Origin of the sequence: Paracoccus sp. MA (assembly GCF_020990385.1) — a bacterium.
Taxonomy (GTDB): domain Bacteria; phylum Pseudomonadota; class Alphaproteobacteria; order Rhodobacterales; family Rhodobacteraceae; genus Paracoccus.
The window spans coordinates 1,865,001-1,919,976 of sequence record NZ_CP087598.1 but is presented as its reverse complement, the minus strand read 5'-3'; the positions used below and the strand labels follow the sequence as shown (position 1 = coordinate 1,919,976).

Below are 54,976 nucleotides of genomic sequence, written 5' to 3'. Positions count from 1 at the left end.
ACCTTCTTCATGAACCTGTTTCATGGCGGCAGGCTGGCCTCGATGCCGCCGAAGCTGCTGAACGAAGAGGGCGACCTGAACGTGCTGCGCCCCCTGGCCTTCGTGGCCGAGGCCGATTGCGACCGTTTCGCCCGGGCGATGAACTATCCGGTGATTCCCTGCGACCTTTGCGGCAGTCAGGAAGGGCTGCAGCGCATGCAGGTCAAGAAGCTGCTGGACGAATGGGAATCGCGTGCGCCCGGCCGGCGCCAGGTCATGTTCCGGGCGCTGATGAATGTGCGCCCCTCGCACCTGCCGGACCCGAAGCTGTTCGACTTCACGGCGCTGATGCCGGATGCCTCGGATTTTAGCGAAAAAGACGTGCCGATCCTGCGCGAACATTAACCGCGCGAAAAGCGTCGCGGGGCTAGGCTGCGATCCGGACAACAAGATTCGGATCTGGGAATGGCATACGGAATCGCGGCGGTTGCGGCACGGCTGGCAAGGCTGGTCAGGAACAGGGAGGCGGCGCGGGGCGGGGCACGGCTTGCGCTGGTGCTGCGGGTCGAGAATGTCGAGATGCTGCGCGCCAGCATCGGCCCGGCCATGCTGGAACAGATGCTGGACAGGCTGCTGCGGCGGCTGGTGGCGGATCTGCGCCTGCTGCCGCAGTCGCGCAGTCCCGGCTCGGCCGAGATTCAGGGCATGCTTGGCATTTTGCGCCAGCAGGCGGTGCCGGGACTGCTGGCGCGGCTCCAGACCATCTGCTCGGCCGGCGTGGATCTGCCCGACCTGCGCATCTGCCCGGTGGTGAATGCGGTGATCGTCAGCGACGAATCGGGCCGGCAGGATGCGGCGGCGCTTTATGCCCATGGCCGCGCGGCCTTGCAGGGGTGCAGCCCGTTTTCGGCCGCCGGACAGCTGCGTTTTGTCGAGATGCTTCCCCAAGCCGGGCCGGTGGCGCTGCCCGCGCTTGCGCCCGACCGGATCGGGCTGCTCTTCCAGCCGCAGATCTGCTGCGACACCGGCGCGGTGCTGGCGCTGCGGGTTCTGCCGCGAATCCGGATGGACGATCAGGACAGCTGCGATCTGGCCGAACTGCAGCCGCGCCTGGACGACGAAACCCTGGGGCTGGTCACCGCGCAGGTGCTGCGCCAGGCTTTTGCCGCCCTGCGAGTCTGGGACAGGATGGGGGCGCGGGTGCCGCTGCTGTCGTTGCCGCTGTCGGATCGCGCGCTGGCTGATCCGGCCACCGCCGACGCGATCCTGTGGGAGCTGGACCGCCAGGACCTGCCGCCCGAGCGGCTCGAGGTCGAGGTGACCGAGCCGGTCGGCCGCCACGGCGGCCGTCTGCCGGTCGGCGCCAGCCTCCAGCGCCTGGGCATCGCGGGCTGTGCGGTGGCCCTGGGCGAATTCGGCACCGGCAGCGCCGGGCTGGACGACCTGCGCCGCTTTGGCATGCGCCGGGTGCGGATCGGCCGCAACTTCATCGCCGGCTGCGACCGGCGCGCCGACCAGCAGCGCATGATCCTGGCCATTCTGGCCCTGGCCGAGCACCTGGGCCTGGCAACCCTGGCCGACGGCGTCGCGACTCAGGAAGAGCAGGCGTTTCTGGCGCAGATCGGCTTCAACGGCGTGCAGGGGCCAGCGGTGGCGCCGCCACTTGAGCCCGCGGCGGTCGATGACTTCCTGCTGGCGCACGGCCATTCCCTGCCCGCGCCCTTCGACCTGCGCCGCAAGGCGTGAATGGGCTTGCCGATTGCCTTGCGGCTCTCGGCCAGGGTCCTGACCCACAGCGCCCGCGGGGACGGCCGCTTGACCGGGGCAGGGTGCGATCATGGCCTGACCCCTGCGCCTGGCCCCTGCGCCGCGCCCGCCCGCTTCCGCGTCACCGGGTGCCGGCTTGCGAATGCGGGCGGACGGGCACCGCGCCCAAGCCCGCGCGGCGGCGGCTTGCAGGGCCCGGGCGGCCTTCTCCGGCATGGACCTCGGGGCTGCGTGCGGGCGGCAGCTGCCGGGCCCGCCCGTTGCCGGGCTGGCCGATGTCGCGGGGCCGAGGTGGCGGCGGCGCCGGTTTTCCGGCAAATTCCCTTGACCTTTGCCGGTCGCTTCTGTTGAAGCGGCCCGAACCCTCAGACTGGGGTGACGACGAAGGGCTGGTCCGGAATGCAAGACAACAACCGCAATCTCATCCTGGCGATGGTGCTTTCGGCCCTCGTCATGCTTGTCTGGTCGATTTTCTTCGCCCCCGAGCCGGTGCCCCCCGCCCAGGATACCACGCCGACCAGCACCCAGGGCGCCACCACGCCCGAAACCGGCTCGCCCGCGACGCCGGGCGCGGTGCCGCAGGGCGCGGCGCCGGAGCTTGAGGCGGCGACCGCGACCAGCGACGATCCTTCGGCCGGTGCCGGGCGGGTGCGGATCGACTCTCCCTCGCTGGCCGGCACGATCTCGCTGGCGGGCGGCCGCATCGACGACCTCGAGCTGACCGGCTATCGCGAGACGCTCGATCCGCAATCCCCCTCTGTTCGCCTGCTGTCGCCCACCGCGCAAACCACCGTGCAGGCCGAAGGCAGCCCGGTGGCTCCGGGCGGCGCGGCGCAGCTTGCGGTGCAGAAGCCCTATTACGCGGTCTATGGCTGGATGCCCGCCGCCGGCACCGATCCGGCGCTGGTTCCCGGCCCGGCCACGGTGTGGGAGGTCGAATCCGGCGCGACGCTCGCCCCCGGCCAGCCGGTGACGCTGCGCTGGGACAACGGCGCCGGCCAGATCTTCCGCCGCACCTACGAGCTTGACGACAAGTTCCTGTTCACCGTGACCCAGACGCTGGAGAATACCGGGACCGCGCCCTTCTCGGCCGCGCCCTACGGCATTCTGGCCCGGCACGGCAGGCCCGACACCCAGAACTTCTTCGTGCTGCACGAGGGCGCGGTCGGCATGACCGACGGCAAGCTTCTGGAAGAGAAATACAAGGACATGGCCAAGCTCGACCCCATGGCGGGCGAGGGGCCGGCCCAGCTGATCGAGGTGCAGGAAAACGGCTGGATCGGCTTTACCGACAAATACTGGATGACCACGCTGGCGCCTGCCCCCGGCCAGTCCTTCACCGCGGTGGTGAAATACGCCCCCGGCGCCGACATCTACCAGGCCGAGACGCGGATGCCGGTGCAGACCGTCGCCCCGGGCGCGACCGGGACCTCGTCCAGCTATCTCTTCGCCGGCGCCAAGGTCTGGGAGGTCATCAACGGCTATCAGGAAAATCCCGGCATCGACCGCTTCGTCGATTCCATCGACTGGGGCTGGTTCTATTTCCTGACCAAGCCGATCTTCCGCCTGCTGCACTGGCTGCACGGCATGATCGGCAACATGGGCTGGGCGATCATCGCGCTGACCTTCGTGCTGAAGCTGCTGGTCTTCCCGCTGGCGCGCAAATCCTACATCTCGATGGCCAAGATGAAGGAGCTGCAGCCCGAGATGGAGGCCATCAAGCAGCGCACCGGCGACGACCGGATGAAGTTCCAGAAAGAGGTGATGGAGCTCTACAAGCGCGAAAAGGTGAATCCCGCCGCGGGCTGTCTGCCGGTGCTGCTGCAGATCCCGATCTTCTTCGCGCTCTACAAGGTGATTTTCGTCACCATCGAGCTGCGGCACGCGCCCTGGATCGGCTGGATCCGCGACCTTGCCGCGCCGGACCCGTCCAGCCTGTGGAACCTGTTCGGCCTCTTGCCCTGGGCGGCGCCGGGCCAGGGCAGCTTCCTGCACAGCTTCACCCTGCCGGTTCTGGCGATCCTTCTGGGCATCTCGATGTGGATGCAGCAGAAGCTGAACCCGGCCCCCACCGATCCGGCGCAGAAGATGATCTTCGCCTGGATGCCCTGGGTGTTCATGTTCATGCTGGGGGGCTTCGCCTCGGGCCTGGTGCTTTACTGGATCACCAACAACACCATCACCATCATCCAGCAATACACGATCATGTCGATGCACGGCCACCGGCCCGACTTCTTCGGCAACATCCGCTCCAGCCTGCCCTCACGCGCCAAGACCGAGGCCAAGGCCGGCGAAAAGGGCGGGGACAAGGGCGGCAAATGACCGCCCGCATCGCCCGGATCCGCCGGCACCCGATCAAGGCGATCGGCGGCGAGGACCTGCGCCGCACCCGTCTGGCCGCGGCGCGGCGCCTGCCCGGCGACCGCATCTGGGCGCTGCTGACCGAGGGCGGCGAGCGTCATGTCGGGGCGGAGCCGCAACGCTGGCTGCCCAAGTCCTGCTTCCTGCGGGGCGCGGCCTCGGCCGGGCTGCAGGCGGTGCAGGGCGGCTGGGGCGAGGGCGCGGAGGAGGGGCGGATCCGCCTGACCCATCCCGGCCTGCCCGATCTGGACTTCGACCCCGAGACCGAGGGCGCGCGGCTGGTGGACTGGGTCCGCCCGCTCTGGTCCGAGGGGAAACCCGCGCCCACCCGCCTGGTGCGCGGGCCGACCGGCTGGACCGATGTCAACCAGCCCTGGGTCTCGATCCTGTCGCTGTCGAGCCTGGCGGATCTGGAATCCCGGCTGGGAATGGCTTTGGGCGTCGAACGCTGGCGCGGCAATCTCTGGCTGGAGGGCTGGGCGCCCTATGCCGAACGCGATCTGATCGGCCATGTCCTGACCGTGGGGGATGTCGAGCTGCGGGTGACCGAGGCCATCGGCCGCTGCCCGGCGACCAGCGCCGATCCCTCGACCGGCCGCATCGACATCGACATGCCCGAGGCGCTGGAGGCGCAGTTCGGCCATCGCGATTTCGGCATCTATGCCGAGGTGGTGAGTGGCGGCGAGATCGCGCTGGGTGACGAGGTGCGGGCATGAAGGTCGCCTTTCCCGTCGCCCCCGAGCCCGATCCCGACACCGCCGAGGCGGCACGCAAGCTGTTCGCCGGTCCGGTCGATTTCCTCAAGGGCGTGGTCGCCATGGATGGGCTGCCGCCCGCCGACCGGCCCGAGGTCTGCTTCGCCGGCCGCTCGAATGTTGGCAAGTCCAGCCTGATCAACGCCCTGACCGGCCGGAATGGGCTCGCACGCGCCTCGAATACCCCGGGCCGCACGCAGGAGATCAATTATTTCACCCTGGGCGAGCAGGCCTATCTGGTCGACCTGCCGGGCTATGGCTTCGCCAAGGCGCCGGTGGCGGTGGTGGCGAAATGGCAGGCGCTGCTGAAGAACTATCTCGCCGGCCGGCCGACGCTGCGCCGCGCCTTCACGCTGATCGATTCGCGCCATGGCGTGAAGGACGTCGATCACGAGATCATGAAGCTGCTCGACCGCTCTGCCGTGCCCTTCCAGGTGGTGCTGACCAAGGGCGACAAGATCGGCAGAGAGGCGATGGAGGCCACCGTCGCGCAGGTGCAGGAGGCGTTGCAGAAGCATCCCGCCGCCTATCCCGAGCTTGTGATCACAAGCTCGGACAAGGGCCAGGGCATCGCCACGCTGCGCGCCATCATCGCCGGTGTGGACTGATCGGCGCCCGCGTCCTAGGGTCGGGCGCGACGAACAGGGGCCTTCGATGAGAAAGCAGAAGATGAACCGTGACTGGATCGCCACCGCCCGCACTCTGTCCGAGGCCCTGCCTTACATGCAGCGCTATTCCGGCGCCGTGGTGGTGGTGAAGTTCGGCGGCAATGCCATGGGCGACGACGAGGCGATGGCCGAATTCGCCCGCGACATCGTGCTGATGAAGCAGGTCGGCATCCATCCGGTCGTCTGCCATGGCGGCGGCCCGATGATCAACGACCTGCTGGGCAAGCTGGGCATCGAAAGCCGTTTCGTGCGCGGCAAGCGCGTCACCACCCGCGAGACGGTCGAGGTGGTCGAGATGGTGCTGTCCGGCCTGGTCAACAAGCGGATCGTGCAGGCGATCAACGACGCCGGCGGCCGCGCGGTCGGCATTTCCGGCAAGGATGACGACCTGATGGTCTGCGAGCCGGACGACCCGGAGCTGGGCTTCGTCGGCCGCCCGGTCGAGATGAACGTGCAGATCATCCGCGACCTCTACAATGCCGGGCTGATCCCGGTCATCGCCCCGGTGGCCACGGGCATGGAGGATAACGAGACCTTCAACGTCAACGGCGACACCGCCGCCGGTGCAATCGCCGGCGCGCTCCGGGCCGACCGGCTGCTGCTGCTGACCGATGTCTCGGGCGTCAAGGACGCTTCGGGCGAGGTGGTGACGGCGATGCATCCCGACCAGGTGCGGGCGATGATCGCCGACGGCACCATCGCCGGCGGCATGATCCCCAAGACCGAGACGGCGCTGAAGGCGCTGGAGGAGGGCGTGCGCGCCGTGGTGATCCTGGACGGGCGGGTGCCGAATGCCTGCCTGCTGGAGCTGTTCACCGAACATGGCGCCGGCTCGCTGATCCGCTCGACCGAGCCGCGGGTCAAGCCGCGCGGGTTGCGCCAGGGCGACAGCGGGCTGTAGGACCCCGGGCGGGCGGGGGCGAAGACAGGGCTTGCCCGCGCGGCGGAAGCTGTGGCAGGCTCCTCGGACCCGCTGCCCAATCTTAACCGTATGGCCGAAAAGGCAATTCGATGACCCCTCTCGGACACTGCCGTCTGATCCTGACCCGTCATGCCAAATCGTCCTGGGACGATCCGGCGCAACCGGATCACGACCGCCCGCTGAACGCCCGCGGCCGCCGCTCGGCGCGCGAGCTGGGCGACTGGCTGGCCAGCCGGGGCTACGAGCCCGAGGAAGTGCTGTGCTCGACCGCCGAACGCACGCGCGAGACCTGGGCCGGCATCGCCATGGCGCCCCTGGAGGTGCGGCCGCATATCCGTTACGAGCCGGGCCTTTACCACGCCGCGCCGGAAAAGATGCTGGAGATCCTGCGCAGCGCCTCGGCGCCGACGGTGATGATGATCGGGCACAATCCCGGCATCGCCGAATTCGCCGCCATGCTGCCGGCGCGCGCCCCGCTGGACCCGGATTTCCGCCGCTATCCGACCGCGGCGACGCTGGTGGTCGATTTCCAGATCGACGACTGGTCCGAGCTGGGCCCGGCGCAGGGCAGCGTGCTGGACTTCGTGCGCATGGACGGGCGCGCCTAGGGCCTCGGCCCTATTCAGGCGGCCGTGCCGCCGCGCATTTGCGTCACCACGCGGGCGGCGAACAGCCGCTCGACATCCTCGCCCCGGCAGAGTTCGGTCGCCGGCGTCAGCACCGTGGCCGAGGCGGCGGCCGCCGCCAGCCCCAGCGCGTCGCAGACCGGCCAGCCGCGGGCATGGCCCAGCGTGAAGCCGGCCAGGAAACTGTCGCCTGCGCCGACCTTGCTGACCACCTGCACCCGCGCCGCCTCGGCATGCCAGATGCCCTTGTCGGTGGCGATGATGTTGCCGTCGCGGCCGCGTGCCACGATCACCCCATGCGCGGCGCCCGAGGCGACCAGGCTGGCCGCGAAATCGGCGGTGTCGGCGCGATAGGGCAGGGGCCGGCCGGCGAGTCCCTCGGCCTCCTCGTCGTCCATGCGCAGGATCTCGACCCTTCGGTCGCTGGCGGCGGCGACCTCGGCCAGCGCCTTGCCCGAGGTGTCGACAATCAGCCGTGCGCCGCTGCCGCGCAGCCGCTCGGCCAGCAGGGCGGCAAAGCCCGCCGGCACGCCCGGCGGGTTCGAGCCCGACAGCACCACCAGCGCGCCGGGCTCGGCGGCGCCGGCGGCGGCCTCCAGCGCGGCCTCGACATCGGCTTCGGACCATTCCGGGCCGGGCATGACGAAGCGGTATTGCTGGCGGATGGTGCGGTCGTCCACGGTCAGGGACTGCCGCGTCTCGCCCGGGGCGGGCAGGGTGACAAGCGGGACGCCGGTTTCCTCCAGCAGCCCGGCGATGCGCTGGCCGGTGGCGCCGCCAAGCGCGACCAGCGCGGTGCTGTCGCCGCCCATGGCGCGGATCGCCCGGCTGACATTGATGCCGCCGCCGCCCGGATCGAAACGCGGCGCCGCGCAGCGCAGCTTGATGTCGGGCACCACGCGTTCGGCGGCGGTGGTGACGTCAAGGGCGGGGTTCAGGGTGATGGTGAGGATCGGCGCCTGCTCCATCATTCCCACCACCGGTCTATGGCGGCGATATCGTCGTCGGACCAGCCGAAATGATGGGCGAATTCATGGACCACGACATGCGCGACTAGCGCGCCCAGCGTCACGTCCCCGCGCGAGGCCCATTCGTCCAGGATGGCGCGGCGGAACAGCCAGACCGTGTCGGGGAAATGCTGGGGCTCGCTGGCGGATTTCTCGGTCATCGGCACGCCGTCGTAAAGCCCGGTCAGTTCCAGCGGGTCGTCGATCTCCAGCTCGTCGAGGAATTCCTCGCTGGCGAAATCCTCGATGCGCAGCACGACCTGCGCGGCGGGTCCGGCGAATTCCGGCGGCAGCCCGGCGATGGCCTCGCGCGCCAGTTCCTCGATCATGGCCGCGTCGGGGGCCTCGGCGTCTTTCCAGTCAAGCATCGGCTAACCTCGTCTTTGGTCCCGATATGGACAAAAACCGCCGTTTGTGAAAGAGCGAAGCCGACAGGAGACACCCATGACCACCACCCGTTTCGCCCCTTCGCCCACCGGCCACATCCATGTCGGCAACCTGCGCACGGCGCTGATGAACTATCTGATCGCGCGCAAGGCGGGCGGTACGTTCATCCTGCGGCTGGACGATACCGACCGCGAGCGGTCGAAGCAGGAATATGCCGACGGCATCCAGCGCGACCTGGAATGGCTGGGTCTGCAATGGGACCGGATCGAGCGGCAGTCGGACCGCCTGGACCGCTATGCCGAGGCGGCGCAGGGCCTGCGCCAGGCCGGCCGGCTCTACGAGGTGTTCGAGACCCCGACTGAGCTGGACCTGAAGCGCAAGAAGCAGCTCAACATGGGCAAGCCGCCGGTCTATGACCGCGCCGGGCTGAAGCTTTCGGCCGAGGACAAGGACCGGCTGCGCGCCGAGGGCCGCGACGGCTACTGGCGCTTCCTGCTGGACCAGGAGCGGATCGAGTGGCCGGACGGCATCCTGGGCGAGATCTCCATCGATGCGGCCTCGGTCTCGGATCCGGTGCTGATCCGCGCCGACGGGCAGGTGCTTTACACCTTCGCGAGTTCGGTCGATGACGCAGAGATGGGCGTGACCCATATCGTGCGCGGCGCCGACCATGTGACCAATACCGCGACGCAGATCCAGATCATCCGCGCGCTGGGGTCCGAGCCGCCGGCCTTTGCCCATCACAGCCTGCTGACCGGCGCGCAGGGCGAGGAGCTGTCGAAGCGCCTCGGCACGCTGTCCATCAAGGACCTGCGCGAAAGCGGCGTGGCCCCCGAGGCGCTGCTGTCGCTGATGGCGCGGCTGGGCTCGTCGCAGCCGGTCGAGCTGAGGATGTCGCTGGACGAGCTGGCCGAAGGGTTCGAGCTGAGCCAGTTCGGCGCCTCGCCCACCAAGTTCGACGCCGAGGACCTCTGGCCGCTGACGCGCGAAGCCAACCAGGCGCGTCCCTTCGCCGAGGTCAGGGATCGCATCGCCGCGCTTGGCGTGCCGGACGAGCTGGCCGAGCGGTTCTGGCGCGTCGCCTCGCAGAACATGACCAGGCTGGACGATCTGGCCGGCTGGTGGGAGATCTTCTCGAACGGCGCCGAGCCGCAGGTCGATCCCGAGGATGCCGATTTCATCGCCGAGGCGATGAAGCTCTTGCCGCCGCCGCCCTATACCGACGCGACCTGGGGCGAGTTTACCAATGCGGTGAAGGCGGCGACCGGCCGCAAGGGCAAGGGCCTGTTCATGCCGCTGCGCAAGGCCCTGACCGGCCAGGCGCATGGCCCGGACATGTCGGAGGTGATGCCGCTGCTGCAGGTGGTGCGCGCGCGCGGCTGAAGCACGCCGGCGCATCGTCGCGAAAAGGCCGTCCCTGGGGCGGCCTTTGCCATTCCGGGACGGTCATGCGGCGCAAACCGTGGACCGGATTTGCATGTTTTGCCTGAACGCGGTTGCGGGCGGCGGAATCGCCACAGGCGAACCGGGTCAAAGCCCGCCAAGCCGCCCTGCAACCATGGCATGAGGAAATCCGACGCAGTTTCGCGGATTCATGGCCGGGCGGACGCAGGAACGCGCGTCCGCCCGGTCAGGTCTGAACAGAGGACCAAAGCACCGCTTACCAAGGTTAACAAACAACCGCTTACACAACGATGCCTGTATGCCCCGCCCGCGCGGAGAAGGGAATATATCCTTAAGTTAGGTATTATTTACTGACCTAATAATGGCAGCCTGTTGATTTCCCGAGCGGTGCAACCACAGGCTGCGGAAACCGCGTTTCGGCGGATTGCCGCCTGCCAAAGGTGACGCAACGTCAGCCCGTTTGGACGGATCAAGTCTGGCGCGCGAGGCAGAATTGATCAATTCCACCATGAGGCGAGCGACCCTGCCCCCCGTCCATGCCCTCCGTCCATGCGCCCGGTCCTCGGCGCCGTGCCGGGTCGGTGCGGAAGGCGCGGTGGCGGTGCGGCCTTGCCGCAATGCCGGGCCGCCGTGGTGCGGATTTCATTTGCCCGCCGCACCGGCAAAGACCCGGCGAATCCAGCCTTCGTCCTTGCTATGCGGGGCGAAATCCCATAGCTAGCGCGCTGAAACAGGCGGCGGCGCCGGACGGCAGGTCCGGGCGCCGATGGGGCCGCGCGGCCTCGACCCGCGCGATGGTTCGTGAATGAAGGAAGACAAATGCAGGTCAAGGAAACCCAGAACGAAGGGCTGAAGCGGGGCTATGAATTCACCCTGCCCGCGGCCGATCTGGCGGCGCAGGTGGATGCGAAGCTGAAAGAGGCCCAGCCCGAGATCGAGATGAAGGGCTTCCGCAAGGGCAAGGTGCCGATGGCGCTGCTGAAGAAGCAGTTCGGCCAGCGCGTCATGGGCGATGCCATGCAGGAGGCCATCGACAAGGCGCTGCGCGATCACCTGGAGAAATCCGGCGACCGCCCCGCCGTGCAGCCGAAGATCGAGATGGTCAACGGCGAGACCTGGAAAGAGGGCGACGATGTCGTCGTCACCGTGAATTACGAGGCCCTGCCGGCCATCCCCGAGGCCGACCTGTCGGGCGTCGAGCTTGAGCGGCTGGTGGTCGAGGCCAGCGAGGAGCAGGTGAACGAGGCGCTGGAGAACCTGGCCAAGAACGCCCAGTCATTCGAGGACCGCAAGAAGGGCAGCAAGGCCAAGGAAGGCGATCAGATCGTGATCGACTTCAAGGGCATGGTTGATGGCGAGGCCTTCGAGGGCGGCACCGCCGAGGACTATCCGCTGGTGCTGGGCTCGAAAAGCTTCATCCCGGGTTTCGAAGACCAGCTGGTCGGTGCCAAGGCCGGCGACGAGATCAAGGTCGAGGTGAAGTTCCCCGAGGATTACGGCCATCCGGCCCTGGCCGGCAAGGACGCCGTCTTCGAGACCACCGTCAAGGCGGTGAAGGCGCCGAAGCCCGCCGAGCTTGACGACGAGCTGGCGAAGAAATTCGGGGCCGAGAGCCTCGAGGCGCTAAAGGGCCAGATCCGCGAGCGGCTGGAGGCGGAATACAAGGGCGCCTCGCGTCAGGTGCTGAAGCGGGCGCTGCTGGACAAGCTGGACGCTCTGGTCCAGTTCGACCTGCCCGAATCGCTGGTCGAGGCCGAGGCGCATCAGATCGCGCACCAGCTTTGGCACGAGGATCACCCGGAAGAGCATGGCCATGACCATGGCGAGATCGAACCGACGGACGAGCACAAGAAGCTTGCCGAGCGCCGCGTCCGCCTGGGCCTGCTGCTGGCCGAGATCGGCCAGAAGGCCGAGATCACCGTCTCGGATCAGGAAATGACCCAGGCCGTGCTGCGCCAGGCCCGCCAGTTCCCGGGCCAGGAGCGCGCCTTCTTCGAGTTCATCCAGCAGAATCCGCAGGCCCAGCAGCAGCTGCGCGCGCCGATCTTCGAGGACAAGGTCGTGGACCATATCGTCGAGGGCGCCAAGGTTTCGGAAAAGCCGGTGACCAAGGAAGAGCTGGAAAAGGCCATCGAGGCGCTGGATCAAGCCTGATCCCTCGCTTTGACTGCCACGAGAAAGGCCGTCCCCTCGGGGGCGGCCTTTTGCTTTCAGGCCGGTGGCCTCAGGGAAGGTCCGCAAGGCTTCGCCCGCCGACGTGGCCGACGGACGAAGCTGCGGCGGCAAGGGCTCCGCGGACGGGCAAGCGGCACTGCCGGGGCATTCGAGTATTTGGAAAACGGAGAAATGACTGTCGGATCAGAGCCGATGCAGGCGCGGGTCGTGATCGGCGGGACCGCCGGGGTCGGGGCCTTCCATCGGGTCGTGCAGCAGCGGATCGTCGCGCAGGTCCGGCATATGCGTGCCATGGCGGTCATCGGCGCGGTCCTCGCGATGCGCGTCGCGGCGGGCGCGCGGCGTGCTGCGGGGCTGCGGCGCTGCCGGCTTGCGGTCGATGATCTCGCGCACGAGGGTGGCGGCATCGCCGAATTCCCGCATGATGGTTCCGGCCTGCCCCGCCACGGTGCGGAAACCGGTTAGGGCGGCGGTCAGCGCCTGCATGACGTTCTCGACCCCATGGGTCAGGCTGGCGGTATTCGCCTCGACCTCCTGCAGCAGGCCCTGGCGCGGCGCGCGACGGGCCGGGCGGGGCGGGCGGCCGGGCTTTGCCTCGGCGCTGCGTTCGGCGCGGCGGGCGGCGGGGGGCTCGCGCATGTCGCGCCCGGACGCGGCGTAGCGGGGGGGCAGCCTGTCCCGCGGGGCGGCCGGACGGCGGGGGTCCCCGTCCTTCTCCGAGACCAGGTCGATCAGATGCCGGGCGGCGATCACCGTGCCGGCGGTCAGCGCCGCCGCGACAAGGCCGGTGCCGCCCCAGACCAGCCATTTCGCGCCGCGCGAAGGATGGGGCCAGGGATGGCTGCCATCGGGGGAGACATCGCCATGCGGCGGGATGCGGCGCGATTCCATCGGCCCCGACTGGCGGCGATGACCCTCGGGCACCGGGCGCGGGCCGAAGCGGGTCTGGCTGGTCTCGTCGGCCTCGGTATGGGTGATGGGCGGCGGGTCGTCCTGGTGGCGCATTCCGGGAAATCCTCTGGCGGCAGGGTGCTTTGCGGTTCAACCCCGCAAGCCGGGGAATGTTCCGCAAGCCGCGCGCCGCGGGCAAGAGGCGTTGCCGTCCGGGCATGAAAAAACGCGCCGGATCGCGGCGCGTTTTTCCTGTTCCGGCGAAGGCGCGATCAGTTCGCGGCTTCGTCCTCGTCGCGGCCGGCCGAGCCGATGTCGTCGAAGAGCTCGGCGATCTCGAATTCCGCGGCGGCTTCCTCTTCGGCGGCCAGTTCCTGGATCGACTTGCCCGAAGCCTGCAGTTCGGCCTCTTCGGCCGAGCGGGCGACGTTCAGCTTGATGGTCACGTCGACTTCCGGGTGCAGGTGCACGCGGACCTCGTGCAGGCCCAGCTCCTTGATCGGGGCGGTCAGGACGACCTGACGGCGCTCGATCGCGAAGCCTTCGGCATTGGCGACATCCGCGGCGTCACGCGGGGTGACCGAGCCGTAGAGCGCGCCGGCATCCGAAGCCGAGCGGATGATGACGAAGGCCTGGCCGTCGAGCTTCGCGGCGATCTTCTCGGCCTCGGCGCGGCTCTCGTCGTTGCGGGCGGCGAGTTCGGCCTTGCGCTCTTCGAAGGCCTTGACGTTGGCGTCCGAGGCGCGCAGCGCCTTGCCCTGCGGCAAGAGGTAGTTGCGCGCGAAACCGTCCTTGACCTTCACGACCTCGCCCATCTGGCCCAGCTTGGCCACACGTTCCAGCAGGATGACTTGCATGATCGTCTCTCCTTACTTCACGGCATAGGGAAGCAGGGCGAGGAAACGGGCGCGCTTGATGGCGCGCGCGAGTTCACGCTGCTTCTTGGCCGAGACGGCGGTGATGCGCGAGGGCACGATCTTGCCGCGTTCGCTGATATAGCGTTGCAGCAGGCGCGTGTCCTTGTAGTCGATGGCGGGGGCGTTGTCGCCCGAGAAGGGGCAGACCTTGCGGCGGCGGAAGAAGGGTTTGTTGGCCATGATCCTGGTTCCTTTCCCTTAGTTCCGGTCGTCGCGGTCGCGCCGCTCGCGGCGCTCGCCGCGGTCGCCACGATCCCCGCGCTCGCGCTCGTCGCGCTTCTGCATCTGGACCGAGGGGCCGTCCTTGTGCTCGTCCACGCGGACGGTCAGCACGCGCATGACGTCGTCATGCAGGCGGGCAAGGCGCTCCATCTCCTGCACGGCGGCCGAGGGGGCGTCCGAACGCAGGAAGGCATAATGGCCCTTGCGGTTCTTGTTGATCTTGTAGGCGAGGGTGCGCACACCCCAGTATTCGTTGTCCACGACCTTGCCGCCATTGTCGGCGATCACGGTCGAGAAATGTTCGATCAGCCCTTCGGCCTGCGTGTTCGACAGGTCCTGACGGGCGATCAGCACATGCTCATAAAGCGGCATGTCTGCACCTTTTTTCGGGGCGCACTTCAACGGCGGGACAGCCCTTCCGCGCCCCGCCACGAGAGGCTGCGCCGGTTTCGCATTTGCGGAAGGATGCGGCCTTATAGCGGCCGTGCCGGGGAATGCAAGGGAAAACCCCGGGAAACCCCCGACAATCGCCGTAGGAAAACCCCCGACAATCGCCATGGCGGCGATACAGTTTCCGCGCTGCGGCGAAACACGAAAATGTCAGGAAACTTGTCGGAAACCCTTGTTGATGCTGGGGCATTTTCTGGCAGAACGCGCATGACCTTTTCATCGGGAGTTCAGCATGAAATCCATCCTCGCCCCTGTCGCCGCAATCACGCTGCTTGGCGCCACCGCTGCCGTGGCCGAGCCCGTGGTCTATGATTTCGACCCCTCGCACAGCCAGGTGGTTTTCGAATACAACCACATGGGCTTCTCGACCAGCACCGGCATCATCAACGGCGTGACCGGCACCCTGACCCTTGATGCCGAAAACCCGGCAAATTCCAGCGTCGAGGCGAGCATTCCGCTGTCCGGCCTGCGCACCGTCTCGGAAGAGCTGGACAAGCATCTGTTCGGCCCGGATTTCTTCAACACCGACGCGGCCCAGGCGGTCGCGACCTTCAAGTCCACCAAGGTCGAGCCCGATGGCGACAAGGAGGCGAGGGTCACCGGCGATCTGACCCTGAACGGGGTGACGAAACAGGTCGTGCTGGATGTCGACCTGAACCAGATCGCCGCCCATCCGATGACCGGCAAGGAAGCCGCGGGCTTCGACGCCGAGGCCGAGATCAAGCGTTCCGAGTTCAACCTGGGCAAGTTCGCTCCGGCGGTGGAGGACGAGGTCGAGATCAAGATCACCGTCGAGGCCGTCAAGGCCGGCTGAGCCGCCACGGGATCGCAAGCAAAAGGGGCCCGCCGGGCCCCTTTTTCCATTTTTCCAGCCGCTCGGGCCTACATCGGCGCGGGCAGCGGCGTTTCCTGGGTGCGCACCGGCAGGATCGGATGCTCGATCAGGGGTTGCTCGCCGGTGACGGCGCCGAGGAAGGCGACGATGTCGTCCACCTGCGCCTCGTTCAGCTCGGTGCCGAGCTGCGACGAGGACATGATCTGCACCGCCTCGCGCAGGTCCCAGACCACGCCCGAATGGAAATAGGGTGCGGTCAGCGCGACGTTGCGCAGCGGCGCGGCGCGGAACACGTATTCGTCGTCAACCGTATTGGTCACCTCGAACCGGCCGGTATCGCCGGCGGGCAGGATCTCGGCGCCCGGCTTGGCGACCAGGCCGAAGGGGTAGTAATCCTGACCGCCCAGGTTGATGCCGTAATGGCAGGCGGTGCAGCCGGTCTCCATGAAGGCCTGCAAGCCGCGCATCTGCTGCTCGCTCATCGCCGAATCGTCGCCGGCCAGGAAGCGGTCGAAGGGGCTGTTCGGTGTGATCAGCGTGGCCTCGAACTGCTCGATCGCGGCGGCGAAGTTGTCGAAGTTGACCGGATCGTTCTCGCCCGGGAAGGCATTCTGGAACGCCTCGACATATTCCGGCATCGAGGCGATGGTCTTGACCAGCTCGTCGGGGGTATTGCTCATCTCGACGCTGGCCTGGACCGGTCCCTTCGCCTGTTCGGCCAGGTCGGGCGCGCGGCCGTCCCAGAACTGCGCGGCGTTGAAGATCGCGTTCAGCATGGTGGGCGCGTTGCGCGGTCCCTTCTGCCAGCCGTGCCCGACCGAGGTCGGCAGGCCGTCCACGCCGCCCAGACCGACGTTATGGCAGGTCTGGCACGAGATCAGGCCCGAGCGCGACATGCGCGGATCGAAGAACAGGGCCTTGCCCAGCTCGATCTTTTCCGCCGTCAGGGCGACGCCTTCGGGATTGTCCTCGGTCTGCTTGATGGCTGTCAGCTTTTCCGGAATCGCCTCGAACACGCCCTTGGCTTCTTCGCGCAGGGCGCTGCTGTCGATGGCTGCGGTCTGCGCCATGGCCGGCAGAGCGGACAGGGCGAGACTCGTCGCTGTCAGCAGGGGGACGAGTTTCACGTTATGCCTCCTTCTTGGCTTGGTTCGGCGCGTGTGGGCAGACTTTGCACCCTGGCGGCACGCCGCGCTTTGATCTGGGTCAGATCGCGCCGAGGTTCCGCCTTGCCGGGCGTTGGCGCAACGGCTAATTGCATCAAATGCTTCCGGAAGACCGCCTTACCCAGATCGTCGAGCGTTTCGAATATCTCGAGGCGCGGCTGAATGCCGGCCCCGCAGCCGAGGAGATCGCCGCAATCAGCCGCGAATATGCCGAGCTGAAGCCGGTCGTGGCGCAGATCGCGGAATGGCGCGATGCCGCGGCCGGCATCCGGGAGGCCGAGGCCATGCTGGCCGATCCCGAGATGCGCGAGCTGGCCGAGGACGAGCTGGCCCGGCTGCGCGCCGCGCTGCCCGGTCTGGAACATGCGCTGCGCATCGCGCTGCTGCCGCGCGACGCCGCCGATGCCCGACCCGCGATCCTGGAGATCCGCCCCGGCACCGGCGGCGAGGAGGCGGCGCTGTTCGCCGGCGACCTGCTCGCCATGTATCGCCGCTTCGCCGAGGCGCAGGGCTGGCAGTTCCAGCTGCTGGAACTGGCCGAATCCGACCTCGGCGGCGTGCGCGAGGCCGTGGCCCGGATCGAGGGCGAGGGCGTGTTCGCCAAGCTGAAATACGAATCCGGCGTCCACCGGGTCCAGCGCGTCCCCGAGACGGAATCGGGCGGCCGCATCCACACCAGCGCCGCCACCGTCGCCGTGCTGCCCGAGGCCGAGGAGGTGGATATCGACATCCCCGCCGGCGACATCCGCATCGACACCATGCGTGCCAGCGGCGCCGGCGGCCAGCATGTCAACACCACCGATTCGGCGGTGCGCATCACCCATCTGCCGACCGGGATCGTGGTGACCAGCAGCGAGAAGTCCCAGCATCAGAACCGCGCCAATGCCATGGCGGTGCTGCGCGCCCGCCTCTATGACATGGAACGTTCGCGCGCCGATGCGGAACGCGCCGCCGACCGCAAGTCGCAGGTCGGTTCGGGCGACCGGTCCGAACGCATCCGCACCTACAATTTCCCCCAGGGCCGGATGACCGATCACCGCATCGGGCTGACGCTCTATGCGCTTGACCGCATCATGCAGGGCGACCTGGCCGAGATCGTCGATGCGCTGGCCGCCCATGACCAGGCGGCGCGGCTGGCCGCGCAGGGCGCGTGATTCCATGACCGGGGCCGAGGCGCTGCGGCAGGGTGCCGCCCGACTCGCCGCAGCCGGGGTTCCGGCGGCCGCCGATGATGCCCGGCTGCTGCTGGCCCATGCCCTCGAACTGCCGCGCCACCACCTGGCCGCCGCGCTGGCCGCGCCCCTGCCGCCCGAGGCGCTGCGACGTTTCGACGCAGCTCTTGCCGCGCGCGCCGCCCGTCAGCCGGTCAGCCAGATCCTCGGCCGCCGCGCCTTCTGGAAGCACGAGTTCCGCGTGACCCGCGACACGCTCGACCCACGACCCGAGACCGAGGCGCTGGTCGAGGCGGCGCTGGCCGAGCCCTTCGCCTCGGTGCTGGACCTCGGCACCGGCACCGGCGCGATCCTGATCTCGCTTCTGGCCGAGCGGCCGGGCGCGCGCGGGCTGGGCACCGACATCTCGCCTGCCGCCTTGGAGGTGGCGCAGGAAAATGCTGCCAAGCTTGGGGTCTGCGCGGATTTCCTGGAATCGGACTGGTTCGCCTCGGTCAGCGGAGAATTCGACCTGATCGTCTCGAATCCGCCCTATATCGCGCTGGACGAAATGGCGGATCTATCCCCCGAGGTCCGGGAATGGGAGCCGCGCAAGGCCCTGACCGACGAGGCGGACGGCCTTTCCGCCTATCGCGCCATTGCCGCCGGCGCGCCTGCGCATCTGTCGCCCGGCGGCCGCCTGCTGGTCGAGATCGGCCCGACCCAGGGCGCCGCCGTGGCCGCGCTGATGCGCGAGGCCGGGCTGACCGAAGCCCGCATCCTGCCCGATCTGGACGGGCGCGACCGGGTCGTGGCCGCCAGAAAGCCGCGCTGATCCGGCAAACTTCCGCGTTTTTCGCGGGATTCGACAAAATTTTCGCTTGTAAGCGACGCTGCGGCGTGTTTATTCGCAATTGTGACGGGGGCGCACCGCCCACGCACGGGTCAGTCACACTCAGATACCCAGCCTTTCACTGGTGACGCGGGAGCCGGAGCAAAACGCCGCACCTGCGCTGACGCCCGCCTTAGAATGACCCCAACCTCAGCCGGCCCTTGCCGGACATAAACTGACAACAAGCTGATGAGATCATCCAAATCCCGTTCGCGTAACAAGTCGAACCGACAGCGTTCGCTGGGCAATATCGTCAACCGCGTCTTCGATTCCTCGGGTCCCGAGGGCAAGGTGCGCGGCACGCCCCAGCAGATCATCGAGAAATACCTCACTCTCGCCCGCGACGCCCAGCTCTCCAACGACCGCGTGGCGGAGCAGAGCTTCCTTCAGCACGCAGAACACTACACCCGGATGCTGGGCGAGGCGCAGCGCGAGCAGGCCGAGCGCCAGAGCCAGCAGCACCAGAGCCGCGACGACGATTCCGAGACCGGCGGTCAGGCCGCTGCGGCCGAGAACGGCAACGGCCATAACGGCCACCGTCACCATCAGGATCGCCAGGACCGTCAGGATCGTCGCGACCAGGACCGCCAGGACCGGCGCGAGGAACGCCGCGACGACCGTCGCGACGAGCGCCAGCCCGCCCCCCGGGCGGAAGAGCGCCCCGCAGCGGCCCAGCCCGGCCTGCCCCCGGCGATCGCCTCGGACGAGGATGCCGCCGGCCCGGTCGAGACCCCGGAAACTGCCGCTGCGTCTGCCGATGTTCCGGCCGAGCCTGCCGCGGCCCCGGAAGAGCCCGCGGCAACCCCCGGAGAGCCCGCTGCGGCCGAACCGGCCCCGCGCCGTCGCAGCCGCAGCACGACCGCCGCGCCGCGCAGCCGCAAGAAGCCGGCCGAAGAGGGCGGCAAGACCGCGGCCGCGAAATCCTCGGGCCGGGGCGGCGCCAAGGCTGCCAAGAGCCAGCCGGAAGGCGCCTCGGGCGATTGAGTTCAGCGCGGCGCGGCGGCCAGGCCCCGCGCCAGCGCGCAGAACCGTTCCAGGCCGATCTCCTCGGCCCGAGCGGTGGGCGCGATGCCGGCTTCGACCAGCAGCTCCTCGATGCGCGGATGCAGCCCCTTCAGCGAGGCGCGCAGCATCTTGCGGCGCTGGTTGAATCCGGCCGCCACGACGCGATTCAGCACCGCCGGATCGGCCGGGAAGCGCGGCTCGGGCAGGGCGGTCAGCTGCACCACCGCCGAATGCACCTTGGGTGCCGGCACGAAGGCTTCGGGCGGCAGGGCCATGACGATCCGCGCCTCGGTCCGCCATTGCGCCAGCACCGCCAGTCGGCCATAGGCCTTGCCGCCCGGCCGGGCCACGATGCGCTCGGCCACCTCCTTCTGGAACATCAGCGTCAGCGACTGCCAGAAGGGCGGCCATGCCGGCGGCGTCAGCCAGCGGATCAGCAATTCGGTGCCGACGTTATAGGGCAGGTTCGCCACGATGCGGATCGGCGGCGACAGATGCGCCAGGGGATCGACCTCCAGCGCGTCGCCATGGATTACCTCCAGCCGGCCGGGATAGGCGGCGGCGATCTCGGCCAGGGCGGGCAGGGCGCGGGCATCCTTTTCGATTGCCAGAACATGGCGCGCGCCCTCGGCCAGCAGCCCGCGCGTCAGCCCGCCCGGCCCCGGCCCGACCTCGATCACGTCGCAGCCCGTCAGGTCGCCCGCAGCGCGCGCGATCTTGGCGGTCAGGTTCAGGTCCAGCAGGAAGTTCTGCCCCAGCTGCTTCTTCGCCCGCAGATCGTGCCGCGCGATCACCTCGCGCAGCGGCGGCAGCCCGTCGATGGCGCTCATCGCCGCGCCGCCATCTCATGCGCCATGCGCAGCGCCGCGATGACGCTCTGCGCATCGGCGATTCCCTGGCCGGCGATGTCGAAGGCAGTGCCGTGATCGGGCGAGGTGCGCACGAAGGGCAGGCCCAGCGTCACGTTCACCCCGCCGGCGAAATCCAGCGTCTTGATCGGGATCAGCGCCTGGTCGTGATAGGCGCACAGCGCCGCGTCGTATCGCGCCCGGGCCGCCGGATGGAACATGGTATCGGCCGGCAGCGGGCCGCGCAGGTCGAACCCTTCCCGGCGCAGCCGCTCGATCAGCGGGACCATCCAGCGCGCCTCCTCGTCGCCCATGACGCCGTTCTCGCCGGCATGGGGGTTCAGCCCGGCGATGGCCAGACGCGGCCGCGCCAGGCCGAAGTCGCGCCGCATCGCGGCATCGGTGATGCGGACGGCCTGCTCCAGCCGCAGGGGCGTCAGCGCCAGCGGCACTTCGGACAGCGGGATGTGGATGGTTACCGGCACCACCCGGCAGGGCGGCTCGACCGAGGTCGAGGCCAGCATCATCGCCACCGGCACGTCGCCGGCCAGATGCGCCAGATATTCGGTATGGCCGGGAAAGCCGAAACCGGCGCCGCGCTTCAGCGCCTCCTTGTTGATCGGCAGGGTGCAGATGCCGCCGGCGGCGCCGGACATGGCCAGATCCACGGCGCGGGCGATGACCTCGACGACCGCGGGGACATTGGCGGGATCGGGCCGGCCGGGCCGGGCCGGGGCCGGGAAATCATGCCGCAGCACCCCCAGCATGCCCGGCGGCACCGGCTCGCCCGGCGCCTCGACCTCGGCCCAAGCGGTGCCTTCCGGCAGATGCCGCGGATCGCCCAGAAACAGGAAGGGCACGCCCGAGGCCAGCGCCTTGGGGGCCAGCTCCGGCCCGACGCCCGCAGGCTCGCCGCAGGTCAGAATGATCGGCCGGGCTTCAGTCATTTTCTCTGTTTCCCAAATACCCTCGGGGGGTCCGGGGGGCGAAGCGCCCCCGGCCTCGACCGGGCTCACGGCCGGCGGATGATCGCATTGGCCCGCAACTCGGCCAGATAGTTTTCCGCCGCCTGGCCGACCTTGCGGTTGAAGATGACGTTGCGCACTTCCTCGCGGTCGGGCAGCGCGTCGGGCTCGGGCGCCGCGGCGCCCTCTTCCTCGGCGGTCACCGGCACCGCCGCCTCCTGCGCCCCCGCCGCCAGCAGCGCGGGCCGGCGCTTGCACAGCATCAACAGCTCGACCGCGCCGCCCTGATTGATGACGGTGGATTCGTTGTCGTCCAGCACCGCCAGGCGCAGGGCGTCGCCGGTCGGGATCTGGCCCTGCGGCAGGGTCTGGCGCTGGATCTGCTCGGGCGGCAGGCCGCGTGCATGGACGAACACATCGGCGCAGGTATCGGAAAGTGCCGCGATGCGGTTCGCCTCCTCGGCGCTCGCCAGGCGCAGGCGCAGGAAATCCAGAACCTGGTCTGTGGCGCCGGGGCGCAGCGTGCCGCGGGTGTCGCGCAGATAGAACAGCACCACCGCGCCCGGCACGCTCAGCGGCTGGCTGATCTGGCCCGGCTGCATCGACAGGATGATCTGCCGCAGCGAGGGCGGCAGGTTGGCCAGCGGCGTCCAGGGCAGGCGCCCGCCCTCGGGGGCCGAGGGCGTCGCGGAATGGCGCCGCGCCGCGGCGGCGAAATCCGCCTCCGAGCGCACGTTCTGCACCACCGATTCCGCAAGGTCCATGGCCTGCTCTTCCTGGCCGGACGGGGCGGGGATGATCAGTTCGGACAGGGCGACATGGGTGACGCGCGGCGTCTCCAGCGCGCGCTGCATCTCCTGTTCGATCTCGGCATCATCGACCTGGACCTGCGGCACGACGCGCTGGCGCACCACGTCGCGCCAGACCACGCCGGCGGCGACGAAATCGCGGAAGGCCTGGCGTTCGACCCCGGCCTGGCCGAGCGCGCGCACGAATTCCTCGACGCCCATATTGGCGCGGCCGGCGAATTCGGCGAGGCCGGCGTCGATCTGCTCGTCGCTGGCGGTGATGCCCAGCTGGCGGGCGGCAAAGATCCGCAGCCGGTCGTCGATCAGCGCCTGCTCGGCCGAGGCCCGGTCGGCGTCCGGCGCCCGCAGCAGCTGCATGAAGCGCATCCGCTGGTCCAGCTCGTAGCGGGTGATGGCCGAATCGTTGACATAGACCAGCGGCTGGAACGGATTGCCCTGCGCAAAGGCCGGGGAAACCCCGCTTGCCGCCAGCATCGCGGCCATGGCCGCCCCCAGAAGAATTCGCCGCATCAGCTCCCTCGCCGCATGGTTTTGCCGGACATTAGCGCAGGCAGGCGCGGCGCGCCACCGTTCCCGGACCCGGCTTCTGCTGGCCAAAGCCGCCCAGCCGGATGCCCAGATCGAAGCGGGTGTCCGGCCGCACCTCCTCCGAGGAGGTGAAGCGCCGCTCGACCGACATCTCGACGGTCACGCATTCGTTGCGGTATTCCAGACCCATCTGCGCCTTCTGCGCCCGGTCGGCGGTGAAGTCGTAGCGCGTCTCGGTCGTGGCCCACCATCCGCGGGCGACCTGCCAGCCGCCGGCCATGGTCAGTTCCGAAACATCCTGGGCGCGATTCTCGTTCTCGTCCGCGTCCAGCCAGAGATAGCCCGCCGAGACCTGAAGCCCCGGCCTGAACCATCCCAGCCGCAGCTCGTTGCGGCTGATGGTCAGGCTGTCGTCGAACAGCGCCCGGTTGACCAGCGCCAGCCCGTTCGCGCCCTGATAGGTGGTCGACAGCAGCCAGTCCGAGCGTTTCTTGCCCTGCGGCCCGGTGAAGGCCGGGCCGTCGGGGCCGGCCTGGGCAAAGGCCGGGTCGGGTTCGGTGCGGAACACGCGCCCCGCGGTCAGGCCGAGCGACCAGCCGGCCGGGTCGATCCGCGTCCAGCTGACGCCCAGATTGGCGCGAAAGCCGGATTCGCGCGCGTCCCAGCCCGGAAAGCGGTTCAGCGAGAACAGGTTGCCCTCGTCGAACTCGATCAGGCGGCTGTCCTCGTTGGGCACGTCGTCCTCGCGCGAGCGTTCGGGCGACCAGACCAGCTGCGCCACCGGCTCCAGGATATGCGTCACGCTGCCCGAATGCCGGGCAAGCGGCCAGCGCAGCTCGGCCGCCAGCGTCGGATCGGCGCGGGCCACCCAGTCCTCGTAGTCGCTGTCCTGGTTGATGCGGTAGATGTCGGCGTTCACATGGCCCTCGACGGTGCCGACGAGGCCGCCGCGCAGGATCTCGCTGCGATGCCAGCCCAGGGCCACCGAGCCGCGCGCCATGTCGCGGCCCAGCACGTCCTCGCCGGACGAGCGGTGATGCGCATGCAGCGACCATTCCAGGCTGGCGATGCCGCCGATCCGGTCCGGCGTCCAGCGCCGCTTCCAGAGCGCGTCGGCCACGATCGAGGGGGTGGAGGCCTCGGGTTCGTCGTCGCGCAGCGATTCGTAATTGCCGATCCGCGCCATGACCATGCGGTCGCGGCGCACGCGGTCCAGGGTCAGGCCGCTCCACAGCCGGTCTGCCTCGGAAATGTCGTACTCCAGCAGATAGGCGCGGTTGCTGGCCATCTGGATCTGCAGGCCCAGCATATAGCCGCGCGGCAGCTCGAAGCGGGCGCCGCCGAACAGATAGCCGCGGGTCTCGCCCTCCTCGATGTCGTCGCGCGAGATGGCGCCGTTCCATTCCATCGCGCCGTTGCTGAAGGCCTGGCGATAGCGCAGCTCCAGCGTGCTGGTGCGCGAGGCGGCGACATAGGGCGTCAGCGTGATGTCGGCATGGTCGCCCAGCGTCACGAAATAGGGCAGCTTGACCCCGAAGCCCAGCCCCGAGGTGGTGCGGAACTGCGGCTGCAGAAAGCCGGTCATGCGCTCGACGCTGGGATCGGGCGCGGTCAGCCAGGGCAGGCTGGCGACGGGCAGGCCAAGCGCGCGCAGCTGCGGACGGTCGAAATGCAGCTTGCGGGTGCGGGCGTCGTGGGTGATGGCGCGGGCGCGGATTTCCCACAGCGGGATCGGGTCCTCGGCGCAGATCTGGCAGCTCGAGGCGACCACGTTGTCCAGCCGGGTGACGGCGCCGTTCTGGCTGCGGCGCATCTCGCGCGCCGCCATCTGCATCTCGCGCGCCAGCACCAGCCGGGCGCCGCGCAGGATGCCGTCCTGCATGTTCGGGTCCAGCTGCGCGCTGTCGGCGATCAGGATGGTTTCCTGCGGCGTGCCGGCGCGGGCCGGCTCGGTCAGGTGGATCGGCCCCTCGATCTCGGCCGCGCCGGTCCGGTTGTCATAGACCACGCGCGAGGCGATCAGCCGCGCGCCGCGATACCAGATCACCACCCCGCCCCGGGCGGTCAGCTTGTCGTCGGCGCCCAGCGTGACCTCGTCGGCCAGCAGCGTCGCCGGGCTGCCCTGGGCGTCCTCGCCGCTGCCGGCGATGCGCACCGTGCCGGGCCGGCTGGCGACGCTGGGGGTGTGCGAGGCCTCGGTCCCGTCGGCAAAGCGGGTCACGGCGCCGGGGTCCTCGGTCGGGGCCAGGGCGGGGCCGGCCGGGTCCTGCAGGAACGGGTCGGTCGGGCCGTAGACCGGCAGGGTCTGGCCCTCGGGCGTCAGGCTCTGGGCCAGCGCCATGCCGGGCAGGGCCGCCGCCAGCAGCGCGGCGCGCGCCGTCCCTGCGCCCAGCCGGGTCTTGTGCCTGCGCGTCATCATCCGTCCTCCAGCCGCAAGAGTGCCCCCAGCGCAAAGAGCAGCGCCGCGACGGGCGGCGCCCAGCCGGCCAGGGCCGGCGGGATGCCGCCATTGTCGCCCAGCACCTGCGCCAGGTTGCGCAGGAAGAACAGGCCGATGCCGCAGCCGAAGGCGCCCAGCACCAGCAGCCCCATCCGTCGCCCGCGCATGTGGCGCATGGTGAAGACCGCCGCGATGGCCACCATGGCCGCCAGCAGCAGCGGCCGGGCCAGCTCCATCTGGAACCAGACCTTGTGCCGCTGGGCCGAGAAGCCCGCCCGCTCCAGCCCCTGGATGAAGGCCGGCAATTGCCAGACCGGAATCGCCTCGGGCCGGCCGAAACTGTCGCGGATGCGGGCGGCGGTCAGGTCGGTCGGCAGTTCCAGCCGCGGCGCGGTGCGGGCCATGGCCTCGGGATTGGGCTGGGTCAGCGGCCATTCCTTGGTGTCGGTCAGCTCCCAGGCGCCCTGGGTCAGCCGGGCGCGGGCCGCGTCGATCCGCCGGGTCGGGCCGGTCTCGGGCGAAAAGACCATGAAGGTGGCGTCGTAAAGCGTCGTCGCATCGGGGCTGGCGCGGCCGGCGCGGATCACTACCTGGCCCGAGGTCTCGGCCCCGTTCGCGTCGCGCGCGGGCAGGGCCTGGCGCAGCCAGACCGCGTTGTCGCCGACGCTGACGGTCTGGTCCTCGCCGCTGCGCATGCGCGCCACCGCGTCGTCATAGCGTTTCGTGGTCGCCGCCACCACCGGGTTCAGCACCGCCACCGCCAGCATCCCTGCCAGCGCCGCCGTGACCGCCGGCGCGCAGAGCACCCGGATGCCCGAGCGTCCCGAGGCGCGGATCGCCACCAGCTCGGAGCTGCGCGACAGGTTCAGGAACAGCGCGATCCCCGCCAGCACCGTGATCAGCGGCAGGATGGAATAGAAGCTGGCGGTGATGTTCAGCAGCGACAGGCCCGCCGCGCCGGAAAGCCCGATATTCTCGTCCGAGAAGCGGCGGATCTGCTCGACGATGTCGATCAGGAACAGGATGGCGCCGAAGATCGCGGCGATCATCACCAGCATGCGCAGGAAGCGCCGCGCGACATAGGTCGAAAGGATCATGCCGGCCCCCCTTTTGCCGCCGCCGCCTTCGCCCCGCCGCGCAGGCGCCGCGGCCGCGCGGCCAGCCACAGAACCGCGGCGCAGATCGCCGCGCCCACCAGCGGCGAGACATAGATCAGCGGCCAGCGCGCGGCATTGCCGGCCACCTGGTTCTCGGCCGCCGTGCCGAGGAACTGCACCACGATCAGCGCGATCACCGCCCAGATCACCTGCCGCCAGACGCCGAAGCGGCTGAACCCGCCCAGAAGCAGCATGGCAAAGCCCAGCAGCGCCGCGACCGGCGCCTGGAACGGCTTGGCCAGCCGCTCATGCGCCTCGGCCAGCGCCTTGTCGGGGGTGGCGCCGGTCGCGGCCAGCAGCTCGGGATCGGGGTCCAGCAGCCGCAGGGTCGAATAGGCGCGCAGGTCGCGCAGGCGGCTCGACCCGGTGTCGATCAGCGTGCCGAGGTCGTAGGCCAGCTCGGAAAACCGCGTCACCGACAGGCTTTGCCGGTCGCCGGAATGGCGCAGGTTCTGCACCATGCCCTGCATCATCACCAGGCGCGGGCCCGCCTCGGTCCGGACCAGCAGCGCCTCGGTCGCGGTATAGGTGGTCTGGTTGCCCGGGTCGCGGGCGTCCTCAAGGAAGAAGTCCACCAGCCGCCCGTCCGCCGCGATGTCGCGGATGTAAAGCGTCACGCCCTGCACCGGGTATTGGAAGGCGCCGGCGCGCAGGAATTGCGCGGTGACGTTCTGCGCGATCTCGGCCTGGCGGTCGGCCAGCCGTCCCCGCGCCATGGGCACCAGCGAATGCACCAGCAGCGCCACCATCAGCCCCACCAGCACGCCGAAGACCAGCACCGGCCGCGCCAGCCGCCAGGGCGAGATCCCGGTCGCCTGCATCGCCACCAGTTCGGATTCCGAGGCCAGCCGGTTGGTGCCGTAGGCGCTGGCCGCGAAGGCTGCGATGGGCAGCACGACCGAGATCACCAGCGGCAGGGTCAGCGCGGTGAATTCCAGCACCACCAGCGCGGTCTGCCCGTCCGAGATCAGCTGCTCGAACAGCGAGACGGCGCGGTTGATCCAGTAGACCGACACCAGCACCAGCGCAAAGAACCCGAACAGGGTCAGGAATTGCGACAGGATGTAGCGGTCGATGCGGGGCATGGGGGCTTTCGCGGGCTCGGACCCCGTCTGATTAGCCGCTGCGCGGGCGTTGGGAAAGCCCCGGCTCTGGTCAAGTCGCCCGCGCGTGACTAGTTTCCGCCGAGATGGAGCAACGCAAGAGGGCAGGACCATGACTCACCCGGTCGAAATTTCCTTCACGGCGATGGATGCCGCGGGGCTGGCCGAGCGGCCCGGCCGCGTCGCCATTCTGGTGCCGAAGGCCGGGCGGCTGCCGGGCGGCCTGCCGCGCGCCACGCGCGAGGCGCTGGCGCGGGCCTTCGCCTCGGAGGCGTGGAAGGCGGTCAAGCCCGGCAAGGCGCTGGAGCTGGCCTTTCCCGCCGGGCTGAAGGCCGAGGCGCTGCAGCTCGTCCTGCTGCCCGCCAATGCGGATGTGGCGACGGCCCGGGCCGCGGGCGCCAGCATCGGCGCGAAGCTGGGCAAGGCCGAGACCCTGGTCCTGGCCGGCAACCATGCCCGCGCCGCCGAGGTGGCGCTGGGGCTGGCGCTCAGGGCCTATGACTTCTCGGCCTACAAGACCAGGAAGACCGGGGATGGCGCCGCCCCCGAGGGCGAAGCGCCCGCCGAGCCCGCCGCCAGCACCAGCCGCACCGGCGCGGCCGAGGATGCGCGGCTGTCCGATGCCGCCGGCGGGCCCGGGCCTGTGGCCGACGCGGCCCCGGCCGGGACGCCGCGCGGCCGGGTGGTCTTCATGCACAAGGACCCCGAGGCGCTGGGGCGCGCCGCGGCCGACGGCGCCGCCGTGGCCGAGGGCGTGTTCTTCACCCGCGATCTGGTGAACGAGCCCGCGAACGTGCTGACCACCAGCGATTTCGCGGACCGCCTGCTGGCCATGCGCGAGCTGGGGCTCGAGGTCGAGGTGCTGGAGGAGGACGAGCTGGCCAGGCTGGGCATGCGGGCGCTGCTGGCCGTGGGGCAGGGCTCGGAAAGCCCGTCCAAGGTGGTGGTCATGCGCTGGAACGGCGGCGGCGAGGCCGCGCCGCTGGCGCTGGTCGGCAAGGGCGTGGTCTTCGACACCGGCGGCATCTCGATCAAGCCGGCCGCCGGCATGGAGGAGATGACCATGGACATGGGCGGCGCGGGCGTGGTCGCCGGCGTCATGCGGGCGCTGGCGCTGCGCCGCGCCAGGGCGAATGTCGTGGGGCTGGTCGGGCTGGTCGAGAACATGCCCGACGGCCGCGCCCAGCGTCCGGGCGACATCGTGCGCTCGATGAAGGGCGACACGATCGAGGTCGTCAACACCGATGCCGAGGGCCGGCTCGTGCTGGCCGACGTGCTCTGGTATGCGCAGGAACGCTTCAAGCCCGCCGCCGTCGTCGATCTGGCGACCCTGACCGGGGCGGTGATCATCGCGCTGGGGCATGAGAATGCCGGGGTGTTCTCGAACGACGACGCCTTCGCCACGCAGGTGCTGAACGCCGCCAGGGCCGAGGGCGAGGGCGCCTGGCGCCTGCCGCTGGGACCGGGCTACGACAAGCTGATCGATTCGCGGCTGGCCGACGTCAAGAATACCGGCGGCCGGCCGGCGGGCTCGATCACCGCCGCGCAGTTCCTGCGGCGGTTCGTGCGCGAGGACGTGCCCTGGGTGCATCTGGACATCGCCGGCGTGGCCCTGCCGCCTGCCGAGACCGCGCTGGCGCCCAAGGGGGCCTCGGGCTGGGGCGTGATGACGCTGGACCGCCTGGTGCGCGACCGTTTCGAGAAGCAGGGCTGATGGGTTCGGCCCTGTTCTATCACCTGACCCGCTCGGGTCCCGGGCAGCTCTTGCCGATGCTGATCGGCAAGAGCCTGCAGGCGGGCTGGCGGGTCGAGCTGCGGGGCAGGGACCGGGTGCGTCAGGTGGCGCTGGACGAGAGGCTGTGGCTGGGCGAGGGCTTCCTGCCGCACGGCCTGGCCGGCGGACCGCATGATGCCCGCCAGCCGGTGCTGCTGACGGTCGAGGGCCAGGCGGCGGCGAATGCGGCGCGCTGCCTGATCGCGCTGGAGGGCGCCGAGGTCTCGGCCGCGGAATGCGGGGCGCTGGAGCGGGCCTGCATCCTGTTCGACGGCAACGACCCCGAGGCGCTGGAACGCGCCCGTGCGCAATGGCGGGCGCTGACGGCCGAAGGCGTGGCGGCGGAATACTGGTCCGAGGCGGGGGGGCGCTGGGAACGCAGGCAGTAGCGCGGGGCGTCGGGGGGCTCTGCCCCCCGCGCGCCCTGCACCCCTTGGCGGGGCGCAGGGCGCGCTCCCCCCGGGATATTTGGGCAAGAAAGAAGCGGGTCAGCGTTCGAGGATGAGGCGGTTGGCCTCGATGCTGACGCGGGCGAAGCGCGACAGGTAGGACATGCCCATCAGCGACTGGCTGAGGTCGGCGCGCAGCACCACCGCCGGGACGCGGCTGTCGCGGATCTCGCCGATGGCGACCGAATCGAGCAGGACGGTCGCGGTCTGGACGATGCCGTTGGCGGTGCGCGCCTGGCCGGCATAGGCGAGGCTGTCGGGATCGATGCCGACCCGGGCCGCGTCCCTCGGCCCCAGCGCGATGGTGCTGGCGCCGGTATCGATGACGAAGCGCACCGGCGTGCCGTTCACCTCGGCCGTCAGGTGGTAATGGCCGTCATTGCCCAGCGGGACCTCGATCCGGCCGCCTTCGAGCATGCGCGCCTGGGGCGAGACCGCGCCGCGGATGTCGTCCCAGAGCCCGGCCAGGGCCACGGCGCCGAGGAAGATCAGCCCCCAGGCCGCCGCCTGCCGCAGGGTCTTGCCCGGGCGGTTGCGCAGCTCGACCAGCAGGAAGCCGCCGATCGCGATCAGCAGCAGCACGAGATAGGCGAGCCGGCCGAACTCCTCGCCCATCACACCAGCCCCGAGCCCTTGAGCCCGTCGATCACGAACTGGATCGACAGCGCCGCGAGCAGCATGCCGAAGAGCCGCGTGACCACCATGGTTCCGGTGCGGCCCAGCACATGGGCGATCGGCCCGGCCATGGCGAAAAGCGCCGCGGCGATCCCCAGCACCGCCAGCATCACCAGATGGATCATCAGCGTGTGGCCGGGGCTGGCGTCCTGGCCGACCAGCAGGATCATCGAGGCCAGCGCCCCGGGCCCGGCCAGGAGCGGCGTCGCCAGCGGAAAGACCGAAGGGTCGTCGTCGTCGTCCCTGGCCTGGCCCTCGCGCCGCTCGGTGCGGCGCTCGAAGAGCATGTCGAGCGCGGTCAGGAACAGAAGCAGCCCGCCCGCGATGCGGAAGGCGGAAAGCGAGATGCCGATCCCGGCCAGGATCGCCTCGCCCGCCAGGCCGAAGAGCGTCATCAGCGCCGCGGCGATGGCCAGCGCCCGCCAGCCGATTCGCCGCCGCCTTTGCGGCGACATGCCGCGGGTCAGCGCGATGAAGAGCGGCGCCAGCCCCACCGGGTCGATGACCACGAAAAGCGTGACGAAGGCGCTGATGATCTGTGTGCTTTCCATGGCCGGCAGTATTGCGCGGAACCTTCGGAGGGGGAAGCGGGGCCGCGCGTCAAACCGTCCGATCACGCGTTTGGGGGTTTCGAAACAGCCGATCCCGACCTATATCGGAACGAATAGAGGCACCGCAGGGCCCCAGGGGCCCGGCCACGGAGGTAAACAGATGCACGCACCTTCACCCATGGCGCTATTGCTGATCGCAATCGTCGTTCTGGTTCTTTTCGGGCGCGGCAAGGTCTCGTCCCTGATGGGCGAGGTCGGCAAGGGGATCACCGCCTTCAAGAAAGGCGTCAAGGAGGGCAGCGAGGATATCGACGCTGCCGCCCGCAGCGAGCCCAAGGAACTGGAGCAGCTGAAGACCACCGACGATATCGAGCGCGCCCGCGCCGAGATCGCGGCAGAACGCGCCAAGCTGGAGGCCGAGCGCGCCCGCGCCACTGCCGACAGCACGCTGCGCGACGTGACGCCGACCGACACCACCAAGCTCTGATCCCCCGGGTCCGGCGCTCATGTTGGATATCGGCTGGAGCGAGCTGCTGCTGATCGGCGTCGTGGCGCTGATCGTCCTCGGCCCGGAGGACCTGCCCAAGCTGTTCCACAGCCTGGGGCGGATCACGGCGCGCGCCCGGTCCATGGCGCGCGAGTTCAGCAGCGCGATGGAGGATGCGGCGAAATCCTCGGGCCTCGACGATGCGGCCAAGACGCTGAAGGACGTGAACGCGCTGAGTTCGAAACGCACGCTTGGCCTTGACGCGCTGGAGCGCGCCACCGAGCGGTTCGAGAAATGGGACCCGCTGAACCCCAAGCAGGAAGCCGGCCGCAAGGCGGCGCCCCTGCCCGATCCTTCGGCCCCGCTGCCGCCGCGGCCCACGGCCAATGACAGCGCCACGCCCGCCCCTTTGCCGCCCGCGCCGGGCATCGCGGGGCCGGCGGTTGCGACGGATGAGGCGCTGGACACCGCCGAGGGCCGCCGGCGCCTGCATGCCGTGCGCCGCTCGGACCGCGCTTGACACGATTGACAGAAGAGGCCGCTCCGTGGCGATGAAATCAGCCAAGCCGGACGATATCGACGACACTTCCGCACCGCTGATCGAGCATCTGGCAGAGCTGCGAACGCGGCTGATCTGGTCCGTGCTGGCTTTCGTCGTGGCGATGGTGGCGTGCTATTTCATCTGGAACCCGATCTTCGACTTTCTGACCCAGCCGATCTGCCAGGCGCTGGAAAAGCGTGACCAGACCTGCGGGCTGATCCTGCTGAAGCTGCAGGAAGGGTTCTTCGTCGCCATGCGCATCGCCTTTTTCGGCGGTTTCGTGCTGGCCTTTCCCGTGGTCGGTTACCAGCTGTGGCGGTTCGTGGCACCGGGGCTCTATCGCAGCGAAAAGAACGCTCTGCTGCCCTTCCTGGTCGCCTCGCCGGTGATGTTCCTGATCGGTGCGGCTTTCGCCTATTACATCATCCTGCCCTGGGCCTTCGATTTCTTCCTGGGCTTCCAGCAGGGGCCGCTGGCGCTGCCCGACGATCCTGCCGCGGCGGCCACGCAGGCGGCCGGAGCGGTGGCCTCGGCCAAGGAACCCTGGGCCGGCATCGTCTTCCAGGGCTCGGTCGAGGAATACCTGACGCTGACCACCAAGTTCATCCTGGCCTTCGGCCTGTCCTTCCAGCTGCCGGTGGCGCTGACGCTGATGGGCAAGGCGGGGCTGGTGTCTTCGGAGGGGCTGGCGAGCGTGCGGCGCTATGCCGTTGTGGTGATCCTGGTGCTGGCCGCCATGGTGACGCCGCCCGATGTCATCAGCCAGATCGTGCTGTTCACGGTGATCTATGGGCTTTACGAGGCGTCGATCTTCCTCGTGCGCCGGATCGAGAAGAAGCGCGAACTGGAGGAACGGCAAGCCGATGTCTGAACAAGCCCTGCTGCGCGTGGCCGAGGCGCTGGAGCGCCTTTCGCCGCCGCCCGCCCCCGAGCCGAGCTTTACCGAGGCCACCGCCTATGTCTGGCATCCCGATCCCGACCGGCTGGAGCCCGTGGCCGAGGTCAACCGCGTCGATCTGGTGCAGTTGATCGGCATCGACAGGGCGCGCGACACGCTTCTGGCCAATACGCTGCAATTCGCCCGCGGCCATGCGGCCAACAACGCCCTGCTCTGGGGTTCGCGCGGCATGGGCAAGAGCTCGCTCGTCAAGGCGGTGCATGCCGAGGCGGTGCGTCAGGGCCTGCCCCTGGTTCTGGTCGAGATCGCGCGCGAGGATCTGGGTTCGGTCGGCCGGCTGCTGGCGATTCTGGGCCGGGCCCGGGACCGGCGCTTCGTGCTGTTTTCGGACGACTTGTCCTTCAGCCATGACGACACGCAATACAAGTCGCTCAAGGCGGTGCTGGACGGCGGCATCTCGGGCCGTCCCGCCAACGTGATCCTTTACGCCACCTCGAACCGGCGCCACCTGATGCCGCGCGACATGATCGACAACGAGCGTTCGACCGCGATCCATCCCGGCGAGGCGGTCGAGGAGAAGGTCTCGCTTTCGGACCGGTTCGGGCTGTGGCTGGGTTTTCATCCCTGCTCGCAGGACGAATATCTCGCCATGGTGCGCGGCTATTGCGATGCCTACGGCCTGCAGGTCCCCGAAGAGCAGCTGCGCGCCGAGGCGATCGAGTGGCAGGCGACGCGCGGCGCGCGCTCGGGCCGGGTGGCCTGGCAGTTCTTCACCGATCTGGCCGGGCGCAACGGCATCTCGGTCTGACGGGCCGGCCGCATCGGGCCCCTGTCCTTTTCCTTCTGGGAGGTTCGCGCCGAAGCGGCGCGGCACGTCCGCAGGCTGGACCCCGGTCGCGTGGCGGGGGGGCCTGGCGCCGGATGGGGGGCGATTTTCGATCCGGGCCAAAAACTTTGACAAAGCTGCTTTCGGCCCCTTGACGCTCCCCGCCGCTCACCGTAAATCGCACGCACCCGTGGCGGAGTAGCTCAGCTGGTTAGAGCAGAGGAATCATAATCCTTGTGTCGGGGGTTCAAATCCCTCCTCCGCTACCATTTCCCTCCAAGACGCATCGCATGGTGCCGCAGGCGCCGGCAGGTCCGCGTCCTATTGCCGGGCGGCCCTTGCGGCGGGCAGGGATTTTCTTCTCGTTCCCGGGTCAAATTTGGCAACTGGTTCTCCGCAGGGGGAACGGTTCATTCTTGAAAAATACGATTAACTTTGTCGTAATATCTCTGTCCCGGCATCCACGGCGCCGGTCAGGACAGGAGGTTCGGAATGACCAGAGTAGAGGAACTGCCCGACGAAACCATCGCATGGATTCTGGAACGCGAGGTTTCTGCCGATGTCGCCCTTGCGGATATCGAATTGAATCTCGGCCAGGAACCTGACGAGTTGAGCCTCTACCGGATCAACGTGCTGCATGAGGCCGCCCGGCGGCTTCGGACACGGCTGGCGGAAGCTGGTCCCTGAGCGTTCTCCCGGGCCCGTCCCTGCCGATGAGGCGGCCATGGACTGTCCATACTGTCCTCCGTCCGGTGTGTGGTCCGGCAAAGGCCGCGATCAGCCTTTCAAGACGAGTGTGATGCCGACAGGTCAGGGGGCTGCCACAAGTGTCAGATGCCGACCCGCAATCCGGCGACGGGCTCAAGCCGGCAGAGCTCGGACCCCAGGAGGTCAGGTTCACAGTCCGGACAGGGCGGTTGCGGCGAGGGCGATGCGGTCAGTCCTTGGTCCTGCCGGACAAGTCTCGATCCTGTTGAGACGTTTGCTGGGGCCTTGCCGGGTCTGACCCGCTTGCTTGTCGTTTGTCTTTCAAGGGCATCTCTACCATTCAGCGCCATGGCTTCACTGCGCCAGCACTCGGTCGACCTGGGACAGCTGGTCGGAGGGGGCAGCTTGTCATCGCGGAGGATCGAGGCCCTGCGCATCGACAAGCGCGTGACGTTCGAGGGTTCATCCTCTTCCTTCGCCCGATCAGCCTGCTACGCTCCTTTTTCACCCGCAGGCTCGGGCCGGTGCGATGCGTTGTCAGGGATTTGCGCAGCCTTCCTCGAAACGCTTGGCATTCGCCTGCTCGCATCGATCGTGACAGCCTTCCATTTACCGGATTCGAAGGGCCATCCCTTTCCGCAGAGGCAACTCGATCACGCATGCTTTGGGAACGGATCGCATCGTCGGCAGGGGGATCTTCGCGACCAGCTTCCCGCCGGTTCCGGCACGACCTCGGTCAGTGTGCCGCCCAATCTGCCGGCGCGGCGTGATCCATCGACGTCATGCAGGCGAAGCCGTTGGCCGCTGCGCCGATCTCAGGCTGGGGATGCGCCGGGGCATGGGGTCCTCAATTCCCCAGACAGGGTCGCTGCATCCGAAAGCGCGATCATCCGCGCCCGCCAGGTCGCGGCTTGGGGGAAACGGGCGAAGGTCACGGCTGTCGTAACGGAGTGGGTCGGGATCAACGACATGGTCGATCATCGCGGCCTGCCGGTTGCGATCAGGCCGGCCGAAACGGGCTTCGGTCTCGGCCGCCGAATAGGCACCAGACCCCCAGGTGCATGCTCAAAGAAAAAGCGCCACCTTTTCCGGCCCTTCTGCGTGGGCGTGTGGCGCCGGCTGCCGGTGGTGCGGGCAGGTGTGGCGCGCCTGCCGAAGCTCCGGCAGGCGGGCCAGTTCGGTGCCGGGCGGGTGGCTACGGCTTGACCACCACGAGATCGTTCTGGCGCCTCTGGTTTTCCGGCATGGCCTGGTAGCTGTCGTAATCGGCGGCGAGGATCAGCCGGGCGAGGCCGGCCTCGCGCGCCGCCTTCAGGTTCTGGGCGCTGGTCTTTTCCAGGTCGCCCAGGGTGATCTCCAGGCCGGAGGCCAGAAACAGCGCCTTCGCCTCGAAGACCTTGGCCACATACTGGTTGTAGCCCTCGATGGTCCAGCTCGTGCCCGCCGTCTCGCCCTCGCCGTTCACGATCAGCGCCAGCGCCCATTCGCCCTGCGCATTCGTGGTCGCCTCGACCTTCTGCGTCACCACCCGCACCCCGCCGTCGAAAATGTCCGAGCCCTGCAGCGTGGCGACGATCTTGCCCGCGGCGACCGGGGCGAGCGTCGCGTCCACCAGCACCCCCCTGACTGTGGCTTTGTTCGGCATCTGTCCCTCTCCTCATCCGAATGGCCGGGCCATTATCCGGCAGAGGCGCCGGCGTTGCCGCAAAGGGCCGTGCAACGGGCGGCTAGGGCGCCTCCCCGGCCGGCAGGCCGCGGCTCTGGCGCCAGAGATCGGGCGTGCTGCCCTCGGTCTCGCGGAAGACGCGGATCAGGTGCGAGGCGTCGCAGAAGCCGGTCTCCTCGGCGATGCGGGTCACGGTGCGGTCGGTGCGCGCCAGCAGCATGCGCGCCTGCGCCAGCCGGATGCGGATCGAGGCATCGGCCGGCGGGATGCCCAGGTCGGCGTTGAAATGCCGCTCGAGCTTGCGCCGCCCCACACCCAGATCGCGGGCAATGCGCGCGATCGGCAGCGGCGCGTGCAGGTTCTGCTGCATCGCCAGAAGCGCCCGCCGCACCAGAGGGTCCCGCGCATGCAGCTCAAGCGGAAGACCAGGCTGAGGACGGTCTCCGGCCATCGGCTCGTCGATCATCAGGATCGACAGGGCCTTGCGCGCCGCCGCCCGTCCCAGGTGGCGATCGACGAGGAAGGCCGCCAGATGCGCGGCGCTGACCCCGCCCGAACAAGAGATCCGGTCGCGGTCCACCACGAAGATCTGGTCCGAGACCGGGCGCATCTTTTCGAATTCCGCCAGGAAATCCTGATGATGGAACCAGCTGACGCAACAGCGATAGCCGTCCATCAGCCCGATTCGGGCCATGGCGAAGACGCCGGTGCAGAGTCCGCCCAGCGACACCCGCGCTGCCGCGGCCCGGCGCAGGAAGGCGGCCTGGTCCGGAGAGAGGCCGGGCCCGCCGTCGATCAGCCCGCCCACGGTGATGATGTAATCGAAGCGGGCAGGGTCGCCCAGCCGCTCCTCGGGCTCGATGCGCATGCCGCAGGACGATTGCACCGAGGTCATGTCCGACGAAAGCACCCGCCAGCGGCAGCGGATCGGGCGCGAGCCGTCGCCGTCATCGGCCGCCAGCCGCAACACGTCCACGAAGGTGGCAAAGGCCGACAGCGTGAAGCGCGGGGTCAGCAGGAAGCCGATGCGCAGTCGCGGCTGGTTCGGATCGGCGGAGGGGTCGTGTTCGGGCATGTCGCGATTCGTCCATGAATGGCGTCGCGATCATGCCATGTTTTCGCCAATTATCCAGAGCCGTCGCGATCAATCCTTGGTGGCCAGCACCATGGTCGCCGCCGAAGCCGCGGCGGCATCCTCCGCCTCGTCGCCGGCCTCGACCAGTTCGCGCGGCTCTTCCTCATCCTCGTCCTCCAGCGCGGGCGGGTCCTCGCCGGCCAGGAAATTGCCGAATTTCTGCAGGCCGGGAATGTGGTCGGCCAGCACCCGCATCACCACCAGCAGCGGCACGGCCACGATCATGCCCAGCACCGACCAGAGCCAGGCCCAGAGCGCCACGGTCAGGAACACCACCACCGTATTGAGCTGCAACCGGCGCGAGACGAAATAGGGGGTGATCAACTGCCCCTCCAGCGCGGTGATCGCCAGATAGGTCAGCCCCACCATCAGGGGCGCGAACAGGCCGTCAAAGACGAACAGGCCGACCAGGGTGGCGATGATGATGCCGGTGACCGAACCCAGATAGGGGATGAAATTCAGCAGGAATGCCGCCAGCCCGAACAGCACCGGGCTGGGCATGCCCCAGGCCCACATGGCCAGCCCGATGGCCAGTCCCAGGCAGGCATTGATCAGGGTGATCGCCCCCAGATAGGTGCCCAGGCTGTCCTCGATCTCGCGCAGCGCCAGGTAGGCGGCGCGCTTTTCGCGCATGGAATCAAAGCTCTGCACGATCTTCAGGTAAAGCAGGTCGCCCGAGGAGATCAGGAAGAACAGCAAGAACAGCGTGAAGATGATCTGGCCGACGAAGGCGGGGCCGAGGTCCAGCACGCTGGCCAGGGTCGAGGATGGCGGCGTGGCGTTCACCTCGACCTGGATCTGCTGGTCGGGCGTCTGCGGGGCGCCGGGGGCGGGCACCGTGCTCAGGGTGCCGGTCAGCGTCGCATCGGGCGGCGTCTCGCCGGAGGCGGGGGCGGGATCGGGTGGGGACGCACCACCGCCGGCGATCTCGTCGATCTTCTCGGCCGCGCGCTCGATGCCGCGGAAATTGCTGCGCAATTCGGTGAACCGCTGCTCCAGCCGCTCGGATATCTGCGGCGCGTTCTCGATCAGCCGGTTGGCGGGCCCCGAGATGATGAAGCCGATCAGCACCACGGCCACCACCAGTCCCAACGAGACGATGGCGGCGGTGACCACGGCGCCGATGCCCAGCCGCTCCATCAGCCGGCGGAAGGGGATGAAGACGAAGAACAGCAGGATCGCCAGCGTCACCGGCATCAGGAAGCTGCGGGCCTGCGCGAAGAAGCTGAACAGCAGGATGACGAAGATGCCGATCACCGCCCAGTTGGCGACCTTGGCCACGCCCTTGTCCGAAGGCGGGGAAAAGGGAAACATGTGGCTGCTGCGTTGCTGATCTGGCGGCATCCGACCCTCCCCCGTTCCGCGCGAGGGAAACGCGAAGCCCGCGGCCGGGTTCCCCGCCGCGGGCGTTTTCGGCAAGCGGGCGGGCCGCTTACAGCGGATGATCGCCCGAGGCGTCGATGACGCGGGTGGGCAGGCCCAGTTCGCCCAGCACTTCAAGGAAGGGCCGGGCGGGCAGATCCTCGACATTGGCCATCTTCTTGACGTCCCAGGTGCCGCGCGCGACCAGGATCGCCGCCGCAACCGGGGGCACGCCCGCCGTGTAGCTGATGCCCTGGCTGCCGACCTCGTTATAGGCGTCCTTGTGGTCGGCGACGTTGTAGATGAAGACCTCGCCCGGCTTGCCGTCCAGCGTGCCCTTGACCAGATCGCCGATGCAGGTCTTGCCCTCGTAATCGGGCGCGAGGCTCGCGGGGTCGGGCAGCACCGCCTTGACCACCTTCAGCGGCACGACCTCCAGCCCCTCGGCGGTCCTGACCGGCTGCTCGGAAAGCAGGCCGAGGTTCTTCAGCACGGTGAAGACATTGATGTAATGCTCGCCGAAGCCCATCCAGAAGCGCACGTCGGCGTCCTTGTAGCGGGCCGAGAGGCTGTGCACCTCGTCATGGCCGGACAGATAGGCGGTGCGCTTGCCGACGACGGGCAGGTCCCATTCGCGGCCCACCTCGAACATCTTGTTGGTGCGCCATTCGCCGCCCTGCCAGGAATAGACCGTGCCGGTGAATTCGCGGAAATTGATCTCAGGGTCGAAATTGGTGGCGAAATAGCGGCCGTGGGAGCCGGCATTGATGTCCACGATGTCGATCGAGTCGATCTTGTCGAAATATTCGTCCTCGGCCAGCCGGGCATAGGCGTTGACCACGCCCGGATCGAAGCCCGCGCCCAAGATGGCGGTGACGCCGGCCTTCTCGCAATCCTCGCGGCGCTTCCATTCGTAGTTCGCATACCAGGGCGGCGTCTCGCAGACCTTGGCGGGGTCCTCGTGGATGGCCGTGTCGATATAGGCCGCGCCGGTCTCGATGCAGCCTTGCAGGACGGTCATGTTGACGAAGGCCGAGCCGACGTTGATCACGATGCCGGCGTCGATCTGGCGGATCAGTTCGGCCACCGCCTTGCTGTCCATCGCGTCCAGCGGATGGGCGGCGAATGCGACCGAATGGCCTTTCTCACGAATGCTCGCGATGATCTTCTCGGCCTTGGACACGGTTCGGCTGGCGATATGCAGCGTTCCGAATTCCTTGGCATTCTGCGCCACCTTATGCGCGACCACCTGGGCGACGCCGCCGGCGCCGATGATGAGCACGTTCTTGGCCAATTCAGTCTCCTTTTCGGGGGCTAAGGAAAGGGGATGGCTTGCGCCTGGTCAGGACAGGCTGGCTTTGTAGTCGTCGTAGGTGAACCGGCGAACCTCGCGGATCGTTCCGTCCTCGGCCTTGATGGCGATAGCGGGCATGGGAACGCCGTTGAACCAGTTTTTCTTGACCATGGTGTAGCCGCCGGCATCGGCGATGCTGATCCGGTCGCCGACCTTCAGCGGGGCGGGGAAGCGGCCCTCGCCGAAGATGTCGCCGGCCAGGCAGGTTTTGCCGGCGATCTGCCAGGGATGCTCGCCCTCCTGCGGCAGCTTCGCCGTCTCGCGATAGATCAGCAGGTCGAGCATATGCGCCTCGATGCTGCTGTCCACGATGGCCACGTCCTTGCCGTGGTGGATGGTGTCCAGCACCGTCACCTCCAGCGAGGTCGAGCGGGTGATGCTGGCCTCGCCCGGCTCCAGGAAAACCTGCACGCCGAACTTTTCCGAGAACGCCCTGAGCCGGTCGGCGAGCTTGTCCAGCGGATAGCCCTCGCCGGTGAAGTGGATGCCGCCGCCCAGCGAGACCCAGTCGAGCTTTTCCAGGAAGCCGCCGAACTCCGCCTCGATCCGGTCGAGCTGCGCGTCGAACAGCTCGAAATCGGCATTTTCGCAATTGTAATGGATCATCACGCCCGAGATGCGGTCAAGCGCCGCCTCAAGCCGGTTCAGATCCCATTCGCCCAGGCGCGAGAAGGGCCGGGCCGGGTCGGCCAGGTCGAAGCCCGAGGTGGAAAAGCGCGGGTTCAGCCGCAGCCCCATGGCGATGCCGCGCGCCTTGGCCCGCGCGCCATAGCGGTCAAGCTGGCCGAGGCTGTTGAAGATGATCTTGTCGGCGTAACCCAGCGCCTCGTCGATCTCGTGATCGGCCCATGCGACGGAATAGGCATGGGTCTCCTTGCCGAATTCCTCATGCCCCAGCCGCAGCTCGAACAGCGAGGACGAGGTGGTGCCGTCCATGAAGTCGCGCATGAAGTCGAAGGCCGACCAGGTGGCAAAGCATTTCAGCGCCAGCAGGCATTTCGCCCCCGAGCGTTCGCGCAGATAGCGGATTCGCTCCATGTTCACCCGCAGCTTGGCGAGGTCGATCAGGTAATAGGGCGTCTGCAGGTCGGACATGGCGCGGGTCCTTTGGTCTTGCGACCGTGAAAGCGGGAAACGAAGGGCTCATTTAGGGCCATGTCCCGCATTTCGCAAGGAAGCGTGACAGGGGCGTGACGGCGGCCGCGGTCCGGGGATCAGATGCGCAATCGCACCGGCTGGCCGGTGCGGACGGATTCGTCGGCGGCCAGGCAGACGGCCAGCGAGGAAACCGCGTCGCGCATGTGGCGGTCCAGATCCATGTCCCCGGCGATGGCGCGCGCCATGAAGGCGGCCTCGGCGTCGCAAAGCTCCTGATGGCCGGGTTCGTCCCGCATCGAGAGATCCTGATCCGGCTCTCCGACGCGATGCAGCCGCAGGGTGGCGGTCCGGGTATGGGTGTCGATATCGTCCGAGCGCGCGTCCTCGGGCATGCGGATGCTGACGGCGCCGCGGGGGCTGACCACGTCCTTCACGAAGAAGGCGGTGTCGGACATCATCGGCCCCCAGCCGGCCTCGTACCAGCCCAGCGAGCCGTCCTGGAAGATCACCTGGAAATGGCCGTAGTTATACATCTCGGCCGCGATCTCGTCCGAAAGGCGCAGGCCCATGCCGCGCACCTCGACCGGGGGCGCGTCGGTGATCTGGCACATGACATCGACGTAATGCACGCCGCAATCGACGATGGGCGGCGTGGTGTGCATCAGCGCCTTGTGCACCTGCCAGGTCGGGCCCGAGCTTTGCTGGTTCAGGTTCAACCGGAACACATAGGGCCCGCCCAGCGCGCGCGCCTCGGCGATCAGGCGCTGCCAGCTGGGATGGTGGCGCAGGATGTAGCCGACGACCAGCTTGCGGCCGGTCTCACCGGCGCATTCGACCACGCGGCGGGCGTCCTCGACCGTGGTGGCCAGCGGCTTTTCGACGAAGACATGCGCGCCGGCGCGCAGCGCGGCGATGGCATATTCGGCATGGCTGTCGGAATAGGTGGCGATCACCGCAACGTCGGGGCGAAGGCGCTGCAGCGCCTCGTGGAAATCCTGGCTTTGCGGAATCGCCGAAAGCTCGGGGGGCAGATCGACCGGCGAGCGGTTGACCAGACCGATGACCTCGGCCCCCGGCTGCTTCAGCCAGGCCAGAGCATGGCTGCGCCCCATATTGCCCAGACCGGCGACCAGGACCCGCATGGCCTAGTCGTCCACGATCGAGAGGATCTTGGGCAGGGCGGGGCAGGGCAGCAGCTGGTTCCTTGCCACGTCCGCCAGCGTATGATTGTGCAGGAACACGTAGACATGCGCCGAGAGGCTCTCCCACAGCCGGTTCGACAGCGTCTGCGCGCGCGAGCCCGAGACCCCGCCCGAGGCGCCGGCGCCGACATGCAGCGCGCTGACGGTTTCGTCCACCGCTTCCAGCACATCGGCCACGCGGATCGTCTCGGGCGCCTTGGCCAGCCGGTAGCCGCCGCCCGGTCCCCGTACGGAATCGACCAGCCCGGCGCGGCGCAGCCGCACGAAAAGCTGCTCCAGATAGGGCAGCGAGATGTCCTGCCGCTTGGAGATCTCGGCCAGCGAGGTCAGCTCGTCGCCCTTGGCGATGGCCAGATCGACCAGGGCGACCATCGCGTAACGTCCCTTGGTGGACAGTTTCATCTTGCCTCTCCTCCCGCCGCAAACCATTGACGACGCGCGAGCCAGGGGCTAATTCCCCCGGCGCCGTCCTTGAATGCGTCTTGCCTATGTCGGGCGCGCTTCCCAGATTGACGATCTAGAGCCGCGACGCCACTGGGTCAAGGAACCCGAGTTTCAAAGGAAGCCCATGCCCGAACTGATTTTCCCCGGTCCCGAAGGTCGTCTCGAAGGGCGCTATCACGCGCAAGCCGCGCCCGACGCCCCCATCGCCATCATCCTGCACCCGCATCCGCAATATGGCGGCACGATGAACAACCGGGTCGTTTACAATTTGCACTACGCCTTCCACCGCATGGGCTTCACCGTCATGCGGTTCAACTTCCGCGGCGTCGGCCGCAGCCAGGGCGAATTCGACCAGGGCATCGGCGAGCTGTCGGACGCCGCCTCGGCGCTGGACTACCTGCAGGCGATGAACCCGAACTCCAAGCATTGCTGGGTGGCGGGCTTCAGCTTCGGCGCCTGGATCGGCATGCAGCTCCTGATGCGGCGGCCCGAGATCACCGGCTTCATCTCGGTCGCGCCGCCGGCGAACATGTATGATTTCTCGTTCCTTGCGCCTTGCCCGTCCTCGGGGCTGATCATCAACGGCACCGCCGACCGGGTGGCGCCGCCCAAGGACACCCATGCGCTGGTCGCCAAGCTGCGCGAGCAGAAGGGCATCACCATCACCCATGAGGAGATCGAGGGCGCGGACCACTTCTTCCGCGACGACGAGGTGCATATGAAGCCGATGATCGACACGGTGCAGGCCTATGTGCGCCGCCGCCTGACCGAGAACACGCGCTAGGAAACGAGGCCGGCAATGCCGGCCCCGAACATTCGACATGACCGACCTGACCCTGCAATTCGCTTTCCTGACCGAGGCCGACCGGCTGAAATCCGTCGAGCGGGCGAATGTGCTGATGGACTTGTCGCGGCCGGAAAACAGCGCCGAGCACAGCTGGCACGTCGCGCTTTACGCGCTGGTCTTCGGCGCCTCGGACCGCGCCATCGCCATGCTGCTGCTGCACGACCTGGTCGAGATCGATTGCGGCGACCATCCGATTCATCTGGCCCATGACGCGGCCGCCGTGCAGGCGGCCGAGGAAGCCGCCGCGCGCCGGCTGTTCGGCATGCTGCCCGGCGGCGAGGCGCTGCTGGCCTTGTGGCGGGAGTTCGAGGCCGGCGAGAGCCCGGATGCCCGCATGGCCAAGCGCATGGACCACATACAGCCGCTGTTCCAGGTGCTTTGCGCGCCCGAGCCGCTGGCCGATCACGTCGCCATCGTCCGCGACAACATGACATCGGGCCGCGCCCGGCGGCTGTGGTCGGAATGGCCCGAGGCGATGCAGGCCGCGCAGGCCCTGCTGGATGGCCGCGCGCCGCAGGGGGAACTGGCGCAGCGCCTGGCCTTCCTGGCCGAGGCGGACCGGCTGAAATCGGTGCTGCGCGCCAGCCTGCTCTGCGACCGTTCGCGGCGCGAGAACAGCGCCGAGCACAGCTGGCACCTCGCGCTTTACGCGCTGGTCATGGCGTCCCATGCCGGCGAGGGCGTCGAGATCGGCCGGGTGATCCGCATGCTGCTGATCCACGATCTGGTCGAGATCGATACCGGCGACGTGCCGATCCACGCGCAGGGCGGCGCGGCACATCACGGCGCGGCGCAGCTGGCCGCCGAACAGGCCGCCGCCGGGCGGATCTTCGGCCTGCTGCCGGCGGCGCAAGGCCGGGAGTTGCGCGTGCTCTGGACCGAGTTCGAGGCGAACGAGACCCCCGACGCGGTCTTCGCCAAGTCGCTCGACCGGGCGCAGCCGGTGATGCAGAACATCGCCTCGGGCGGGGGCACCTGGGTGGAATACCGCGTGACCTACGAACAGCTGGTCGAGCGCGTCGGGGTCCGCATCGAACGCGGCGCGCCGACGCTGTGGTCCTGGCTCAGCGAAAGCGCGCGGGTCTATTTCCGGGGCTGACATGGGCGGACGGCTGGCCGCGCTTGCGCTATGCGTGCTGGGGATGGGCGCGCTGGATCACGGATTGCGGCTGGTGGCGGCGCTGATCGCCGGGGATTATGCGCGGGGCAGCGGCTTCGAGGCCTTCCGCGCCGTTTCGCGCCTCGAAGCCCGGGTGATCGGCATCGGCGAGGCGCTGGGCCTGGTCCTGCTTTGCCTGCTGGCGTTGCGGCTGTCCTTTCCGCATGGCATCCGGCGAGCTGAGCAGCCCTGGCTTTTCCTGCTGCTGGTCGGCCTGACGGTTGGCCGTTCGTTCCTTGGCGTGGGCGAAGGTTTCACCAGTTCCTTCGCGCTGCGGGCGAGCGCTTGCGGGCTGGTGGCGCTGCTGCTTTGCGCCTTTCTGCCGAAGCGGCCGCATTGATCGGTATGCAATCGCATACCGGGCTTTCCTTTCGCATTGAATGCCGCTATAGCGCCACCGAGTCGAATCCTAATCGAAGGGACCACCCATGTCGAAGATCAAGGTAGAGAACCCCGTCGTCGAGCTCGACGGCGACGAGATGACCCGGATCATCTGGGACTTCATCAAGCAGAAGCTGATCCTTCCCTATCTGGACATCGACCTGAAATATTACGACCTCGGCATCGAGGAGCGCGATCGCACCCAAGACCAGATCACCGTGGACGCGGCCGAGGCGATCAAGCAATACGGCGTTGGCGTGAAATGCGCCACCATCACCCCCGACGAGGCCCGCGTCGAGGAATTCGGCCTGAAGAAGATGTGGAAGTCGCCCAACGGCACCATCCGCAACATCCTGGGCGGCGTGATCTTCCGCGAGCCGATCATCTGCAAGAACGTCCCGCGGCTGGTCCCCGGCTGGACCCAGCCCATCGTCGTCGGCCGCCACGCCTTCGGCGACCAGTACAAGGCCACCGATTTCCGCTTCCCGGGCAAGGGCAAGCTGACGATCAAGTTCGTCGGCGAGGATGGCGAGACCATCGAGCACGAGGTCTATCAGGCCCCGGGCCCCGGCGTCGCCATGGCGATGTACAATCTCGACCAGTCGATCATCGACTTCGCCCGCGCCTCGATGAACTACGGGCTGAACCGCGGCTATCCGGTCTATCTCTCGACCAAGAACACCATCCTGAAAGCCTATGACGGCCGCTTCAAGGACCTGTTCCAGAAGGTCTACGAGGAAGAGTTCGAGGCCGAGTTCAAGAAGAAGGGCATCCATTACGAGCATCGCCTGATCGACGACATGGTCGCCTCGGCGATGAAATGGTCGGGCGGCTATGTCTGGGCCTGCAAGAACTACGACGGCGACGTGCAGTCGGACACCGTCGCGCAGGGCTTCGGCTCGCTGGGCCTGATGACCTCGGTGCTGATGACGCCGGACGGGAAGATCGTCGAGTCCGAGGCCGCGCATGGCACGGTGACGCGCCACTATCGCGAGCACCAGAAGGGCAACCAGACCTCGACCAACTCGATCGCCTCGATCTTCGCCTGGACCGGCGGTCTCAAGCACCGCGCCAAGCTGGATGACAACGCGGCGCTGAAGAATTTCGCCGAGACGCTGGAGAAGGTCACCGTGCAGGCGGTCGAGGACGGCTACATGACCAAGGACCTGGCGCTGCTGGTCGGGCCGGACCAGAAATGGCTGACCACCATGGGCTACCTGGAAAAGGTCGACGAATACCTGAACAAGGCGCTGGCGGGCTGATCCGTCGCGCAGGATTGCGAAGGGCCGGGGGCAGACCCGGCCCTTTTCGCTTGTGGCGGCGCCGCATGAGTATTTGGGAAACGGTGAAAAGGGCGGGCGCGGGTGTCGGGGATTTGAGTGTTTTGGGAACGAAGTAGCCCGGCGGCCGTGCAAAGCCGCTTAACAGTCGCGCCGGCTTGCAGTATGGGAGGCGCGAGGCATTATCCCGGAGGCCCGCCATGAAAGCTGCCGTCATCACCTTTCCCGGATCGAATTGCGACCGCGACCTGGCCATTGCACTGGAGCAGGCGGGGGCCGCGGTGGCGCGCGTCTGGCACAAGGACGAGGCGCTGCCTGCCGGCACGGATCTGGTCGCGGTGCCGGGCGGGTTTTCCTTTGGCGACTACCTGCGTTGCGGTGCCATCGCCGCGCATTCGCCCATCGCCGGCGCGATCAAGGTCCATGCGGCGCGCGGCGGTTATGTGCTGGGCATCTGCAACGGCTTTCAGGTGCTGACCGAGCTGAACCTGCTGCCCGGCGCCCTGATGCGCAATGCGGGCCTGCGTTTCCTGTGCCGCGAGGTGGTGCTGAGGGTCGCGACCTCGGCCAGCCCCTTCACCGCGGCCTATGCGGCGGGCGAGGAGATCCGGGTGCCGGTCGCGCATCACGACGGCAATTACCAGATCGATGCCGAGGGGCTGGCGGCGCTGAAGGATCAGGACCGCATCGCCTTCACCTACGCGCCGGGGATCAACGGCTCGGTCGAGGATATCGCCGGGGTGCTGTCCGAAAACCGCCGGGTGCTGGGCATGATGCCGCATCCCGAACGTGCCGCCGATCCGGCGCATGGCGGCACCGATGGCGCGCGGCTGTTCGCCTCGCTGGTTCAGGAGCTTGTCGCGGCCTGACTTGAGCGGCGACCCTTCGCGCACTAGACTGCATCGATCCCCATGGGGGGCGGTGCCGGAGGCTCATGCGAGAGGAAGACGATTCCACCGGATTCCCGGATGGCAGGGCGGCTATGACCAGTCGCTGGGGCCTGCGCGGCGCGATCGCCGTGCTGCTGATCGTGGCTGCGGGCACGGTCTGGTTCACCAATGCCTGGTTGACCGCGCGGTTTTCCGAGACGACGCGCGTGCGCACCGAGCTGCGCTCGGCGCTGTATACCGGCAACCTGCTGTCGGAACTGCAGCGCACCTCGGTGGTGCCCTTGCTGCTGGCGCGCGACCCGGCGCTGATCTCGGCCCTGTCGGGCAATGATTTCTCGGGAACCTCGGCGCGGCTGATCTCGGCCCAGAAGGAGATTGCGGCGGCCTCGATCAAGCTGCTGGACGCCTCGGGTCGGGTGGTCGGATCGACCAACCGCCACCTGATCGGCACCAATTACGTGCAGGAGCCGTTCTTCGTCGAGGCGTTGCGGTCCAAGGATACGGTCTTCACCGTCTCGCCCTCGCCGCAGGGCGCCTATGAGTTCACCTATTCCCGCACCGTCGTGTCGGACGGGCGCACGCTGGGCGTGGTGGTGGTCGGGGCCGATCTGTTCCGGCTGGTGCGGTCCTGGGCCGGGATATCGGACGCCATAGCGGTCACCGACAGCGCCGGGCAGATCATCCTGTCGACCGAGCCGCGCTGGCGCGGCCTGACCCTGCCCGAGGCGCTGGCGGTGCGCTCGGCCCCCTCGGCCATCGCGCGGGCCTTCCAGGTCACGGCGGATTGGGCCGCGCCGCCGGCCGATGCCTATGTCAAGGGCCGCGCCGTGATGCAGTCCGAGACCCGCATCCCGTTCCGCGGCTGGAAGATGATCGCCTTCACCACCTATGAATCGGTGCGAGAGCGGGTGAATGCGGTTCTGGCCATGGTCATCATGGGCTTCGCCATCCTGCTGGCGGCGGTGTTCTATCTGCTGTCGCGCCGGGCGCGGGTGGAATCGGCGGCCTGGATGCGGGAATCGGCCGATCTGCGGGCGCTGAACCTGCGCCTGACCCGCGAGATCGCCGAGCGCGAGCGCATGCAGAAAGAGCTGCGCGTCGCCGAGCAGACCGTTCAGCAATCATCGAAGCTGGCCGCGCTGGGCGAGATGTCGGCCGGCGTCAGCCATGAGCTGAACCAGCCGCTGGCGGCGATGAAGACCTATCTGGCCGGGGCGCGGCTTCTGCTGCAGCGCGGCCGGGCCGAGGAGGCGCTGTCCAGCTTCCAGCGCATCGACGACCTGGTCGAGCGCATGGGCGCCATCACCCGGCAGCTGAAATCCTATGCCCGCAAGGGTGGCGAGGCCTTCGAGCCGGTGGACCTGCGTGCCGCGCTGTCCAGCGCGCTGGTGATGATGGAGCCGCAGCTGCGGAGCCGCACCATCCGCTTGCAGCGCAATATCCCGCGCTATCCGGTCATGGTCTATTGCGACCGCATCCGGCTGGAGCAGATCATCATCAACCTGCTGCGCAACGCCATCGACGCGATCAAGGGCATCCGCGACCCGGCCATCGAGATCACCGTGAGCTCGGGCTCTCACGCATTCTTGTCCGTGCGCGACAACGGGCCGGGTGTATCGGACCTGGAAAATCTGTTTGAACCCTTCTTCACCACGAAGAAGCCTGGGGAGGGGACCGGTCTCGGGCTGGCGATCTCGTCGGGCATCGCCGCGGATTTCGGGGGGCGACTGACGGCGCATAACGCCTCGGACGAAGGGGGCAGGGGCGCCGTATTCGAGCTTGAGCTGCCGCTGCACGATCCTGGCCGCAAGGCCGGGACGCGGCTGGCGGCGGAATGATGGAAAGAGGTAAAGGCCCATGAGCCGCACTTTGAAGATAGCCGTCGTCGATGACGAACCCGACATGCGCGAATCGATCAGCCAGTGGCTGGCGCTTTCCGGCTTCGACGCCGAGACCTTTGCCACCGCCGAGGAGGCGCTGAAGGTGATCGGCGCGGACTGGCCCGGCGTGGTGATTTCCGACATCCGCATGCCGGGCATGGACGGGATGGCTTTCCTCAAGCGGCTGATGGGCATCGATTCGGGCCTGCCGGTCATCATGATCACCGGCCATGGCGACGTGCCGATGGCGGTCGAGGCGATGCGGATCGGCGCCATGGACTTCATGGAAAAGCCCTTCAACCCCGAGCGCCTGACCGAGCTGGTCAAGAAGGCCAGCCAGGCCCGGCGCATGACGCTGGACAACCGCGCCCTGCGCCGCGACCTTTCCGAAGGCCAGCAGGTCATGTCCAAGCTGATCGGCGCCAGCCCGGTGATGGACCGGCTGCGCGAGGATATCCTGGACCTGGGCCAGGCCGACGGCCATGTGCTGATCGACGGCGAGACCGGCACCGGCAAGACGCTGGTGGCGCATGCGCTGCATGCCGTGGGGCCGCGTGCCAGCAAGAAATTCGTGCCGATCTCCTGCGCGGCCTATAACGACGAGGTGCTGGCCGCGAAGCTGTTCGGCCCGGTCGAAAACGGCCTGCCTGCCGTCGAGGAGGCGCGCGGCGGCACCTTGTGCCTGGAGGATATCGAGGCGCTGTCCGACCCGCTGCAGGCGCGGCTGCTGGCCTTTATCGCCGACCAGGGCAGCCCGGCCGAGACGCGGATCATCGCCATCTCGAACGCGCGCGGCGAGGGGCGCCGGGCCGAGGATTCGCTGCGGCCCGACCTGTTCTATCGCCTGACCGCGCTGAAGATCACCCTGCCGCCCCTGCGCTCGCGCGGCGAGGACATCCTGACGCTCTTCACCCGCATGACCGAGCAATTCGCCGAGGAATACGGCTGCGAGCCGCCGCAGGTCACCGCGCAAGAGGCAGCGCAGCTGCTGCAGGCACCTTGGCCGGGCAATGTGCGCCAGCTGATCAACGTGGCCGAGCGCGCGGTCCTGCAGAACCGCCGCGGCTCGGGCTCGATCGCCTCGCTGCTGATGGCGGACGGCGAGGATACGCAGGAGGCGACGACGACCGAGGGCAAGCCGCTCAAGGAATATGTCGAAAGCTTCGAGAAGATGTTGATCGACAACACGATGCGCCGCCACAAGGGCAGCATCGCCGCGGTCATGGACGAGCTTTGCCTGCCGCGCCGGACGCTGAACGAAAAGATGGCGAAATACGGGCTGAGCCGGGGCGACTACCTCTGAGCGGGCGGAGGGCGGCAGGTCGACCGGATCGGCGAATCCTGGCCTTGGCTGAAAAACCCATTGTAACGGCGGGCCCTTCCCCGCTATCTTGCCCGAGTAGGGTGGGCGCCACAACTTATGGTTGCTCGACCTCGCCAGTTTCGCAGCGCGCCAGCCAGCCGCGACACCTGAAAAGTGCCGGTGGTGCCACGCGCGGAAAATCCTGCCCACGCCCCAAGGGGCCTCTGGGCATCCGTGATCGCAGCCCGGACCACGCAAGCGGGATGGGCCAAGAAAGGTAAACAGACGCGATGGATCGCGCAACGCAGCTTGATCGGGCACGGCGGCAGGGCAAGACCCTGACCGCCGCGATTGCTGCTGGCGGCGCGGCCTTCGCTGTCCTCTCATGCGGCAGCCGGACCTTGCCCCCGCCAGTGTGCGGGCCGATGCGGCTGCCCGAAAGACGGAAACATGTCAAAGAAAATGCTGATCGACGCCACGCATTCCGAGGAAACTCGGGTTGTCGTGGTCGATGGAACCAAAGTCGAGGAATTTGATTTCGAGACGGTCAACAAGCGGCAGCTTGCTGGCAACATCTACCTGGCCAAGGTGACGCGGGTCGAACCCTCGCTGCAGGCCGCCTTTGTGGATTACGGCGGCAACCGCCACGGTTTTCTGGCCTTTGCCGAGATCCATCCCGATTATTACCAGATCCCCGCCGCCGACCGTAAGGCGCTGATCGAGGAAGAGCGCCAGGCCGCCGCCGCCGAGGCCGACGAGGGTGAGAAAAAGCGCAGCCCCCGTCGCCGCAAGCCGGCCAAGGCCGCCGCCGCCGAAAGCGGCGATGCCGTGCTGGCTTCAGACGAGATCGCCGGCATGGCCGTGGTGGACCCCTCCGAGGGCGATGCTGCCCCGGTCGAGGGCCTTGCCGCCGAGCCTGCCGCGGCGCCGGAGCCGGAACCGGCTGCGGACAGCGCCGAGGAAAGCGGCGAGGAAGCCACCGAGGATGACGGCATCGAATCCGTCGCCGAAGAGGACGTGGCCGAGGAAATCTCGCCCCCCCGCAAGCCGCGCGCCCGCCGCTACAAGATCCAGGAAGTGATCAAGGTCCGGCAGATCATGCTGGTCCAGGTCGTCAAGGAGGAGCGCGGCAACAAGGGCGCCGCGCTGACCACCTATCTGTCTCTGGCCGGCCGCTATTGCGTGCTGATGCCGAACACGGCGCGCGGCGGCGGGATTTCCCGCAAGATCACCAACGCCGCCGACCGCAAGAAGCTGAAGGAGATCGCCAGCGAGCTGGAGGTGCCGGAAGGCGCCGGGCTGATCATCCGCACCGCCGGCAGCCAGCGCACCCGGACCGAGATCCGCCGCGACTACGAATACCTGATGCGGCTGTGGGAGCAGATCCGCGAACTGACCTTCAAGTCCATCGCCCCGGCGCCGATCTATGAGGAAGGCGACCTGATCAAGCGCACGATCCGCGATCTCTACAGCAAGGAGATCGACGAGGTTCTGGTCGAGGGCGAGCGCGGCTATCGCACGGCCAAGGACTTCATGAAGATGATCATGCCGTCCCATGCCAAGAACGTGAAGCATTACACTGACCAGATGCCGCTGTTCGCGCGCTATCAGGTGGAAAGCTATCTGGGCGGCATGTTCAACCCGGTCGTGCAGCTGAAATCCGGCGGCTACATCGTCATCGGCGTGACCGAGGCGCTGGTCGCCATCGACGTGAACTCGGGCCGGGCCACCAAGGAAGGCTCGATCGAGGAAACCGCGCTGAAGACGAACCTGGAAGCCGCCGAGGAGATCGCGCGCCAGCTGCGGCTGCGCGACCTTGCGGGCCTGATCGTCATCGACTTCATCGACATGGAGGAGCGCAAGAACAACGCCGCCGTTGAGAAACGCTTCAAGGAGCGGCTCAAGACCGACCGGGCGCGCATCCAGGTCGGGCGCATCTCGGGCTTCGGCCTTCTGGAGATGTCGCGCCAGCGGCTGCGGCCGGGCATGCTGGAATCGACCACGCAACCTTGTCCGCATTGCCATGGCACCGGGCTGATCCGTTCGGACGACAGCCTGGCGCTGACCATCCTTCGCGCCATCGAGGAAGAGGGCACCCGCAAGCGTTCGCGCGAGGTGCTGGTCAAGGCGCCGGTCGCAGTCGCCAATTTCCTGATGAACGCCAAGCGCGAGCATATCGCCACGATCGAGGCGCGCTATGGTCTCTCGGTCCGGGTCGAGGCCGATCCGGCGCTGATCTCGCCCGATTTCGCCATCGAGAAGTTCAAGACCGCCACCCGCAACGTGCCCGAGATTGTGTCGCCGGTGGTCTCGGTCGATGCCCGGCTGATGGCGCTGATCGATGATCAGGAGCCGGCCGAGGAGGAAGAGGTCGAGGAGACCGCCGAGGAGGATCATGCCGAGGACGGCCGTGCCGAGGGCAGCGATGGCGAGAATGGCGGCAAGCGCCGCCGCCGCCGCCGTCGCCGCCGGGGCGGCAAGAACGGCGAGGGCGAGACGCATCACGCCGAGGACGGCGAGGAGGCGGTTTCGGAAACCGAGGAGGCCGAGCAGCCTGCGGAAGCCGAGGTGACGGCGGCGGCCCCGGTTGAAGCCGAGAGCGCATCGGAGCCGGTCGCGGAAGAGGCCGAGAAGCCGCGCCGACGCACCCGCTCGCGCCGCCGCAAGACCGATGAGCCGGCCGAGGCGGAGGCCGCCGCGGCCGAGCCGGTCGCGACTGCGGAGGTGGTGGATCTCCAGGGGACTCCGGTCGAGCCGGTCGCTGCCGAGCCCGTGGCGGAAGAGCTGCCCGCGACCGCCGAGACCGGGCCGGCCGAGCCGGAACCGGAAGCCGGCGCGCCGGGGCAGTCTGCAGCCGAGCCTGTTGCGGATGAGGCGCCGGCCGCCGATCTGCCCGAAGCCGAAGCCGAAGCCGAAGCCGAAGCCGAAGCCGAAGCCACTGATGCTGCGGTGGAAGCCGAACCGGACGAGGAGCCCGCCGAGATCGCGCCCGAGCCCGAAGCGCAACCCGCTTCCGAGCCCGTGATGGCCGAGGAGGCTCCGCGTCCCAAGCGCCGCGGCTGGTGGTCCCTGGGCTGATCTGTCGCAGCCTTCCACGAAAGAGTGACGGGCGCGGGGCTTTCCCGCGCCCTTTCCTTGCGCCAAGGTGCCGGCCATGTTGGGAATCGAGCTAGCAGATGCCGCCTTCCTGCCCGCCGCGACGGTCGCGCTGCTGGCCGGGATCCTGTCCTTCCTGTCGCCCTGCGTGCTGCCGATCGTGCCGCCCTATCTGGCCTATATGACCGGGGTCGGGGTCGGGGGGCTGAAATCGGGCGAGCGCAGCGCCGTGGTGCCGGCGCTGTTCTTCGTCATGGGCCTGTCCACGGTCTTTCTGCTGATGGGCATGGCGGCCTCGGCCTTCGGGCGGATGTTCCTGCAGTGGCAGGATCTGCTGGCGCGGGGCGCCGGGGTGGTGGTGATCCTGCTGGGCCTGCATTTCCTGCACCTCATCCGCATCCCCTTCCTGGATGCCGAGGCGCGCATCGACACGCAGGAGCGGGGCGGCAGCGCGCTGGGGGCCTATGTCCTGGGCCTGGCCTTCGCCTTCGGCTGGACGCCCTGCATCGGGCCGCAGCTCGGCATGATCCTGTCGCTGGCCGCGACTGGCGGCGCGATGGGCAAGGGCACGGCGCTGCTGGCGGTCTATGCGCTGGGGCTGGGCATCCCCTTCCTGCTGTCGGCCATCTTCATCAACCGGGCCATCGGCCTGATGAACCGCATCAAGCCGCATCTGAAGCTGATCGAGCGCATCATGGGCGGGCTGCTGGTCGTGGTCGGCGTGGCGTTGCTGACCGGAGCCTTCCCGGCCTTCGCCTATTGGCTGCTGGAGACCTTTCCCTGGCTGGCGGCACTGGGTTAGTCCCAGTTCGGCGGCCGTTTCTCTAGGAAGGCCTGGATGCCCTCGGCGGTCTCGGGCAGCAGCATGTTCTCGCAGATCACTGCGCCGGCGACCTCATAGGCTTCGGCCAGACCCAGGCTGTGCTGGACATGGAAAGCGCGCTTGCCCATGCGCACGGCGGCGGGCAGTTTCCCGGCAATCAGCCGGGCCAGCGCCATCGTCTCGGCCTCCAGCGCCTCGGACGCGGCGACGCGGTTGATCAGGCCCAGTTCGCGCGCCCGGGCCGCGTCCATGAACTCGCCCGTCACCAGCAGCTCGAAGGCGGCGCGCGGCGGGATGGCGCGCGAGAGCGCCACCATCGGCGTCGAGCAGAACAGCCCGATATTGACCCCGTTCACGCCGAATCGCGCGTCCTCGGCCGCCACGGCCATGTCGCAGCTGGCGACCAGCTGGCAGCCCGCGGCGGTGGCGATGCCCTGCACCTCGGCGATGACCGGCTGGGGCAGGGCGGGCAGCTTCTGCATCATCTCGGCGCAGCGCGAGAACAGCCGCCCATAGGCGGCGCGGCCGTCGTCCTCGTCATTGCGCGCGCCCTGCATCTCGCGCAGGTCGTGCCCGGCGCAGAAGGCCTTGCCGCGCGCGGCCAGAACCACCACGCGGATGCCGTCATTCGCCGCGATCTCATCCAGCACATCCGACAGCGCATCGATCATCGCGGTGGAGAGCGCGTTGTAATTCATCGGGCTGTTCAGGATCACG

General features: G+C 68.4%; 53 protein-coding genes and 1 tRNA gene (2 of these 54 only partly in view). 31 read left to right on the top strand and 23 right to left on the bottom strand.

The features are described 5' to 3' along the window. The 7 genes from ttcA to LOS78_RS16525 all read left to right on the top strand — a co-directional run. Positions 1 to 384 carry the 3' end of a tRNA 2-thiocytidine(32) synthetase TtcA gene (gene ttcA, locus LOS78_RS16555; RefSeq protein WP_230378537.1) on the top strand. The gene continues 516 nt to the left of window position 1, outside the view, so 384 of the gene's 900 nt are visible here — the last part of the coding sequence; its start codon lies off the left edge, out of view; the stop codon is at positions 382 to 384. 60 nt (positions 385 to 444) lie between these two features. Beyond that, complete coding sequence (locus LOS78_RS16550) at positions 445 to 1,725, top strand: EAL domain-containing protein (protein ID WP_230377529.1); 1,281 nt, start codon at positions 445 to 447, stop codon at positions 1,723 to 1,725. A gap of 420 nt (positions 1,726 to 2,145) precedes the next feature. Beyond that, positions 2,146 to 4,068, top strand: a complete 1,923-nt coding sequence (yidC, locus tag LOS78_RS16545; protein WP_230377528.1) for a membrane protein insertase YidC — start codon at positions 2,146 to 2,148, stop codon at positions 4,066 to 4,068. Then, positions 4,065 to 4,823: an MOSC domain-containing protein gene (locus tag LOS78_RS16540; RefSeq protein ID WP_230377527.1), complete on the top strand. Its 759-nt coding sequence runs from the start codon at positions 4,065 to 4,067 to the stop codon at positions 4,821 to 4,823. The genes yidC and LOS78_RS16540 overlap by 4 nt, the downstream gene beginning before the upstream one ends. Further along, a complete protein-coding gene (yihA, locus tag LOS78_RS16535) occupies positions 4,820 to 5,470 on the top strand; it encodes a ribosome biogenesis GTP-binding protein YihA/YsxC (protein ID WP_230377526.1) in 651 nt (216 codons plus the stop codon). Before LOS78_RS16540 ends, yihA begins: the two co-directional genes overlap by 4 nt. Before the next feature lie 61 nt (positions 5,471 to 5,531). Further along, the gene (gene argB / locus LOS78_RS16530) at positions 5,532 to 6,431 is read left to right on the top strand and encodes an acetylglutamate kinase (RefSeq protein ID WP_028714345.1); all 900 of its coding nucleotides are present in this window, start codon (positions 5,532 to 5,534) and stop codon (positions 6,429 to 6,431) included. A gap of 110 nt (positions 6,432 to 6,541) precedes the next feature. Further along, positions 6,542 to 7,060 carry a histidine phosphatase family protein gene (locus tag LOS78_RS16525; protein WP_028714344.1) on the top strand — a complete coding sequence of 173 codons (519 nt, stop codon included), beginning with the start codon at positions 6,542 to 6,544 and terminating at the stop codon, positions 7,058 to 7,060. Positions 7,061 to 7,074: 14 nt separating this feature from the next. On the opposite strand, the gene LOS78_RS16520 is transcribed toward LOS78_RS16525, so the two are convergent. Then, positions 7,075 to 8,046, bottom strand: a complete 972-nt coding sequence (locus tag LOS78_RS16520) for a 1-phosphofructokinase family hexose kinase (RefSeq protein WP_230378536.1) — start codon at positions 8,044 to 8,046, stop codon at positions 7,075 to 7,077. Further along, positions 8,046 to 8,453, bottom strand: a complete 408-nt coding sequence (locus LOS78_RS16515; protein ID WP_230377525.1) for a metallopeptidase family protein — start codon at positions 8,451 to 8,453, stop codon at positions 8,046 to 8,048. The genes LOS78_RS16520 and LOS78_RS16515 overlap by 1 nt, the downstream gene beginning before the upstream one ends. A gap of 76 nt (positions 8,454 to 8,529) precedes the next feature. Here LOS78_RS16515 and gltX point away from each other — a divergent pair, with 76 nt between their 5' ends. Both gltX and tig read left to right on the top strand, forming a co-directional pair. After that, on the top strand, positions 8,530 to 9,855 hold the full coding sequence (gene gltX, locus LOS78_RS16510; RefSeq protein ID WP_230377524.1) for a glutamate--tRNA ligase: 1,326 nt from the start codon (positions 8,530 to 8,532) through the stop codon (positions 9,853 to 9,855). Between the two features lie 840 nt (positions 9,856 to 10,695). Then, positions 10,696 to 12,030 (top strand): trigger factor, encoded by a 1,335-nt coding sequence (gene tig / locus LOS78_RS16505; RefSeq protein ID WP_028714340.1) that lies wholly within the window; start codon positions 10,696 to 10,698, stop codon positions 12,028 to 12,030. 204 nt (positions 12,031 to 12,234) lie between these two features. Here tig and LOS78_RS16500 read toward each other — a convergent pair whose 3' ends face one another. From LOS78_RS16500 to rpsF, 4 genes are all read right to left on the bottom strand, one after another. After that, positions 12,235 to 13,056 (bottom strand): hypothetical protein, encoded by an 822-nt coding sequence (locus LOS78_RS16500; protein WP_230378549.1) that lies wholly within the window; start codon positions 13,054 to 13,056, stop codon positions 12,235 to 12,237. A gap of 158 nt (positions 13,057 to 13,214) precedes the next feature. Then, positions 13,215 to 13,799: a 50S ribosomal protein L9 gene (gene rplI, locus LOS78_RS16495; RefSeq protein ID WP_028714338.1), complete on the bottom strand. Its 585-nt coding sequence runs from the start codon at positions 13,797 to 13,799 to the stop codon at positions 13,215 to 13,217. Positions 13,800 to 13,811: 12 nt separating this feature from the next. Further along, complete coding sequence (gene rpsR, locus LOS78_RS16490; protein WP_011747229.1) at positions 13,812 to 14,039, bottom strand: 30S ribosomal protein S18; 228 nt, start codon at positions 14,037 to 14,039, stop codon at positions 13,812 to 13,814. 18 nt (positions 14,040 to 14,057) lie between these two features. Further along, on the bottom strand, positions 14,058 to 14,453 hold the full coding sequence (gene rpsF / locus LOS78_RS16485) for a 30S ribosomal protein S6 (protein WP_028714337.1): 396 nt from the start codon (positions 14,451 to 14,453) through the stop codon (positions 14,058 to 14,060). A 310-nt stretch (positions 14,454 to 14,763) separates the two neighbouring features. On the opposite strand from rpsF, the gene LOS78_RS16480 reads away from it, so the two are divergent. Beyond that, on the top strand, positions 14,764 to 15,345 hold the full coding sequence (locus LOS78_RS16480; protein ID WP_230377523.1) for a YceI family protein: 582 nt from the start codon (positions 14,764 to 14,766) through the stop codon (positions 15,343 to 15,345). A gap of 68 nt (positions 15,346 to 15,413) precedes the next feature. On the opposite strand, the gene LOS78_RS16475 is transcribed toward LOS78_RS16480, so the two are convergent. Further along, positions 15,414 to 16,493: a cytochrome-c peroxidase gene (locus LOS78_RS16475; RefSeq protein ID WP_028714335.1), complete on the bottom strand. Its 1,080-nt coding sequence runs from the start codon at positions 16,491 to 16,493 to the stop codon at positions 15,414 to 15,416. A gap of 137 nt (positions 16,494 to 16,630) precedes the next feature. Between LOS78_RS16475 and prfA the strand changes: the two genes are divergently transcribed. The 3 genes from prfA (at position 16,631) to LOS78_RS16460 (ending at position 19,559) form a co-directional block, all read left to right on the top strand. Then, complete coding sequence (gene prfA, locus LOS78_RS16470; RefSeq protein ID WP_230377522.1) at positions 16,631 to 17,686, top strand: peptide chain release factor 1; 1,056 nt, start codon at positions 16,631 to 16,633, stop codon at positions 17,684 to 17,686. 4 nt (positions 17,687 to 17,690) lie between these two features. After that, complete coding sequence (gene prmC, locus LOS78_RS16465; protein ID WP_230377521.1) at positions 17,691 to 18,518, top strand: peptide chain release factor N(5)-glutamine methyltransferase; 828 nt, start codon at positions 17,691 to 17,693, stop codon at positions 18,516 to 18,518. A gap of 246 nt (positions 18,519 to 18,764) precedes the next feature. Beyond that, on the top strand, positions 18,765 to 19,559 hold the full coding sequence (locus tag LOS78_RS16460; protein ID WP_230377520.1) for a DUF4167 domain-containing protein: 795 nt from the start codon (positions 18,765 to 18,767) through the stop codon (positions 19,557 to 19,559). A 2-nt stretch (positions 19,560 to 19,561) separates the two neighbouring features. On the opposite strand, the gene rsmA is transcribed toward LOS78_RS16460, so the two are convergent. The 6 genes from rsmA to lptF all read right to left on the bottom strand — a co-directional run bounded on the left by rsmA (position 19,562) and on the right by lptF (position 27,412). Beyond that, the gene (gene rsmA / locus LOS78_RS16455) at positions 19,562 to 20,410 is read right to left on the bottom strand and encodes a 16S rRNA (adenine(1518)-N(6)/adenine(1519)-N(6))-dimethyltransferase RsmA (RefSeq protein WP_230377519.1); all 849 of its coding nucleotides are present in this window, start codon (positions 20,408 to 20,410) and stop codon (positions 19,562 to 19,564) included. Then, the gene (gene pdxA, locus LOS78_RS16450) at positions 20,407 to 21,375 is read right to left on the bottom strand and encodes a 4-hydroxythreonine-4-phosphate dehydrogenase PdxA (RefSeq protein WP_230377518.1); all 969 of its coding nucleotides are present in this window, start codon (positions 21,373 to 21,375) and stop codon (positions 20,407 to 20,409) included. The genes rsmA and pdxA overlap by 4 nt, the downstream gene beginning before the upstream one ends. Before the next feature lie 65 nt (positions 21,376 to 21,440). Next, positions 21,441 to 22,712 carry a peptidylprolyl isomerase gene (locus tag LOS78_RS16445; protein WP_230377517.1) on the bottom strand — a complete coding sequence of 424 codons (1,272 nt, stop codon included), beginning with the start codon at positions 22,710 to 22,712 and terminating at the stop codon, positions 21,441 to 21,443. Positions 22,713 to 22,743: 31 nt separating this feature from the next. Further along, positions 22,744 to 25,149 (bottom strand): LPS-assembly protein LptD, encoded by a 2,406-nt coding sequence (locus LOS78_RS16440; protein WP_230377516.1) that lies wholly within the window; start codon positions 25,147 to 25,149, stop codon positions 22,744 to 22,746. Beyond that, positions 25,146 to 26,267 carry an LPS export ABC transporter permease LptG gene (gene lptG, locus LOS78_RS16435; protein WP_028714327.1) on the bottom strand — a complete coding sequence of 374 codons (1,122 nt, stop codon included), beginning with the start codon at positions 26,265 to 26,267 and terminating at the stop codon, positions 25,146 to 25,148. Before lptG ends, LOS78_RS16440 begins: the two co-directional genes overlap by 4 nt. Further along, positions 26,264 to 27,412, bottom strand: coding sequence for an LPS export ABC transporter permease LptF (lptF, locus tag LOS78_RS16430; RefSeq protein ID WP_028714326.1), 1,149 nt, complete (start codon positions 27,410 to 27,412; stop codon positions 26,264 to 26,266). Before lptF ends, lptG begins: the two co-directional genes overlap by 4 nt. 130 nt (positions 27,413 to 27,542) lie before the next feature. On the opposite strand from lptF, the gene LOS78_RS16425 reads away from it, so the two are divergent. Both LOS78_RS16425 and LOS78_RS16420 read left to right on the top strand, forming a co-directional pair. Further along, positions 27,543 to 29,144 carry a leucyl aminopeptidase gene (locus LOS78_RS16425; RefSeq protein WP_230377515.1) on the top strand — a complete coding sequence of 534 codons (1,602 nt, stop codon included), beginning with the start codon at positions 27,543 to 27,545 and terminating at the stop codon, positions 29,142 to 29,144. After that, entirely contained in the window at positions 29,144 to 29,593 is a 450-nt protein-coding gene (locus LOS78_RS16420) for a DNA polymerase III subunit chi (RefSeq protein WP_230377514.1), read from the top strand. Before LOS78_RS16425 ends, LOS78_RS16420 begins: the two co-directional genes overlap by 1 nt. A gap of 99 nt (positions 29,594 to 29,692) precedes the next feature. Here the strand turns inward: LOS78_RS16420 and LOS78_RS16415 are convergent, their stop codons facing one another. Further along, positions 29,693 to 30,268, bottom strand: coding sequence for a TIGR02281 family clan AA aspartic protease (locus LOS78_RS16415; RefSeq protein WP_230377513.1), 576 nt, complete (start codon positions 30,266 to 30,268; stop codon positions 29,693 to 29,695). Beyond that, on the bottom strand, positions 30,268 to 30,879 hold the full coding sequence (locus LOS78_RS16410) for a MarC family protein (RefSeq protein WP_028714322.1): 612 nt from the start codon (positions 30,877 to 30,879) through the stop codon (positions 30,268 to 30,270). Before LOS78_RS16410 ends, LOS78_RS16415 begins: the two co-directional genes overlap by 1 nt. A gap of 160 nt (positions 30,880 to 31,039) precedes the next feature. On the opposite strand from LOS78_RS16410, the gene LOS78_RS16405 reads away from it, so the two are divergent. The 7 genes from LOS78_RS16405 (at position 31,040) to LOS78_RS16375 (ending at position 35,545) form a co-directional block, all read left to right on the top strand. Continuing rightward, positions 31,040 to 31,366: a twin-arginine translocase TatA/TatE family subunit gene (locus tag LOS78_RS16405; protein WP_028714321.1), complete on the top strand. Its 327-nt coding sequence runs from the start codon at positions 31,040 to 31,042 to the stop codon at positions 31,364 to 31,366. 19 nt (positions 31,367 to 31,385) lie between these two features. Then, the gene (gene tatB, locus LOS78_RS16400) at positions 31,386 to 31,886 is read left to right on the top strand and encodes a Sec-independent protein translocase protein TatB (protein ID WP_230377512.1); all 501 of its coding nucleotides are present in this window, start codon (positions 31,386 to 31,388) and stop codon (positions 31,884 to 31,886) included. 31 nt (positions 31,887 to 31,917) lie between these two features. Next, entirely contained in the window at positions 31,918 to 32,778 is an 861-nt protein-coding gene (gene tatC / locus LOS78_RS16395) for a twin-arginine translocase subunit TatC (protein WP_028714319.1), read from the top strand. Further along, positions 32,771 to 33,613 carry an ATP-binding protein gene (locus tag LOS78_RS16390; protein WP_028714318.1) on the top strand — a complete coding sequence of 281 codons (843 nt, stop codon included), beginning with the start codon at positions 32,771 to 32,773 and terminating at the stop codon, positions 33,611 to 33,613. The genes tatC and LOS78_RS16390 overlap by 8 nt, the downstream gene beginning before the upstream one ends. A 210-nt stretch (positions 33,614 to 33,823) precedes the next feature. Beyond that, positions 33,824 to 33,900, top strand: a tRNA-Met gene (locus LOS78_RS16385). A gap of 223 nt (positions 33,901 to 34,123) precedes the next feature. Next, on the top strand, positions 34,124 to 34,318 hold the full coding sequence (locus tag LOS78_RS16380; RefSeq protein ID WP_028717067.1) for a hypothetical protein: 195 nt from the start codon (positions 34,124 to 34,126) through the stop codon (positions 34,316 to 34,318). Positions 34,319 to 34,687: 369 nt separating this feature from the next. Further along, complete coding sequence (locus LOS78_RS16375; RefSeq protein WP_230377511.1) at positions 34,688 to 35,545, top strand: hypothetical protein; 858 nt, start codon at positions 34,688 to 34,690, stop codon at positions 35,543 to 35,545. On the opposite strand, the gene LOS78_RS16370 is transcribed toward LOS78_RS16375, so the two are convergent. From LOS78_RS16370 to LOS78_RS16340, 7 genes are all read right to left on the bottom strand, one after another. After that, complete coding sequence (locus LOS78_RS16370; protein ID WP_230377510.1) at positions 35,535 to 35,984, bottom strand: hypothetical protein; 450 nt, start codon at positions 35,982 to 35,984, stop codon at positions 35,535 to 35,537. The genes LOS78_RS16375 and LOS78_RS16370 overlap by 11 nt on opposite strands. 82 nt (positions 35,985 to 36,066) lie before the next feature. Beyond that, positions 36,067 to 37,080 carry a GlxA family transcriptional regulator gene (locus LOS78_RS16365; protein WP_028714509.1) on the bottom strand — a complete coding sequence of 338 codons (1,014 nt, stop codon included), beginning with the start codon at positions 37,078 to 37,080 and terminating at the stop codon, positions 36,067 to 36,069. 69 nt (positions 37,081 to 37,149) lie between these two features. Then, on the bottom strand, positions 37,150 to 38,454 hold the full coding sequence (locus LOS78_RS16360) for an AI-2E family transporter (protein ID WP_230377509.1): 1,305 nt from the start codon (positions 38,452 to 38,454) through the stop codon (positions 37,150 to 37,152). Between the two features lie 118 nt (positions 38,455 to 38,572). Continuing rightward, positions 38,573 to 39,796 carry a saccharopine dehydrogenase family protein gene (locus LOS78_RS16355; protein WP_230377508.1) on the bottom strand — a complete coding sequence of 408 codons (1,224 nt, stop codon included), beginning with the start codon at positions 39,794 to 39,796 and terminating at the stop codon, positions 38,573 to 38,575. 48 nt (positions 39,797 to 39,844) lie between these two features. Next, on the bottom strand, positions 39,845 to 40,951 hold the full coding sequence (locus LOS78_RS16350) for a carboxynorspermidine decarboxylase (protein ID WP_028714506.1): 1,107 nt from the start codon (positions 40,949 to 40,951) through the stop codon (positions 39,845 to 39,847). A gap of 119 nt (positions 40,952 to 41,070) precedes the next feature. Continuing rightward, a complete protein-coding gene (locus tag LOS78_RS16345) occupies positions 41,071 to 42,096 on the bottom strand; it encodes a Gfo/Idh/MocA family protein (protein WP_028714505.1) in 1,026 nt (341 codons plus the stop codon). 3 nt (positions 42,097 to 42,099) lie between these two features. Then, entirely contained in the window at positions 42,100 to 42,558 is a 459-nt protein-coding gene (locus LOS78_RS16340; protein WP_024845794.1) for an Rrf2 family transcriptional regulator, read from the bottom strand. Between the two features lie 166 nt (positions 42,559 to 42,724). Here LOS78_RS16340 and LOS78_RS16335 point away from each other — a divergent pair, with 166 nt between their 5' ends. From LOS78_RS16335 to LOS78_RS16295, 9 genes are all read left to right on the top strand, one after another. Beyond that, positions 42,725 to 43,384, top strand: coding sequence for an alpha/beta hydrolase (locus LOS78_RS16335; protein WP_011749233.1), 660 nt, complete (start codon positions 42,725 to 42,727; stop codon positions 43,382 to 43,384). Positions 43,385 to 43,421: 37 nt separating this feature from the next. Beyond that, complete coding sequence (locus tag LOS78_RS16330; RefSeq protein WP_230377507.1) at positions 43,422 to 44,546, top strand: HD domain-containing protein; 1,125 nt, start codon at positions 43,422 to 43,424, stop codon at positions 44,544 to 44,546. A 1-nt stretch (position 44,547) separates the two neighbouring features. Next, positions 44,548 to 44,946 (top strand): hypothetical protein, encoded by a 399-nt coding sequence (locus tag LOS78_RS16325; RefSeq protein ID WP_230377506.1) that lies wholly within the window; start codon positions 44,548 to 44,550, stop codon positions 44,944 to 44,946. An 88-nt stretch (positions 44,947 to 45,034) separates the two neighbouring features. Continuing rightward, positions 45,035 to 46,249, top strand: coding sequence for an NADP-dependent isocitrate dehydrogenase (locus LOS78_RS16320; RefSeq protein WP_230377505.1), 1,215 nt, complete (start codon positions 45,035 to 45,037; stop codon positions 46,247 to 46,249). 218 nt (positions 46,250 to 46,467) lie between these two features. Next, on the top strand, positions 46,468 to 47,136 hold the full coding sequence (purQ, locus tag LOS78_RS16315) for a phosphoribosylformylglycinamidine synthase subunit PurQ (protein ID WP_230377504.1): 669 nt from the start codon (positions 46,468 to 46,470) through the stop codon (positions 47,134 to 47,136). 65 nt (positions 47,137 to 47,201) lie between these two features. Continuing rightward, positions 47,202 to 48,995, top strand: coding sequence for an ATP-binding protein (locus LOS78_RS16310; RefSeq protein WP_371824716.1), 1,794 nt, complete (start codon positions 47,202 to 47,204; stop codon positions 48,993 to 48,995). Between the two features lie 19 nt (positions 48,996 to 49,014). After that, the gene (locus LOS78_RS16305; protein ID WP_028717487.1) at positions 49,015 to 50,340 is read left to right on the top strand and encodes a sigma-54 dependent transcriptional regulator; all 1,326 of its coding nucleotides are present in this window, start codon (positions 49,015 to 49,017) and stop codon (positions 50,338 to 50,340) included. Between the two features lie 450 nt (positions 50,341 to 50,790). Next, a complete protein-coding gene (locus LOS78_RS16300) occupies positions 50,791 to 53,418 on the top strand; it encodes a ribonuclease E/G (protein WP_230377502.1) in 2,628 nt (875 codons plus the stop codon). Positions 53,419 to 53,494: 76 nt separating this feature from the next. Beyond that, positions 53,495 to 54,238, top strand: a complete 744-nt coding sequence (locus LOS78_RS16295) for a cytochrome c biogenesis CcdA family protein (protein WP_230377501.1) — start codon at positions 53,495 to 53,497, stop codon at positions 54,236 to 54,238. Here LOS78_RS16295 and LOS78_RS16290 read toward each other — a convergent pair. Beyond that, positions 54,235 to 54,976, bottom strand: the 3' portion of a protein-coding gene (locus tag LOS78_RS16290; RefSeq protein ID WP_230377500.1) for an enoyl-CoA hydratase. The gene runs 59 nt beyond the window's last position; only the last 742 of its 801 coding nucleotides appear in the window; the start codon falls outside the window, past its right edge — the gene reads right to left on this strand; its stop codon occupies positions 54,235 to 54,237. The two genes, LOS78_RS16295 and LOS78_RS16290, sit on opposite strands and share 4 nt — an antisense overlap.

What these genes read in the sequence shown, in the direction of transcription:
- LOS78_RS16325 (WP_230377506.1), top strand. Translation starts at nt 44,548, where the DNA reads ATGGGCGGACGGCTGGCCGCGCTTGCGCTATGCGTGCTGGGGATGGGC.
- prfA (WP_230377522.1), top strand. Translation starts at nt 16,631, where the DNA reads ATGCTTCCGGAAGACCGCCTTACCCAGATCGTCGAGCGTTTCGAATAT.
- tatB (WP_230377512.1), top strand. Translation starts at nt 31,386, where the DNA reads ATGTTGGATATCGGCTGGAGCGAGCTGCTGCTGATCGGCGTCGTGGCG.
- LOS78_RS16425 (WP_230377515.1), top strand. Translation starts at nt 27,543, where the DNA reads ATGACTCACCCGGTCGAAATTTCCTTCACGGCGATGGATGCCGCGGGG.
- rpsF (WP_028714337.1), bottom strand. Translation starts at nt 14,453, where the DNA reads ATGCCGCTTTATGAGCATGTGCTGATCGCCCGTCAGGACCTGTCGAAC.
- LOS78_RS16445 (WP_230377517.1), bottom strand. Translation starts at nt 22,712, where the DNA reads ATGCGGCGAATTCTTCTGGGGGCGGCCATGGCCGCGATGCTGGCGGCA.
- LOS78_RS16390 (WP_028714318.1), top strand. Translation starts at nt 32,771, where the DNA reads ATGTCTGAACAAGCCCTGCTGCGCGTGGCCGAGGCGCTGGAGCGCCTT.
- LOS78_RS16345 (WP_028714505.1), bottom strand. Translation starts at nt 42,096, where the DNA reads ATGCGGGTCCTGGTCGCCGGTCTGGGCAATATGGGGCGCAGCCATGCT.
- LOS78_RS16415 (WP_230377513.1), bottom strand. Translation starts at nt 30,268, where the DNA reads ATGGGCGAGGAGTTCGGCCGGCTCGCCTATCTCGTGCTGCTGCTGATC.
- LOS78_RS16420 (WP_230377514.1), top strand. Translation starts at nt 29,144, where the DNA reads ATGGGTTCGGCCCTGTTCTATCACCTGACCCGCTCGGGTCCCGGGCAG.
- lptG (WP_028714327.1), bottom strand. Translation starts at nt 26,267, where the DNA reads ATGATCCTTTCGACCTATGTCGCGCGGCGCTTCCTGCGCATGCTGGTG.
- LOS78_RS16380 (WP_028717067.1), top strand. Translation starts at nt 34,124, where the DNA reads ATGACCAGAGTAGAGGAACTGCCCGACGAAACCATCGCATGGATTCTG.
- LOS78_RS16500 (WP_230378549.1), bottom strand. Translation starts at nt 13,056, where the DNA reads ATGCGCCACCAGGACGACCCGCCGCCCATCACCCATACCGAGGCCGAC.
- LOS78_RS16440 (WP_230377516.1), bottom strand. Translation starts at nt 25,149, where the DNA reads ATGATGACGCGCAGGCACAAGACCCGGCTGGGCGCAGGGACGGCGCGC.
- prmC (WP_230377521.1), top strand. Translation starts at nt 17,691, where the DNA reads ATGACCGGGGCCGAGGCGCTGCGGCAGGGTGCCGCCCGACTCGCCGCA.
- LOS78_RS16335 (WP_011749233.1), top strand. Translation starts at nt 42,725, where the DNA reads ATGCCCGAACTGATTTTCCCCGGTCCCGAAGGTCGTCTCGAAGGGCGC.
- LOS78_RS16405 (WP_028714321.1), top strand. Translation starts at nt 31,040, where the DNA reads ATGCACGCACCTTCACCCATGGCGCTATTGCTGATCGCAATCGTCGTT.
- LOS78_RS16365 (WP_028714509.1), bottom strand. Translation starts at nt 37,080, where the DNA reads ATGCCCGAACACGACCCCTCCGCCGATCCGAACCAGCCGCGACTGCGC.
- yidC (WP_230377528.1), top strand. Translation starts at nt 2,146, where the DNA reads ATGCAAGACAACAACCGCAATCTCATCCTGGCGATGGTGCTTTCGGCC.
- LOS78_RS16300 (WP_230377502.1), top strand. Translation starts at nt 50,791, where the DNA reads ATGTCAAAGAAAATGCTGATCGACGCCACGCATTCCGAGGAAACTCGG.
- LOS78_RS16540 (WP_230377527.1), top strand. Translation starts at nt 4,065, where the DNA reads ATGACCGCCCGCATCGCCCGGATCCGCCGGCACCCGATCAAGGCGATC.
- LOS78_RS16480 (WP_230377523.1), top strand. Translation starts at nt 14,764, where the DNA reads ATGAAATCCATCCTCGCCCCTGTCGCCGCAATCACGCTGCTTGGCGCC.
- LOS78_RS16515 (WP_230377525.1), bottom strand. Translation starts at nt 8,453, where the DNA reads ATGCTTGACTGGAAAGACGCCGAGGCCCCCGACGCGGCCATGATCGAG.
- LOS78_RS16370 (WP_230377510.1), bottom strand. Translation starts at nt 35,984, where the DNA reads ATGCCGAACAAAGCCACAGTCAGGGGGGTGCTGGTGGACGCGACGCTC.
- LOS78_RS16525 (WP_028714344.1), top strand. Translation starts at nt 6,542, where the DNA reads ATGACCCCTCTCGGACACTGCCGTCTGATCCTGACCCGTCATGCCAAA.
- lptF (WP_028714326.1), bottom strand. Translation starts at nt 27,412, where the DNA reads ATGCCCCGCATCGACCGCTACATCCTGTCGCAATTCCTGACCCTGTTC.
- rplI (WP_028714338.1), bottom strand. Translation starts at nt 13,799, where the DNA reads ATGCAAGTCATCCTGCTGGAACGTGTGGCCAAGCTGGGCCAGATGGGC.
- LOS78_RS16340 (WP_024845794.1), bottom strand. Translation starts at nt 42,558, where the DNA reads ATGAAACTGTCCACCAAGGGACGTTACGCGATGGTCGCCCTGGTCGAT.
- tig (WP_028714340.1), top strand. Translation starts at nt 10,696, where the DNA reads ATGCAGGTCAAGGAAACCCAGAACGAAGGGCTGAAGCGGGGCTATGAA.
- LOS78_RS16295 (WP_230377501.1), top strand. Translation starts at nt 53,495, where the DNA reads ATGTTGGGAATCGAGCTAGCAGATGCCGCCTTCCTGCCCGCCGCGACG.
- purQ (WP_230377504.1), top strand. Translation starts at nt 46,468, where the DNA reads ATGAAAGCTGCCGTCATCACCTTTCCCGGATCGAATTGCGACCGCGAC.
- argB (WP_028714345.1), top strand. Translation starts at nt 5,532, where the DNA reads ATGAACCGTGACTGGATCGCCACCGCCCGCACTCTGTCCGAGGCCCTG.
- LOS78_RS16305 (WP_028717487.1), top strand. Translation starts at nt 49,015, where the DNA reads ATGAGCCGCACTTTGAAGATAGCCGTCGTCGATGACGAACCCGACATG.
- LOS78_RS16310 (WP_371824716.1), top strand. Translation starts at nt 47,202, where the DNA reads ATGCGAGAGGAAGACGATTCCACCGGATTCCCGGATGGCAGGGCGGCT.
- yihA (WP_230377526.1), top strand. Translation starts at nt 4,820, where the DNA reads ATGAAGGTCGCCTTTCCCGTCGCCCCCGAGCCCGATCCCGACACCGCC.
- LOS78_RS16520 (WP_230378536.1), bottom strand. Translation starts at nt 8,046, where the DNA reads ATGGAGCAGGCGCCGATCCTCACCATCACCCTGAACCCCGCCCTTGAC.
- LOS78_RS16350 (WP_028714506.1), bottom strand. Translation starts at nt 40,951, where the DNA reads ATGTCCGACCTGCAGACGCCCTATTACCTGATCGACCTCGCCAAGCTG.
- LOS78_RS16460 (WP_230377520.1), top strand. Translation starts at nt 18,765, where the DNA reads ATGAGATCATCCAAATCCCGTTCGCGTAACAAGTCGAACCGACAGCGT.
- rsmA (WP_230377519.1), bottom strand. Translation starts at nt 20,410, where the DNA reads ATGAGCGCCATCGACGGGCTGCCGCCGCTGCGCGAGGTGATCGCGCGG.
- LOS78_RS16330 (WP_230377507.1), top strand. Translation starts at nt 43,422, where the DNA reads ATGACCGACCTGACCCTGCAATTCGCTTTCCTGACCGAGGCCGACCGG.
- gltX (WP_230377524.1), top strand. Translation starts at nt 8,530, where the DNA reads ATGACCACCACCCGTTTCGCCCCTTCGCCCACCGGCCACATCCATGTC.
- LOS78_RS16375 (WP_230377511.1), top strand. Translation starts at nt 34,688, where the DNA reads ATGGCTTCACTGCGCCAGCACTCGGTCGACCTGGGACAGCTGGTCGGA.
- LOS78_RS16410 (WP_028714322.1), bottom strand. Translation starts at nt 30,879, where the DNA reads ATGGAAAGCACACAGATCATCAGCGCCTTCGTCACGCTTTTCGTGGTC.
- pdxA (WP_230377518.1), bottom strand. Translation starts at nt 21,375, where the DNA reads ATGACTGAAGCCCGGCCGATCATTCTGACCTGCGGCGAGCCTGCGGGC.
- tatC (WP_028714319.1), top strand. Translation starts at nt 31,918, where the DNA reads ATGAAATCAGCCAAGCCGGACGATATCGACGACACTTCCGCACCGCTG.
- LOS78_RS16320 (WP_230377505.1), top strand. Translation starts at nt 45,035, where the DNA reads ATGTCGAAGATCAAGGTAGAGAACCCCGTCGTCGAGCTCGACGGCGAC.
- rpsR (WP_011747229.1), bottom strand. Translation starts at nt 14,039, where the DNA reads ATGGCCAACAAACCCTTCTTCCGCCGCCGCAAGGTCTGCCCCTTCTCG.
- LOS78_RS16550 (WP_230377529.1), top strand. Translation starts at nt 445, where the DNA reads ATGGCATACGGAATCGCGGCGGTTGCGGCACGGCTGGCAAGGCTGGTC.
- LOS78_RS16360 (WP_230377509.1), bottom strand. Translation starts at nt 38,454, where the DNA reads ATGTTTCCCTTTTCCCCGCCTTCGGACAAGGGCGTGGCCAAGGTCGCC.